Source organism: Stenotrophomonas sp. MMGLT7 (assembly GCF_021168555.1).
Classification (GTDB): Bacteria; Pseudomonadota; Gammaproteobacteria; order Xanthomonadales; family Xanthomonadaceae; genus MMGLT7.
In genome coordinates this window covers 115,344-157,002 of record NZ_JAJOZS010000009.1, presented here as the reverse complement: position 1 = coordinate 157,002, position 41,659 = coordinate 115,344, and the positions used below count along the sequence as shown (strand labels likewise).

Below are 41,659 nucleotides of genomic sequence, written 5' to 3'. Positions count from 1 at the left end.
TCGGAATGGATGCGACACTTCCCTCCGATCCGCGTTGCATCTATGTGGGGGGCGACTTCGAGGCTCGGTATGCACGGGTAGATACGAGCATGCAGGTCGAGACGCAAGTGGCATAGAGATAGTGCAAGTCCATAGTCTTGCTGGCGGAACTAGCCGCAGCAGTGCGGGCAGATGCACTCGCAAGTTACGCCTACTGCAGACACGGGCAGCGGGCAGGGCAGCAAAGCGGCGATCGCGGCAGCAGCTCAAGGTGGTCAGCGCCAACGCGGCGATGGAACTGGCGGCGGACAAGATGGTGTACCTGGCCACCGTCGGCGGCGCCAGCGTGACGATCGAAGGCGGCAACATCACCTTCGCCTGCCCGGGCAACATCCGCGTGCATGCGGCCAAGAAGTCCTTCGTCGGGCCGGTGCAGCAGGCTTATCCGTTGCCGCAGTTCCCGCGCAGCAGTTGCCGGAGCTGCATCCTGGATGCAGCACGCCAGGGCACACCGGGGGTATTAGTCTGATGTATCGCTACGCGGTGATCGACAGTGCGCAGCGTCCGCATTTCCATGAACGGCTGGAGCAGCTTGGTGTGCGCTACTGCTCGCTGTTCGACGGACAGGCCGAAGAGAGCCTCAAGGAAATCGCGCCCTTGCTGGTCGAATACGGCAGCCCTGACGCGAATCCTAGGGTACCGAAGGAAATTGAGAAACTGGGTGCGCTCAAGCCTGCCGTCAGCGTACTGGTCAGCGATCTTGGACTGCATGAGCTTGCCAGGCATTTCCGCGATTTCCACCTGGTCAAGGTGCCGGAGCAGGGAGGTCGGGAAATGCTGCTGCGCTGGTACGACACACGCATACTGCCGGTCTGGTCGGATCTGCTGACCGCTCTGCAGCAGGCTGCATTTTTCAAGGGCATCCGGCAGTGGCGGTATTTCGATCGCTTTGGCGACATGCAGGAACTGGCATTGACCGAGCCACCGCCGGACGCGTTGCCGGCATTGCCGCCGCTGCGACTGGATCCGGACCAGTACGCGCGCTTGCTGGATGCCTGCGAGCCGGACGTGGCGATCGCGCAGTTGCGCCGGGTCATTCCGGACGAGATGCGCAGGGTTCCTGCCCATACCCTGTATCCGTTCGTCAGCGCGCACCTGGACGACTCCCGGGCGCATGGCGTGCAGAAGCTGGACGACCATGTGCAGTATCTGCTGCTGGCGCTATACACCTCGGGCGGGTTCGGCCGGCACCCGGCCGTGGCCGAACGCCTGGCCCGTCCATGCGATCAGTGGCCTCAGCCGTTTTCGGAATGGGTTACGGCACTGCCGGAGGATGTGTGGGAAAGCGGAAGTCCGCTATGGGAATCGCTGCCCGGCCCGGCTTCCGTCCAGCGCGTCACGGAGCTTCCGGCCTAGGCTGGAGTGGGAAAAGAACGTGTACCTGCCCGCTTCCCCCTACTACGATCTGCGCCGGCGTTGCGGGCATCTGGTGCTGATGGTCATGTTGCTGCCGGGGTTGACGGCTTGCTGGAAGAAGGAGTCCATTCCAGTGGGCATCGTGGGATACAACCATACCGACGTCACTATTGTTCAGTTTCTGATCAATGATGGTAATGGCGATTCAGCTCTGCGTCCGCATCAAGGAGGGGGAAGCACTTCGTGCTGTGCAATGATTCCGCGCCATTGGCGCCCGGCAATGACAGTCGAGATCAGTTGGACGACTGATCTAAGGGCCTATCACAAGCGGGTGATACCGATTCTAAAATACGATGAGGTCGGAGATTTGGCTGTGCATTTTCTCCGCAATGGTGAAATCAAGGTATTCGTAACCAATGTCCGACTCGGGCACCCAGACTATCCACTTACGGGACCAGAAGCGGCGCTGCGTGCAGGTGAAGACCCTATCCGGGATGATTGGAGAACCGACGGCAAGGGAGCGAAGAAATGACCAGCACGGGTACATTGCCGGCTGATGGCACATGGCATTTGACGAGAGCCGAAGTGCAACGCCCGGCGCGTTGGCGTTGGGGGATTGCGTTGTTGATCATGCTGCTGCCGATGCTGGCATCCTGCCGAGGAAAGGAGGAATCCATTCCCGTCGGCATCGTTGGCTACAATCATACCGATTTCACCATTGTTCAGTTTTTGATCAATGGCGGCAATGGCGATTCAGCTCTGCGACCACACCAAGGGGGGGGCACATCGTGCTGTGCAATGGTGCCAAACCGTTGGCATCCGGGAATGACGGTCGAGATTAGCTGGACGACCGACCTAAAGAATTTTCATAGAAGAGTAGTGCCGATACCAAAATACGAAAGGGTTGGAGACTTGACTGTCCATTTTCTCCGAAACGGGGATGTAAAGGTTTTTGTGACTGGGATATTCCTTGGTCATCCTGATTACCCATTGGCTGGCCCCGAGGCAGGCTTAAACCCTGGCGAAGATCCAGTGCGCGAGGATTTGCGGCTAGCTAAGGAGGGAGAAAAACAATGACAAGGAGTACGGTGGGGGCATTGCAGATGCCGGCTGGCGGCGGCTTGCGGCGTCTGACTGAGGCCAAGGCGAAGCATCCAACACGGTGGCGCTGGGTGATGGTGCTGTTGATCATGCTGCTGCCGGCATTGGCAGCCTGTCAGGGGAAAGACGAATCAGCGCCCGTCGGCATCGTGGGCTACAACCACACTGATACGACTATTGCTCAATTTTTGATCAATGGGGGTAACGGTGATAGCTTTATTGATGCGCATACTGGGGGAGGAAGTACTTCATGCTGTGCAATGATTCCGGACCATTGGCGCCCAGGAATGACAGTCGAGATCAGATGGACCACTGATCTGAAGACCTACCACAAGCTGACGGTGCCGATTCCAGAATACGACGACAAAGCCAATCACATGGCTGTACATTTTTTGCGTAATGGTGGGATCAAGGTTTATGTGAGCCATCTTTACTTGGGGCATCCAGATTATCCGCTGACAGGACCAGAAGCAGGCTTGAGCTTAGGGGAGGATCCGGTACGCGAAGACTTGCGGCAGGCCAAGGAAGGAACAACGCAATGACTGGGATTGTAACGAGCACATTGTCGATTCCAATCGATGGTGCACGGTGGCGCTACGCTATGGCGCTATTGATTATGCTGCTTCCGGTGCTGGGAGCTTGCCGAGGAAAAGAAGAATCCATTCCTGTTGGGATCGTGGGTTACAACCATACCGACACGACTATTGCGCAGTTTCTGATAAATGGAGGTAACGGCGACAGTTTTATTGATGCGCACACCGGGGGAGGGAGCACCTCATGCTGTGCGATGTTGCCGAACCATTGGCGTTCGGGAATGACGATCGAGATCAGTTGGACGACTGATCTAAAGATCTATCACAAGCGGGTGATGCCGATCCCAAAGTACGATGAGGTTGGGGATTTGGCTGTACATTTTCTCCGAAATGGTGAAATCAAAGTGTTCGTAACCAATGTCCGACTTGGGCATCCGGACTATCCACTGACGGGACCAGAAGCGGGGCTGCGTGCAGGTGAAGACCCTATCCGGGATGAGTGGAGAACCGACGGCAAGGGAGCAAAGAAATGACCAGCACGGGTACATTGCCGGCTGATGGCACATGGCATTTGACGAGAGCCGAAGTGCAACGCCCGGCGCGTTGGCGTTGGGAGATTGCGTTGTTGGTCATGCTGCTGCCGATGCTGGCATCCTGTCGAGGAAAAGAGGAATCCATTCCCGTAGGAATTGTGGGTTATAACCATACGGATTCAAATATATATCAATTTCTGATTAACGGTGGCGGTGGTGGTTCCGTACATTCTCACAGTGGCGGGGGAACTACGGTTTGCTGTGCCATGGTGCCGGCTCATTGGCATCAGGAAATGAAGGTCGAGATTGATTGGACGACTGACCTAAAAACCTTCCGGAAACGAGTGGTGAATGTTCCAAGGTACACCCAGGTGGGGGATTTAGCCGTTCATTTTCTCCGCGATGGGGAAATAAAGGTATTTTTAACTAATGTCCGACTCGGGCATCCAGAATATCCGCTGACGGGACCAGAAGCAGGGCTGCGTGCAGGGGAAGACCCTATCCGGGATGAGTGGAGAACCGACGGCAAAGGAGCAAGGAAATGACCGATACGGGTGCGTTTCCGATGCCAGCCGATGGCATGCGGCGCCTGACTGGAGTCGAAGCGCAGCGCCGCGCTCGTGCATTGGCCTGCCTGCGCGACAAGAGTTCCGAGTGCCAGGGACAGGTACACGTGAACATTTTCTTCGATGGCACCGGCAACAACCGTGATTGGCCAGGAACCTTCGTTACCGGTAAGACTCGCAGTACGCAGACACAACTGATACGTAACGGCCATAGTAATGTGGCGCGCTTGTTCGACGTTCGCTTGAGAGAAGAGGAAAACGGCTTCTTCAATTACTATATCCCCGGTGTGGGTACGCCCTTTCCGGATGTAGGTGACACCAGCCAAGAGGGCGACACTCGGGGCGGCGGTGCAGCGCTATACGGCGCCGACCGCATCCATTGGGCGATTCTCCAGGTCTTCAATGCGGTTCATTTCTACCTGACAGGTGCGCCTCTGATGCCGCCTGCTGAAGTGAAGTCGCTAGCCAACACGATGAGCAGGACGCGCCTGCTCGAAGGCCCTTTGCGGCGTTCGCTGCTGACATCCATCGCCCGGCGCCTGGAAAACGTGGTCAAGAATCACCAGCGTCGCGTCAAGTCGGTCAATATTTCGGTGTTTGGCTTCTCGCGCGGTGCGGCGCAGGCGCGAGCCTTTGTGCACCGGCTCTACGAGATCGCCGAGGTCTGGGGCAGCGGATGCGGCTACAACGTGGCCGGGGTGCCGATGCAGCTGAGCTTCCTGGGAATCTTCGACACGGTGGCTTCGGTGGGATTGGCGGGGATCAGCCGGGTGTCCGACGGCAAGTGGGACTGGGCCGCGGGCGAGATGATGAGCATCCATCCCGAGGTCAGGCAGTGCGTGCACTTCGCCGCCCTGCACGAGCAGCGCATCAACTTCCCGATGGACCTGGCTGCGAGCGGCAGGGAAGCGCTTTATCCGGGCATGCATTCGGACGTGGGCGGCGGTTATTCGCCGGGGTCTCAAGGCAAGGACTTCGTCGATGGCAAGGTTGATGGCACGGCCAAGCTGGCGCAGATTCCGCTGATCGACATGCATCACGAGGCGATCAAGGCGGGTGCGTTGCTCAAGACCATGGAGGAGATACGGCAGGATTCGATCCGTGCGCAGCATTTTGGTTGCCATCCACAACTGATCCGCGACTACAACGCCTGGCTGACGGGCCACGGCGCCGGTGGCGGCGTCCATGCCGAGCAGATCCGCGCGCATTGCCGCCAGTACGTGGCCTGGAAAGGGATGCGGCTGTGGAATGGCGAGGGGAGCTTGCTGCAACAGCCGTTCTTCAAGCAGGCAGACGGCGAGGACCAGGTCGACCTGGCCAACGCGCAACGCGATTTCGCCAACCTGGTGCGCAACCTGGCGCAGGGAAAGAAGGACATGGCGTCCTATCGGGCGAACCTGGCCGAGATCGATGACCGTATCGAGGTCGGGCGCAGGACGGGACGTCCCGTTTTCGTACCGGTACCGCGAGCATCCCAGGAGGCGTACGACTACGCGAAGATCCCTGCGGAGACGAGCCAACTGCTGGATCTGGTACTCGACCATGCCCCCGTCCCCGAGGCAAGCGCGGTGCTGTTCGACAATTACGTGCACGACTCGCTGGCGGGCTTCTATATCGGCACCTATACGGAGCTGAATATCCCGGCCGTCAGCACCTATGGCTACCTGCGATACCGGGGAGTATTCAATATTGCCGGCAGGCAGCGGCAGGAGTGTCGCGATCCGTCGTCGTTGCCTCCGGCCAACGTCCCCGATATCGGAACAGCGTTCCAGCAGATGGGAGCTGCGATGGGCGGCTTTTAATGGCTGGCTTATAGACACGTCGGAAGCTCACCGTCAGGCGAAGCAGTCTAGGACGGCAACATCACCTTCGCCTGTCCGGGCAACACCCGTCTGATCGAGTAGTCGTTGGTGGATGCCGTGCACTTGCATGCGCAATGGAAGGGAATGCCGGCTGCGCAAAGGTTGGTCGATGTTGGGCGTTACGCCGTTGGGCTAGATCTGTTGGGCCTGGCCGGACATCTGCCGTGGTCAGCTGGAGGCGGTGACGCCTGTGGGCGCCTTCATGGTGCAGTTGGCCGATGCGCAATCCTGCCTGCCCTGCTGGAGGTTTTGGAGCCGGCCGGCAGTTCAATCAGCCGGGCGTCTTGTCGGATCGAAGCGACTGGGAGAACTACCGCATGGCGTGCGGATTACCGGATGCGGCCAATGGCCACGGCATACGTGGCCTGCAGGATCTGGTCAACTTCACCGGTGCAGGCATGATCCTCGGCGAGCGGTTCCATCGATTCCCGCCGATCGCCCAGGCGCTGGTCGTGGTAAAGGAAGGCCGGCAGCCATTCACTGAAATGCTTAAATCATTGCCTGCCGACGTACTGCGGCAGGCACGGGTTTGGGTTTCCGGAGACGATAAGGATAAAGAGGGCGCTTAACCATGAAAATCAATATAACAAGAATTTCATTATCATATTCGTGGATGAAATTAACTAGGTTGCTGATTGTGGGGCTCTCAATGGCTATGGGTGGTTGTATGGCACAAGAAATGTCGGTCAATGTGGTTGTTTTTAATTACACTTCGAGCCCTTTAGGGGATATGGTGGTTCAGGGTAAATATGTAGGAGGGTATTTTCAGGCGTACGGCTCCGGAGGGACAGGAGGGGGGATATATTGTTGCATTGATGTCAAGCCGGGTGCTGCTGATGTCAGATGGACATATGGTGGCATCGAAGGGGCACCCAGAGCGGGAATTCAGGCATCTTCCACCGGGAAAATCCCAAAGCCGTCAGGTGCTTATAAATATCTTGGTGTTCATGTCTATCCGGAAGAGCGGGTTGAGTTCACTTTGACACGAGACATTCCGCCTGAAAAGAAAGAAGGAGAGCCGTGATGGAGTCGGCTCACGATTTGATCGCTTCGCTGACGGCTGCCGCTGATGACGTTAGCAAGAGTGGTCCGCAAGCCAGGCAGGATTGCTGCGACAGGTTGAAGATAGCTTTTTAGATGGCACGGGCAACAATCGTAGTGCCGATGTAGTCGAGAAGAAATGGAACGACGTCGCCTGTCCGTATGATGCTTCTCGCCGCGAGCCGGGAAGTGGCATGTATGCCTACTATATTTCCGTCGTTGGCACGAAGTTGAACCGTGAAGAGCCGTGGTGAAAGTTGAACAAAGCATCTTCGGGACACCAATTTCATTGGCGGCAGCGCGGGTGCGGGTGCTGATCCGCGACTTGAGAGCGGTGACGTCGGCCTGAACGACATGCTCAAGCGTGCGCTTCAGATCTTGTCGAACAAGGCCGGTGCTCAGGTCAAGGCCATCTACGACAAGAACCAAAAAAAGGTTTGGAAGATCTCAACAGGGCGCTCAGTGGCCACCATTTTATCAAGTCGATCGAGGTTTCTGTCTTCGGTTTTTCGCGTGGAACGGCATTGGCCAGGGCCTTTGTCAACCGGCTCTTGAAGTCCTGCAAGAGCAGCGATGGAGTGTTGACCTATCAGTCGTATCCAATCACCTTCCGGTTCTTAGGCATTTTCGACACGGTCGCATCCTTCGGCAGACCTGCCCAGAATTACCTCGGCACGATCGATCTGTGGTTGCCGCAAGATTTACAGAAATGCCGCAATGGAACGGGTGGCGGGCAAGACGCGCGCTTAGCGACAGCTGTAGCTAGTCCGGGTATGCGATTCAGCGCGCCGTCGCCGGCTGCAGCCGGTAGAACAGGTTCGGCTCGCTGACCACGTAGAGGGTGCCGTTTCGGCCCAGCGCCACGCCTTCGGCCTGGGGAACGGGCAGGTGGCCGTTCCAGTTGGCGAGCGAACGCCAGCTCACCGGCCGGCCGTCGGCGGCGATCTCCGCCAGCAGCTGCGATTCGTCGCTGAGCAGCAGCAGGTGGCGATGCGCCGGGTCGAACTCCAGGCTGGAGATGTCGGTGGCGAAATCCAGTCCCTTCAGCCAGGCGCTGCGATCCACCTGCACGGTCTCGCCGCGGAGCACGCCGCGCAGTTCGTACAAGGCGGTCGGGCTGCGCTCCTTGGCCACGTACAGCACGTCGCCGGCGGCGTCGTAGGCCAGGCCTTCCGGGCCGTTGTTGCCGGCCTCGTCCATCTCCAGCGCGATAACCCGCGCCCGGGTGACGTCGATCGGTTCGCCGTCGCCGGCGGGCAGTCTCGCCACGATCACCGAGCGCCGGCCTTCCTGCAGCAGGGCCACCTCGTCGTCGCCGAGCCAGGCGATCGCTTCCACGTCCGATGCGCCCTGCAGGCGATGCCGCTGCAGGACGCGGCCTTCGCCATCGAGCACCAGCAACTGGGACGGCCGGTTGATCACCGCCAGCAGGCGGTCGTTGCCGGCGTCGTAGCTGAGCCCGGACAGGTTGTCGTCCACGCCCTCCAGGACGCGGCCCTGGATGTCGTAGCGGTAACCGGGCAGCCACAGGCTGTGCCCCTGCCATCGCGGCTGGTTCCATGCATGTCCGGGCACCTGGTCGCGGAGCCAGCGGACGACGCGGTTGTCGACGTGGAGGTAGCGCACCATGACGAACGCCACCGCCAGCAGCAAGGCCAGCGCGGCGAGCGCCAGCAGCGATCGGCGCAACCAGGTGAAGCGCGTCAGCGGCAACTCATTCGGCCTTGGCTGCGCCGTCGAGGAAGTACGGCTCCACCTTGCCGCTGATCTTCATCGTCATCGGGTTGCCGCGGCGGTCGCGTGCCTTGCCCACCTGTACGCGGATCCAGCCCTCGCCCACGGAGTATTCCTCGACGTTGTCGCGTTCGATGCCGTTGAAGCGGACGCCGACGCCGCGCGCCAGCGCATCGGCATCGTGGAACGGGCTTTGCGGATTGATTGCCAGGTGCTCGGGAGGGGAGTCGGTCATTGCGGAAAGCGGCCATGCCGGCTGTGGCGCCGGCTTCGAGCGGCACAGCATAGAACGAGGCCGGGTAGGCACCAAGTTCGGATTGCGGGAGTGCGATATCCGGCGGATGGAGCGGGCCGCGGCATCGAGGCCGCCGCCGGGATGCCGGGCGCGGCGACGCGGGCCATCAACGCCACAACGAGCACAGGCCGCCTTCGCCCAGCAGCGGATCGCGCGCTGGCAACGGTACCTGGGCGATGCGCAGGTCGGCGGCCGGGCGTTCGCCGTCCTCGCCGCGCATGAGGTCCGGCGAGCGACCGTCGGGATAGGCGCCGACCAGCTGGAAGCCGTCGCTGGCACGCAGCCGCTTGTGGCCGACCCCGGCGGGTATCACGATCACGTCGCCGGCGGCCACTTCCACGGCCTGTCCGTTCTCGCCGCCGAGCTGCAGCGTGGCGCTGCCGCTGAACACGCCGAGCACCTCATGGGTGTTGCTGTGGTAGTGGTGGAACGGATACACGGTCCAGCGCCAGGCACCGGTCCAGCCATTGCTGGCGAAACGCTGTTCCAGCCAGCGTGCGCCGGCGTCGGCACGCGCGGCGAAGGCGCCGCGGTACAGCAGCAGCGGCAGGCGGCTGTTGGGAATGCTGCCGTCGTCGTCGAAGACGAGGGTCTGCGGCGGCGTGGCCGGCGAAGCCGCCGCGGCGTCCAGGACGGTCATCGACGCGGCCAGCGCCAGCAGGCGGCGGCGGGAAAGGTCGATGGGCATGGCCGGGCTGCGTCCACGTTCACTGTTGGAGTCCGAGCGCTCGGCGCAGCTGGGGCGCGTCCATCACCTGCACATAGACCGGTGAGCCGACATCGAAGCGGCGTGCCTGCGCCAGTCCGCCGACCGTCACCGGCTCGAAGCCGGCATCGCGCACCAGTTGCGAGGCCACCTGCAATGCGCGCGCATCGTCGCCGGCGATCGGGATGGCCACCAGGCTGCCGCGGCGATGCGCCAGGCTGCGCAGGTTGCCGGCAGAGATGGCGTTGAACGCACGCACCAGGTGGGTGCCGGGCAGGTAGCGTTGCGAGGCGATGCCGGCACCTTCGCGCCGCGCCTGCTCGGCCATGGCGCCGTCGCGGCCGGGGTAGGGGTTGCCGGTGTCGATGACGACCTTGCCGGCCAGCTCGGTACGCAGGTCGCGGCCGATCTGCGGCAATGCGCCGTACGGCACCGAGACCAGCACCACGTCGCCGAAGCGCGCCGCCTGCGCCGGGGTGCCTACCTGCGCGCGCGGGCCCAGCTGGGCGGCCAGCGGCTCGAGCTGTTCGGGATGGCGCGAGGAGATCATCACCTCGTGCCCGGCCTGCACCCAGTGGGTGGCCAGGGCGCCGCCGATGTTGCCGGTGCCGATGATGCCGATGCGCAGCGGTTGCTGTCCGGCAGGCGCGGGTTCGACGGCGACGGCCGGCGCCAGGCCGCCCAGCAGGCAGGCGAGCAGCAGCCAGGCCGGGGCCAGGCGTCGGATGAAGGAGAACTGCTTCATGGCTTGCTCCATGCGAAGGCCGCCATGCAGATCCCGCCGGTGCGGCGGACCCAGCGGAACATGGCGAGGATGTCGGGCGCCACTGTCGTCGAGCGTCGCGCCAGCCTACACCTGCCGCGGGTGCATGCACCGTCAAGCCGGGCGCGACCGGGCTGGCGGGGTTGCGCCTGTCTCCAGGTCAGGCGCTTGCGGGACGTTCCCGGCGAAAGACGGGGCCGTCAGGAATCGACACCACCGCGAAAGTCGCTGGATTCCCGCTTGCTCGCACCTGTCCGGGAAACACCGATCGCCACTCCCGCGCAAGGGTGGGCCCTCGGTTGGCGCGAACCCTCACTGGCCCTCGCTCGACCAGCCGTCCGGCTGCGGGAAATCGCGGGAGTGACGAGTAGAGGGAGCGTCGTGCAAGCCTCGATCGGGGCAACGTAGCCCGGGCAGCCGCAATGCCCCCCGGACACAACGGCGCTGCGCGACCCCCCTCCCGGAAGCGACCTCCGTCCTGGGCCATGCATTGCACCTGCCGGCATGGCGCCTTTCCCCGGACGTCAGTGCATCTGCGCTGGCACGACTGCGCCCTGGGCCTCTGCGGCAAAGCAGGCGTGCCAGCGGATTGCAAGGATCGATCCCGAGGTCAATCGTGCTCGCCGCGGGCCTGCGCTCGGGCGTTGGCGATCAGGGCCTTGAGCAGGGCACGGTCGGTGTGCCGCGATACCGGGAGTACGCCCAGCGCGATGGCGTGCTCGCGGCGGTCGGCGGGTACGTCGTAGTGCGCGCCGCTGGGCTTGTTCTGGAACGCGTGCCGCGGGATGCCCAGCCGTGCGGCCATCGCGTGCAGCTCCTCGAGCGTGTCGGCCAGCAGGTGTCCCCAGCGCTGGCCGCGCCAGGGATGGACCGCATCGTCGATATAGACCGCCATGGACGCGCGCGGCGGCTCAGTCCTGCTTCGGGGCAGGTGCGGATGCCTGTTCCTGGCCTTCGCCCGCGACCGCATCCGGGGTTTCGGAGGCGTCGGCATCGTCCCCGCTGTCGCCGTCCGCTTCGTCCTCGCTGCCTTCGAACTCGGCCACCAGCGCGGCCAGGTATTCCTCGGCGGTCTTGCCTTCCTCGGCGGCGAGGTCGTCGATCATCTGCTGCAGCTGGGTGGAATAGTCCAGGGTGACGGTCTTGCCTTCCTTCTCCTGCACGTTGGCCAGGTGCTTGAGCATGGCCAGCATCGGCACCGGGTTGTCGGCATTGCCCATGGTCTGGCCGCCGACCGAAAGCAGCCATTCGCTGCCCTGCAGGCCGATGGCCGCCACCACGTGGCCGCTCTCGTCCTGCAGCACGGCGTGGTTGCTCACCGGCAGGTCGTGGTTCAGCCGCGCGAATCCGCGCTTGGGCTGCTTCTTCTTGCGCTGGTCGCGCTTGGCCTTGGAATTTCGGGACACGGGGCTTCTCGTGGAAAGTCGGGCGGCCATTGTAGGGCACGCCCCGTGCCTGGCCGGCGTGCCGCGCCTACGGCGAGGGCGCGGCCTGCTGCGGAGGCAGCGCCGCCGGCGCCCGCGGCATCGGCGGCTGCGGCTCGCGGTCGCCGGCGGCGGGCGCGCCCGTGGCCCCGGCCAGGTCGGGTACCTGGGTATCGGCATCGTCCAGCGGCGGGCCCAGCGCCACGTTGTGGCCATCGCGGGCGATCACCGCGTCCTCGGCGGCACGGGTCATCACCACGATGCTGATGCGGCGGTTGATCGGGTCGTGCGGATCCTGCTTGTCGAACAGCACCGACGAGCCCAGCCCGACCACGCGGCTGACCTTGTCCTCGGCCATGCCGCCGGCCACCAGCGCGCGCCGGGCGGCATTGGCGCGCTCGCTGCTCAGCTCCCAGTTGCTGTAGCCGTCGGCACGGTTGTAGGCGGTGGTGTCGGTGTGGCCGGTGATGCTGATGTGGTTGGGCACCTGGTTGATGAAGCGGCTCAGCTCGCCGAGGATGTCGCGCGTGTACGGCTTGAGCGCGCTGCTGCCCATGTCGAACATCGGCCGGTTCTGCTGGTCGACGATCTGGATGCGCAGCCCCTCGGGGGTGATGTCCAGCAGCAGCTGGTCCTTGAACGGCTCCAGCGCCTGGCTGCGCGAGATCGCCTCCTTCAGGTCCTCCATCAGCGCCTCGAGCTGGCGCTTCTCCGCCGCCCCGTCATCGGCGCCGTCGGCCTTGCGCGCGAACGGGTCGTCGCTCTGCCCGCGCGGGATCTCCATGGTGCCGCCGAGCTTGATCATCGAGTTGCTGGCGCCGCCGGGTCCGTTCATGCCCGGTGCCGGTGCCGGGCTCTGGCCCTTGAGCGGGCTGGGATTGCGGAAGTACTCGGAGATCGCCTCGCGCTGCTTGGTGGAGGTGGCGCCCACCAGCCACATGACCAGGAAGAACGCCATCATCGCGGTGACGAAGTCGGCGTAGGCCACCTTCCAGGCGCCGCCGTGGTGGCCGCCGCGCTGGATCTTCTTGACCCGGCGGATGACGATGGCGGGCTTGTCGCTCATCGCAGGCGTCCTACTTGACCGTCTTCAGGTGCTGTTCGAACTCGGCGAAGCCGGGGCGCACGTCCGAGGGCAGGGTCTTGCGGGCGAACTCCAGCGCGATCTTCGGGTTGTAGCCGCGCAGGCACGACAGCAGCGCGGTCTTCACCGCCTCGAACATGCGCGCGTCCTTGTCCGCACGCACCTCCACCGCGGTGGCCAGCGGGCCGATGAAGCCGTAGGCCAGCAGGATGCCGAGGAAGGTGCCGACCAGCGCGCCGGCCACGTGCGCGCCGACCTCGGTGATCTCGCCGCCGATCGAGCCCATGGTGATGACGATGCCCAGCACCGCGGCGACGATGCCGAAGCCGGGCATCGCGTCGGACACCTTCTCAAGCGCGTGCGCCGGCGCCATCGCCTCTTCGTGGTGCTTTTCCAGTTCCAGTTCCAGCAGCGGCTCCAGCTCGTGCGGCTCGATGTTGGAGCCGATCATCAGGCGCAGGCAGTCGGTGATGAAATCGACCAGGTGATGGTCGGCGAGCACCTTCGGGTAGTTCTGGAACAGCGGGCTCTCCGCCGGTTTCTCGACATGGTCCTCCAGCGCCATGAAGCCTTCGCGGCGTGCCTTGTTGAGCAGTTCGTAGATCAGGCTGAGCGTGTCCAGGTAGTCCTGGCTCTTGTACTGCGGTCCCTTGAGCACGGCCGGGATCGCGGCCAGCGTGGCCTTGACGGTGCGCGCCGGGGTGCCCACCAGGAACGCGCCCAGCGCCGCGCCGCCGATGATCACCAGCTCGTACGGCTGCCACAGCGCCCCCAGCTTGCCGTGCGCGCCGACATAGCCGCCGAGCACGCTGAGGATCACGATCAGGAAACCGACAAGGATGAGCATGGGGAAACGACAACGCAGGGGATATCAATTTGTCGGCCCCGCGCGGCGATTCTGAAGATCCCGTTCGTCCCGGATGAGGTGTGCCGCATTGCCGCAGGAATGCCGGCGGTCCGGCAAGACCGGCGGTCGCTCCGGAATGGTGGTCCCGGGTGCCGCGCTGGCCGCGTTATGCGGCTGGCGGCCAGTGTTGCGGTGGCAGGGAAGCTGCCATGGCGGGCGAAGTCGGCATTCCGCCGGGCGGATTCCGGGCGGCGGGATGCCGGCCCTGCGGCGGTCAGGCGCTCGCCGCCTCCGCGCCGCCGCGATGCAGCGGGTCGGGGTAGGGCTCGCCCTCGCCGGTGAACGCCAGCGAAACCGAATTCAGACAATGCCGCTCGTGGGTGGGCGCAGGCCCGTCGGGAAAGACGTGGCCCAGGTGGCTGCCGCAGCGGGCGCAGACGATCTCGGTGCGGATCATGCCGTGGCTGGTGTCGCGGATGCGGCCGATGTGGGCTTCGTCCACCGGCGCGAAGAAGCTGGGCCAGCCGGTGCCGGATTCGAACTTGGCGCTGGAACGGAACAGCGGCAGGCCGCACAGCCGGCAGCAGTAGACGCCCTCGCGCTTGTTGTCGAGGAACACGCCGCAGAACGGCGCCTCGGTGCCGTGATGCAGCAGCACGCGCCTTTCCTCATCGCTGAGTCCGGCGACCAGGGCCTGGCGCTGTTCGGCGTCGGGCGGGGTGAGATCGAAGTCGGTCATGGTGGGTTCCTTGGCGAAGCGCGGCATCGGGACGGGGCGGCGCTGGCTGAATGGATGGCGGTGCGGACCGCACCGATCAAGTGGCGGCGGCCCGCGGTGTTTATCCGGGCCACATCGGCGCCTGGGTATATTGCAGGCTTGGGCAACGGGAGAGCGAGATGGCAATGCGCGTGGGGGTGATCGCGGCACTGGTGCTGGGCTGTTCGCTGGCGGCAGCGGCGGGCGCGCAGGTTCCCGGCGGCAGCTCGCCGACCGCCACGCGGCCGCCGCCGGTCATCGCGCCGGCGCCCGCCGCCCCGGTGCAGAGCCGTCCGCAGACGGCGGTGCCCTCCACGCTCTCGCAGCGGACGACGCCGCCTGCGGCGCGCAAGGCCGCGGCCGTCCCCGCGCCGGCGGCGGCCAATCCGCCCGCGCCCGCCTCGTTGCAGCCGCCGCCCTACGTGCGCATCTACGACCGCAACGGACGCCTCGTGCCCGGCGCGGTGCAGGCAGGCCCGGGGCGCGTGCTCGACACCCGCACCGGCCGCTACCATGACGCCGCACCCGGCCAGGACGGCCTGCGCATCCGGCCCTAGCCATCGTGTATGGACGGGATGTCGGGGACCGCATGAACCGTTCGGAAAGACCGCGGCGCAGTCAGCATGATCAAGCCGGATGTCACGGCGATTTCTCCCGCGATTAACCGCGCGCGCCGCAACGTGCACGCGCCACCGGTGATGTCCTTGCGACTGCCGCTGGCGACATTCCTTCATCACGAGAATGGCAGTCATGGCCAACCAGAACCAGCACAACCAACAGGGTCAGAAGCAGCCGGGCCAGCAGGGCGGGCATCACGAGCAGGACCAGCAGGGCCGCCAGCACAGCCAGCAGCAGACGGACGAGAAGAACAAGGGCGGGCAGAAGCCCGGGCAGAAACAGCAGAAGTGATCTGCGGCTGGTGAAGCGAGAGGGAGGGCGGCGCAGGCCGCCCTCCTGCGCTCTGGGGGAATTGCGGGCCGCTTCGTCGCAGGGAACGCCCTTGTGCAGGAGCGAGTCCAGTCGCGACCGGGTTTCGCCTGTATGCGGACCCCTCTGCTGGAGCCCGCACATCCATGTGCGGGATTCAAACGGGGAACTTCATCGCGACTGAAGTCGCTCCTACATGGGATTGCGATGATGCCCATCGCCGCCGAGCGCCCGCGGGAGGGACGATTCGTTGGAGGTTCCCGGGACGCGCGCTAGTCGCCGACCGGCAGGTTCAGCGTCTCCTTCACTTCCTCCATCACGATGTAGCTCTTGGATTCGCGCACGTGCGGCAGCGTCAGCAGTGTGCTTCCCAGCAGCTTGCGGTAGGAGGCCATCTCGCTGATGCGCGCCTTGAGCAGGTAGTCGAAGTCGCCCGAGACCAGGTGGCATTCGAGCACGTTGGGCAGCTTGAGTGCGGCGCGACGGAATTCCTCGAAGATGTCGCCGGACTTGTAGGCCAGGCTGATCTCCACGAAAACCAGCAGGCTGGCCTTGAGCGCGGTCGGGTCCAGCCGCGCGTGGTAGCCGGTGATCACGCCCTCGCGCTCGAGCCGGCGCACGCGCTCGGTGCACGGGGTGGTGGACAGGCCCACGCGCTCGCCCAGTTCGGTGAAGGAGATGCGTCCTTCCTGTTGCAGTACGCGCAGTATCCTGCGGTCGATCTTGTCCAGTTCGCGGGTCCTGGTGGCCATCGGTATGCCTGGGGTGAGGTTGTTGGTGATTTTCCCTGGAATTGAGCGGAAAATCAGGGGAAAGACCGGGAGAGGCGTGAATATACTTCGTCGTTTCGGCCTGCCTGCCATCGCCAGGCAGGGAAACCTCCCGTGGAGAGATCGATGCGCGTTCTGGTACTCGGCAGCGGCGTGATAGGCGTGACCAGCGCCTGGTACCTGGCCAAGGCCGGGTTCGAGGTGGTCGTGGTCGACCGCCAGCCGGCGCCGGCGCTGGAGACCAGCTATGCCAACGCCGGCCAGCTGTCCTTCGGCTACACCTCGCCGTGGGCCGCGCCGGGGGTGCCGCTGAAGGCGTTCAAGTGGCTGTTCCAGCGCCATGCGCCGCTGGCGATCAGGCCCGGCCTGGATCCGCGGCAGTACCTGTGGATGGCGCAGATGCTGCGCAACTGCACCGCTGGGCACTACGCGGTGAACAAGGCGCGCATGGTGCGCATGACCGAGTACAGCCGCGACAGCCTGGACGAGCTGCGCGCGCAGACCGGCATCCAGTACGAGGGCCTGCAGCTGGGCACGCTGCAGCTGTTCCGCACCCAGGCCCAGCTCGATGCCGCCGCGCAGGACATCGCCGTGCTGGAGCAGTACGGCGTGCCGTACGAACTGCTGGATCGCGCCGGTATCGCCCGTCACGAACCGGCGCTGGCCGATGCGCCGGTACGGATGGTCGGCGCGTTGCGTACCCCGCTGGACCAGACCGGCGACTGCCGGCTGTTCACCCAGCGCCTGGCGGAGATGGCCGAGCAGGCCGGCGTGGAATTCCGCTACGGCCGCCAGATCGAACGCTTCGACTTCGATGGCCAGCGCATCGGCGGCGTGCGCATCGATGGCCGCACCGAGGTCGCCGACCGCTACGTGCTGGCGATGGGCAGCTATTCGCCGCAGATGGTCGCCCCGCTCGGCCTGTGGCTGCCGGTGTATCCGCTCAAGGGCTATTCGCTGACCATCCCGATCGTCGATGCGGCGCAGGCGCCGGTGTCCACCATCCTCGACGAGAGCTACAAGGTCGCCATCACCCGCTTCGACACGCGCATCCGCGTCGGCGGCATGGCCGAGGTGTCCGGCTTCGACCTGTCGCTGTCGCCGCGCCGGCGCGCCACCCTGGACCGGGTGGTCAACGACCTCTACCCGCGCGGCGGCGACCTGGCCCGCGCCGAGTTCTGGACCGGCCTGCGCCCGGCCACGCCGGACGGCACCCCGGTGGTCGGCGTCACCCCGTTCCCCAACCTGTACACCAACACCGGCCACGGCACCCTCGGCTGGACCATGTCCTGCGGCTCGGCGCGCTACCTTGCCGACCTGATGGCCGGCCGCGCGCCGCAGATCAGCAGCGAGGGCCTGGATATGTCCCGTTATTCGCGCCGCCCCGCGGCCGCACAGGAGCCCGTGGCATGCGCCCCGCACGCGCGCTGATCGACCTGGACGCGCTGCGTCACAACTACCGCCTGGCCCGCCGGCTCGGCGGCGGCAAGGCGCTGGCGGTGATCAAGGCCGATGCCTACGGCCACGGCGCGGTGCGCTGTGCGCAGGCGCTGGAGGGCGAGGCCGACGGCTTCGCGGTGGCCTGCATCGAGGAGGCGCTGGAACTGCGCCAGGCCGGCATCCGCGCGCCGATCCTGCTGCTGGAGGGCTTCTTCGAGGCCGACGAACTGGCGCTGGTCGTCGAGCACCGGCTGTGGACCGCGGTGGGTTCGCCCTGGCAGGTGGAGGCGGTGGAGCGCTTCGCCGCCACCTCCGCCGCATCGCTGCACGTCTGGCTCAAGCTCGACAGCGGCATGCACCGCCTGGGCCTGTCGCCGGACGAATTCCGTGCCGCGCACGCGCGCCTGTCGGCGCTGCCGCAGCTGGCGCCGCTGACGATGATGAGCCACCTGGCGCGCGCCGACGAGCTGGACTGCGTGCGCACCGGCGAGCAGGCGCAGGTGTTCTCCGCGGCCACCGCCGGGCTGGCCGGGCAGACCAGCCTGTGCAACTCGCCGGCGCTGCTGGGCTGGCCGCAGGTACGCAGCGACTGGGTGCGACCGGGGCTGATGCTCTACGGCGCCAATCCCTTCCCCGACGGCACGCCGCTGCCGGGCGAACTCAAGCCGGTGATGACGCTGGAATCGAGGGTCTTCGCCGTGCGCGAACTGGCTGCCGGCGAGCCGCTGGGCTACGGCGCGCGTTTCGTCGCCGAGCGGCCGACCCGCGTCGGCGTGGTGGCGATGGGCTACGCCGACGGCTATCCGCAATTCGCGCCCAACGGCACCCCGGTGCGGATCGATGGCCGCCCGGGGCAGTTGATCGGGCGGGTGTCGATGGACATGCTCACCGTGGACCTGAGCGAGCACCCGCAGGCCGGCATCGGCAGCGCGGTGACGCTGTGGGGCGCAGCGCCGCTGGCGGCCACGCTGGCCGAGCGCTGCCACAGCAGCGCCTACCGGCTGCTGTGCGGCCTGAAGCGGGTGCCGCGCCACTATCTGGGCGGCTGACGCCTGTGGGCTGTTCGCGGCGGGCGAGGCCGCGCGGCCCGCGCCCGATGCGCCGGCGCCTCGGGCGGTTGCATGGGCGGCAAGCCACGCTCGATGCCGGGGGAGCCGCCTCGCTGTGGGCGCCGCCTCAGCGCACGGCGGCGGCGCGGTCCTGGCGGAACTCCCTGCGCAGCCAGTCGTCGAGCAGGCGCTTCTCGTAGCGCAGCGGGTCCGAGGTCGGCAGGCCGAGGTTGCTGAACAGGAAGCCGGTGTCCACCAGCTTGCGCTGGCCCTGGTCGAGCACCTGGCCGCTGGCATCGGTGAGGGTGAAGTCCAGGTCGATCCGCGGCGGATAGATGTCGCGGATGATGCGCACATCGTTCGCGCTCGGGCCGTGCCAGGGCTCGTAGTCGCCGGCGCGCTTGATGTCGGTGATGGTCACGGCCAGGTGCTGGCCGTCGGGCAGCTGCCTGAGCGCCTGCTTCTGCAGGTACTCGGCCAATTGCTGCACCCAGTCGCCGCGTTCGGCCTGCCAGCGGTTGCGCGACTGGCGGATGTCGCTGAACTGGGCGGGATCGGTCCATTGCACCTGGACCGGGCCGTCTCCGGGCAGCGCGCGCGGCGCCTGCGGATCGGTGACGGTACGCGGAGCGGCGATGGCACCGCCCGCGAGCATGCAGGCAAGCACCAGCGAAGCGCAGATCGCGGGGATTCTCATGGCGATCTCCAATGGGGACTGTCCCCAGTGTGGCGCCGGCCATACCCGGCCGCAATGCGCGTGCGCCCCCGCGCCGCCGCTCCGTTGCACGCGATTCATCGCCGCTGACATCCGCATCACGAGGTGTCGGCGGTCGCTTCACGCCTTCCAAGAGAGGATCGCCGCACTACCCAGCAACCCCGACAGATCCGGAGCGACATGAAGCCAAGCCCTCCCCGCGTCCGCGCCGATCTTCGCTTCCAGTTCATCGCCTGGGCGAAGCAGCATGGCCACAACCCGGTCACCGGGGCGGAGAGCTTCGTGCGCGAGATGGACCTGCAGAACACCGCCCTGGAAAGCATCGCCCGCGACATGGGCATGAAGCCGGGGCCGGAGGTGCGCGAAGCGCTGTGCCGCGACCTGGCCGCGCTGGCCGGCGAGAGCGACATCGCGGTGCAGTTCCCGCCGATCTACGAGTACGCCAGCCGCCGCGGCGGCCGCTTCCGCTACTCGCTGATGCTGGTCATCGCCGAGGACTGCGTGCAGTGGACGGCACGGGTGTGGCGCGAGATGGCCTATCTCGGGGTGATCGTGGGCCGCGGCGGCGGCGTGCGCGCCAACTACACCCGGCTGGCGCGCATGGCCATCGAAGACGAACTGGAGCGCGCCTCCCCGCGCTTCGTGCTGCACTAGGTGGCGGCCATGGATCCACGTCCGCTCGTCTCCCGCGAATGCCGGCACTGGTGCCGCAGCCTGGGCTCCTCCCGGGTGCGGTCGCTGCTGGCCAGCCACGCCCCGATCATCGTGCCGCGGCAGCGCGAGGCCGAGGCCTGGCTGGACGAGCGCCTGAGCAGGGAAGGGGTGTGGCTGCTGCGCGGACTGGTCGCAGCCATCGTGCTGAGCATGGTCGCGATCGTGGCCGTGGTGGCCCTGTTGTGGTGAGATCGCGCGCTTTCTACACATTCCGTTGACGTCACTGCCTGGCGTTGCCGGCCATAATCGCCCTCCGATCGGTTGTCCCGATCCCGGTCCGACACCTCCCCATGGAAGCGCCGTTGAATCCTCCCGTCACTGATGCCGAGAATCTTCCTGCTGTCGTCGCGCAGCAGCCCGGCGAGCACTACCAGCAGTTCCTCCACGCGCTGGACGCCGGTTTCTGCGTGGTCGAGGTGCTGTTCGAGGGCGCGGTGGCGGTGGACTACCTGTTCCGCGAGATCAATCCCGCGTTCGAGCGCTTCACCGGGCTGAAGGATGCACTCGGCCGGCGCATGCGCGAGATCGAGCCCGGGCACGACCAGCACTGGTTCGATCGCTACGGCGAGGTGGCCCTGACCGGCGAGCCGCTGCGGATGGAGCTGCCGGCCAATGCGCTGGGCCGCTGGTATTCGGTTTACGCCCATCGCATCGGCGAGCCGGCGCAGAACCGGGTCGCGATCCTGTTCATCGACATCACCGAGCGCAAGCGCATCGAGCGCGAACTGGCCGAGAGCGAAGCGCGCTTCAGCGCCCTGGCCGACGGCCTGCCGATGCCGGTGTGGGTGCTCGATGCCGGAGGCGTGGTGCGTTTCGTCAACAGCGCCTACTACGCGTTCTTTGGGGTAGCGGCCGGTGCCATCGTCGGCTGGGACCAGCTGGTGCACCCCGAGGACCTGCCGGTGCTCGAATACGAGATGGATGCCGCACTGGCCGAGCCGCGTGCGATGCATGCGCTGGTGCGTGCCCGCCGCGGCGATGGCCAGTGGCGTTGGGTGGAGATCAGCGCCACACCGCGCTACTCGGCCGACGGCCGCTTCATCGGCCTGGCCGGCAGCAGCCCGGACGTGACCGAGCGCCGCCAGATCGAGATGGCGCGCGAGCAGTTGCTCGAGTCCGAGCGCACCGCACGCAACACCGCCGAGAGCATGGCGCGGCTGAAGGACGAGTTCCTGGCCACGCTGTCGCACGAGCTGCGCACCCCGCTCACCACCATCCTCGGCTGGAGCGACCTGCTGCTGCAGCGGCTGCCGGCGGACGATCCCAGCCACAAGGGGCTGTCGGTGATCGCCAGCAGCGCGCGGGCGCAGAAGCGGCTGATCTCGGACATGCTCGACCTCAGCAGCATGCTGCTGGGCAAGGTGCGGCTGGAGGTGGAACTGCTGGACCTGGCCGAACAGGTGCGCGAGGCCCTGCGCGCGCAGGAGATGGTGGCCGAGGAGAAGCATCTGCGGCTTTCGCTGCAGGTTCCCGACCAGCCCTGCCTGATCCGCGGCGATGCCACGCGGTTGCAGCAGGTGTTCTGGAACCTGTTGTCCAACGCGCTCAAGTTCACCCCGGAGCAGGGCCATGTCGACGTGTCCATCAGCGCCGACGACGCCCATTTCGTGGTCAAGGTGAGCGACAGCGGCGATGGCATCGCGCCGCAGTTCCTGCCGCACCTGTTCGGCCGCTTCCGCCAGGCCGATGCCACCAGCACCCGCCGCCACGGCGGGCTGGGGCTGGGGCTGGCGATCGTGCAGCAGCTGGTGGAGATGCACGGCGGCCAGGTCGCCGCGGCCAGCGCGGGGCCCGGACTGGGCGCCACCTTCAGCGTGACCCTGCCGCGGCAGCCGGTCGATACCGCCGTCGCGCTGCCGCGCAGGTCGGCGGCGGCGATGGCCGAGCAAGTGGTGGAAGCGCAGTCGCTCGACGGCCTGCGCCTGCTGGCGGTGGAGGACCAGCCCGACGTGCTCGACTACCTGGGCCGCCTGCTCGAGCAGCAGGGCGCCGAGGTGATCCTGGCGCCGTCGGCGACCACCGCGCTGGAGGTGCTGGATACCGAGGGCCACGATCGCATCGACGCGCTGCTGACCGACATCGGCATGCCCGGCATGGACGGCTACGGCCTGATCCGCACCATCCGCGACAACATGGGCCTGGACGCGGAGGCGCTGCCGGCGGTGGCGGTGACCGCGCTGGCGCGCGACGACGACCGCCAGCGCGCGCTGGCATCCGGATTCCAGGCCCACCTGTCCAAGCCGTACAGCATCTCGCAACTGGTGGCGGTGATCCGCGCGGCCTGCGCCCGCAGGTAGCGGCCGGGCCGAGCGCCATCGGACGATCCACGAAAAGGAGAAGTTCCCGTGTCCCGAAACGCACCGCGCATCCACACCGCCGAGGCCGAGATCCAGGCGCTGACCTCGCTCATCGTGCAACTGCCCGAGGGCCGGAGGGTGGAGCTGACGCTGGACGACGGCAGCCGGGTACTGGGCATCGTCGCGGTGCAGCCGACCCTGCAGATGTTCTTCGACGGCGACGGCCGGGAAGGCAGCAACAGCCTGCTGCGGCTGGACGACATCGATACCCCGGTGCAGCAGCACCGGGTGTGGCTGGACAGCGTGGTCGGGCTTCGCGAGCTGCCGCGGCAAGCGTGAAGCCGGGCACGTTTTGACGCGGGCTTTACCTTCCGGGCGCGCGCTGCGGCCATCATCAAGCGCTTACTTCCGACATAGGTCCCGCCCGTGACGTCTTCCCTCACTGCCCGCTGGAGCCTGCCGCTGCTGTGTGCCTGCCTGCTCGCCGCCTGCGGAGATACCGCCCGCTACCCGGTCGAGCAGGGCACCGGGCCCAATCCGGTGCTGCCGGAGCCGGTCAAGCGATTGATTCCCACGGTGAACGTGGCGCCGGCCAAGCCCTGGAGCGGCGACGCCGCGCCGGTGCCGGCGGCCGGGCTGGCGGTGAATGCCTTCGCGCGCGACCTCGATCATCCACGCTGGCTGTACGTGCTGCCCAATGGCGACGTGCTGGTGGCCGAGACCAACGCCCCGGCGCGCGGCGATGACGACAAGCCAAGCCTGAAGAACCGCATCGCCGGCGCGGTGATGAAGAAGGCCGGCGCGCGCGCGCCCAGCGCCGACCGCATCACCCTGCTGCGCGATGCCGACGGCGACGGCGTGGCCGAGGTGCGCACGCAGTTCCTCAAGGGCCTGTATTCCCCGTTCGGCATGGCGCTGGTGGGCGACCGCTTCTACGTCGCCAATGCCGATGCGCTGGTGAGCTTCCCCTACAGGCAAGGCGAGACCCGGATCAACGCCAAGCCCAGCTTCGTCGCCAACCTGCCGGGCGGCATCAACCACCACTGGACCAAGAGCCTGGTGGCCAGCGCCGACGGCAGCAAGCTGTACGTCGGCGTGGGCTCCAACAGCAACGTCGCCGAGAACGGCATGGAGGCCGAACTCAACCGCGCCGCGATCCTGGAGATCGATGCCGCCAGCGGCGCCACCCGTGTCTACGCCAGCGGCCTGCGCAACCCGGTGGGCATGGCCTGGGAGCCGCAGACCGGGGCGCTGTGGACGGTGGTCAACGAGCGCGACGAGATCGGCAGCGACCTGGTGCCGGACTACCTGACCTCGGTGCGCGAGGGCGGCTTCTACGGCTGGCCGTACAGCTACTACGGCCAGCACGTGGACGAGCGCGTGCAGCCGCCCAAGCCCGACCTGGTGGCCAGCGCGATCAAGCCGGACTATGCGCTGGGCGCACACACCGCCTCGCTGGGCCTGACCTTCTACCGGGGCGAACTGCTGCCGGCGCAGTACCGCGGCGGTGCCTTCATCGGCCAGCACGGCTCGTGGAACCGCAAGCCGCGCAGCGGCTACAAGGTGGCGTTCGTGCCGTTCGCCGACGGCAAGCCCGGCGGCGCGCTGCAGGACGTGCTGACCGGCTTCCTCGATGCCGACGGCAATGCCCAGGGACGGCCGGTGGGCGTGGTCGAGGACGCGCACGGCGCGCTGCTGGTGGCCGACGACGTCGGCAATGTGATCTGGCGCGTCACCCCGGCCGGAGCGGCACCGCGATAGCGGTATCCGTAGGAGCGGCTTCAGTCGCGACCGGGCTTCACCGGGAAAGCCACATCGCGACTGAAGTCGCTCCTACGAGGGTCCTGCAAGGATCCTGGGCAGGGCTCCAGGATCAGGGCGTGACCGGCTCGGCCGCGGCGCCGAACCGGCGCGCGTAGCCGCGCTCCTCGGCGATGCGCGCGACCTCTTCCTCCGGCAACTCGGGGGCGCCGTAGATGGCATACACCACCTCGCCATCCACCTCGCCGGCCCCGTACAGGCGGTAGCGCGGCGTGCCGGAGCCGGTGTTCTCGGGGTAGTGCAAGGGCGGACGCGTGCCCTCCAGGTCCATTTCGCTGTTGTCGACGACGCCACCGATGAATAGGGCTCGCATGGACTTCTCCTTGTTCGTGGGGTTGCGCCACCACCCTAGACGCGCGAGTGTTCGGCCGGCATCAATGCGGCGTTGGCGAAGCGCAAACGCGCCTTCACGCCGGGCGGTCGTGCGGCAGAGCGGCGCAAGCCGCGATGAGCGCGGGCCGGGCCGATAGAATGAGCGGCTCCCCCGATCCGCGTACCCGACCATGCCTGCCGCGCAAGACGCTCCCCTGGAAACCCTGTTGCTGCCGTTCGCCAACGGCAGCCTGCGCTGGCCGACGGGCCGGGCGCTGTTCCTGCGCGCACGCGCCGGCTGGCCGCTGCGCGAGCAGGTGCGCGGCGAACTGCTGTGCGAGCAGAGCTTCCGCCCGTTCGCGCAGGCGCTGGAACGCGACGGCTGGCCAGTAGTGTCGTGTCAACGCTCAGATGCCGGCCCTGCGCCTGCCCTCGACTCGCATCGCCGCGGCGCCGACATTGCCAGGACGGCCAGTCTTGGCGACGGTCCGCGGCTTGCGCTGCAAGCCGATGGCGGCGCCCATGACCGACATTTGAACGCCGACGCGACACTGGCCGACGAGGCCGCGCTGGATGCGGGCGACGAGCGCTTCGAACTGGTGCTGGTGCTGCCGCCGCGCCAGCGCGAGGAGGCGCGCGCGCTGTTCGCACGCGCGCTGGCGCTGGTGGCGCCGGGAGGCATCGTCGTCGCCTGCCAGGCCAACAACGAGGGCGCGCGCTCGGGCGAGGGCGACCTGCAGCAGCTGGCGGGCCTGGGCGGCAAGCTGACCAAGAACCACTGCCGGGTCTACTGGACCGCGCCGCAGGCCGGCGGCCACGACGCCGCGCTGCTGGCGCGCTGGCGCACGTTGGACGCGCCGCGGCCGATCCTCGACGGGCGCTTCCTCAGTCGTCCCGGCATCTTCGCCTGGGACCGCCTCGACCCCGCCTCGCAACTGCTGGCCGGGCAGCTGCCGGCCACCCTGGCCGGGCGCGGCGCCGACCTCGGCGCCGGCTACGGCTACCTGTCCGCGCACGTGCTGGCGCATTGCCCCGAGGTGACCGCGCTGGACCTGTACGAGGCCGAGGCGCGCGCGCTGGCGCTGGCGCGGCGCAACCTGGAACCGGTCGCCGGCGACGTGGCGCTGGACTACCGCTGGCACGACGTCACCGCCGGCATCGATCCCGGCTACGACTTCATCGTCAGCAACCCGCCGTTCCACACCCCGGCGCGCGCCGACCGCCCCGACATCGGCCAGCGCTTCATCGCCGTGGCTGCGCAGGCGCTGCGGCCCGGCGGCCAGCTGTGGCTGGTGGCCAACCGCCACCTGCCGTACGAGCAGGTGCTCAACGACAGCTTCGGGCAGGTGCGCGTGGCCGCCGAACGCGACGGCTTCAAGGTGATCGCCGCCACCCGCAGCGGGCGTGGCGCATGAAGCTGCTGCGCTACATCGCCAACCTCGGCTACGGCAGCCGCCGCCAGGTGCAGCAGCTGTTCCGCGAGGGCGCCGTCACCGACGCCGACGGCGAGGTGCTGTATGCCGACGACGAACTCGGCGACCCGGCGCGGGTGCGCCTCGATGGCGAGCCGCTGGACCCGCCGCCCGGACTGCTGCTGATGCTGCACAAGCCTGCCGGCTACACCTGCTCGACCAAGGACAGCGGCCGCCTGGTCTACGAGCTGCTGCCGCCGCGCTTCCGCCTGCGCTCGCCGCTGCTGTCGCCGGTGGGGCGGCTGGACCGCGACACCAGCGGCCTGCTGCTGTTCACCGACGACGGCGCGCTGCTGCACCGGATCATCTCGCCCAAGGCCCAGCTGGCCAAGGTCTACGAGGCGACGCTGGCGCAGGACCTGCGCGGCGACGAGGCGGCGCTGTTCGCCAGCGGCACGCTGATGCTCGAATCGGAGCAGACCCCGCTGCTGCCGGCGCAACTGCAGGTGCTGGCGCCGCGGCAGGCACGGCTGACCCTGCACGAGGGTCGCTACCACCAGGTGCGGCGGATGTTCGCCGCGGCCGGCAACCACGTGCAGGCGCTGCACCGCAGCCGCATCGGTGGACTGGCGCTGGACGAGCTGCCGGAAGGGCAGTGGCGCGCGCTCGATGCCGCCGCGCAGGCGCGGCTGTTCGGCGCAGGGGAGGCGGCATGAACGCGATCGCGCCGCTGCCGTTCCTGCCCGATGCGGTGATCTTCGACATGGACGGGCTGATGCTCGACAGCGAGCGCATCATCCGCGAATGCCTGGCGCAGGCGGCCGCCGACCTCGGCGCCGAGGTCGAGCCGGAGTACTGGCTGGGCATGGTCGGCCGCGACGACGCCACCTGCCGGCAGATGCTGCGCACGCGGATCGGCGACAGCGACGCGGAGGCGCTGCTGGCCCGCAGCTACGCGCTGTACGACGCCATCCTGCAGGACAGCGGCATCCCGCGCCGGCCCGGCATCGGCGAACTGCTCGAACTGCTCGCAACCCGCGGCATCCCGCGCGCGGTGGCGACGTCCTCGCTGCGCGAGCGGGCACTGCACAAGCTGCGCATGGCCGGGTTGCTGGACTACTTCGACACGGTGTGCACCGCCAGCGACGTGGACCGGCCCAAGCCGGCGCCGGACGTCTACCTGCTGGCCGCCGGCAGGCTGCAGGTGGCCCCGGCCGCCTGCCTGGTGCTGGAGGATTCGCCCACCGGCGTGCGCGCCGCGCTGGCCGCCGGGATGACCGCGATCCAGGTGCCGGACATGCTGGCCCCGGACGCGGAGGTACGCGCGCTGGGCCATCGCATCGTCGCCTCGCTGGCCGAGGCGCAGCGGCTGCTGGAGGCGTGGTTGTGAGGCCGGGATTGGGGATTCGGGATTAGGGATTCGGGAAAAGCAGGAGCAAGGCCTTTGCCAATCCCCAATCCCCAATCCCTAATCCCTAATCCCTAATCCCTAATCCCGCCTCGCCCGAAACACTCAGACATACTGCATCTTCCGCGTCATGCCGCCGTCGACGACGAAGTCCTGGGCGGTGACGAAGCCGGACAGCGCCGGCGACAGCAGGTAGACCGCCAGCGCGGCGATGTCCTCGGGCGTGCCGACGCGGCCGGCCGGGTGCTGGGCGTGGTCGGCGTGTGACAGCCTGGGCTTGCGCCGCCGCGCCGGCGACTGCCAGGCCTCGGTGGCGATCCAGCCGGGGCTGATGCTGTTGACCCGCACCGCCGGTCCCGCGCTCAGCGCCAGCGCATGGGTGAAGGCGACCAGCCCGCCCTTGGCGGCGGCGTAGGCCTCGCTGTGCGGCTCGGACTGCCAGGCGCGGGTCGAGGCGATGTTGACGATGGCGCCGCCATCGGGGCTGCGTTCCAGTGCCGGCAGCGCGTGCTTGCTGCACAGGAAGGCGCCGTGCAGGCTGGACAGCCGCCGGTTCCACTCGCTCCAGTCCAGCTGCGGCAGCGGCGCGACGTGCGGATCGGCGACGCCGGCGTTGTTGACCAGCCCGTCGATGCGGCCGAACTTCTCCAACGCGGTCCTGGCGAAGGCGGCGACGCTGCGCTCGCTGGCGACGTCGAGCCGGCGGAACGCGGCCTGCCGCGGACGCTGCCATTCGGCCAGGCAGGCGTGCCCCGCCTGTACGTCCAGGTCGCCGATCAGCACGCGGCCACCGGCACCCAGCACCGCCTGGGCAATGCCGCGGCCGATGCCCTGGGCGCCGCCGGTGATCAGGATTACCCGTTCCCGCAGCGGCTGCGGGTCCCACGGCGCGATGGCGGGCGCGAGCGTCATGGCTCAGTTGTCCCGCGCCGCGCCTTCGGGCGACATCAGCCGGTTCCAGCCGTCCAGGCCCAGCCGCTCCAGCGTGGCGATGTTGCGCTCGACGATCGCGTCCGGGTCGGGGAAGGCGGCCACCGCGCGTTCCACGCTGTCCTCGCGCAGCAGGTGCAGGGTCGGGAACGGCGCGCGGTTGGTGTAGTTGGCGATGTCGTCGGGCGCATTGCCGGCGAACTGGTAGTGCGGGTGGAAGCTGGCCACCTGCAGCACGCCCTGCAGGTCCAGCGCCTCGACCGCGGCGTCGGCGTTGTCGAGGAAGTCGTTGTAGTCGAGGAAGTCGCCGAGCACGTCCGGGTGCACGATCAGCGTGGTGTCGATCTGCTCGGCGGGGGTGTCGCGCAGCAACAGCAATTCCTCGGCCAGCTGTTCGAGCAGCGCCTCGGGCGTGGAGGCGTCGCTGAGCACCAGCCGCACCTGCTGCTTGACGTACACCGCCTTGGCGAACGGGCACAGGTTCAGGCCGATCACCACGCGCTCGATCCAGCGGCGGGTGAGTTCGAGCGGGTCGGAGGCGGGCAGGGCGGTGTCGTCCATCGGGCGGGTCGCGACGGCATCCCGGCCGGGGCGGGGAGCGTCTGCATGGCTGGGCGGAGGGAACGTGGAAGTGTATGCCAGGCCCGCCATCGCCGGGTGCGGGCGACGGCCAGGGCCTGCCCACTGTCCAGGAACTGGACACCGCGCCCGGCGGAAACCGGCCGTGGATCAATCCCTTGCGGCGTATAGGCCAAAGGTGGATGGGCAAGTTGTCGCAGCTGGCCTTGAATGCTCCCAGTCATCGCAACGGGAGAATCGCATGGGCGCATCGGAGACTTTGTTGCCGGCCGGGATCTGGACGGACAGGTTGTTCGACGGGCAATGGCGCGAGGGCAGCGCGGTGGCCGCGGTGGTCGAGCCGGCCACCGGGGCCGAACTGGGCCGGATCGGCATGGCCGACGCCGCCATGGTCGCCGGTTCGGCCGCCGCCGCCGCACAGGCGCAGCGGGCCTGGGCCGCCGCGCCCTACGAGGAGCGTGCGCAGGTGCTGCGCCGGGCCGCGCAGCTGGCCGAGCAGCACGGTGGGGAAATCAGTGGCTGGATCGTGCGCGAGAGCGGCTCGACCCGGGCCAAGGCCGCCTTCGAGGCCTCGATCACCGCCAAGGCGCTGCACGAGGCCGCCGCGCTGCCCGCGCGCAGCAACGGCGAGGTGCTGCCATCCACGCCGGGGCGGCTGTCGCTGGCACGGCGCCGCCCGCTCGGCGTGGTCGGGGTGATCTCGCCGTTCAACTTTCCACTGTACCTGGCCATGCGCGCCGTCGCCCCGGCGCTGGCGCTGGGCAACGCGGTGGTGCTCAAGCCCGATCCACGCACCGCGGTGTGCGGCGGCTTCGCGATCGCGCGGCTGTTCGAGCTGGCCGGGCTGCCGGCCGGCGTGTTGCACGTGCTGCCCGGCGACGGCGCCGCCGGCGCGGCGCTGACCGCCGACCCGCACGTGGCGATGATCCAGTTCACCGGTTCCACCGCGGCCGGGCGCAAGGTCGGCGAGGCCGCCGGCAAGCACCTGAAGAAGGTCTCGCTGGAACTGGGCGGCAAGAACTCGCTGATCGTGCTCGACGATGCGGACCTCGACCTGGCTATCGCCAACACCGCCTGGGGCGTGTACCTGCACCAGGGCCAGATCTGCATGTCCTCCGGCCGCGTGCTGGTGCAGCGCGGCATCTACCCGCGCTTCCTGGACAAGCTGGTCGCCAAGGCGAAGGGGCTGACCGTGGGCGACCCGGCCAGGGGCGAGGTCGCGCTGGGCCCGCTGATCAACGCCGCCCAGCGCGACCACGCCGCCAAGGTGGTAGCCGCGGCGACGGCCGCCGGCGCCACGGTCGAGACCGGTGGCGGCTACGACGGGCTGTTCTTCGAGCCGACCGTGCTCAGCGGCATCACCCCCGACAACCCCGCCTTCCGCGAAGAGATCTTCGCGCCGGTGGCGGTGGTGGTGCCGTTCGACAGCGACGAGGACGCGATCGCCCTGGCCAACGACACTGAGTACGGCCTGTCGATGGCGATCCTCTCGCGCGACGTCGGCCGCGCGCTGCGGCTGGGCGAACGCCTGCGCACCGGCCTGCTGCACATCAACGACCAGACCGTCAACGACGAGGTCATCAATCCGTTCGGCGGCGTCGGTGCCTCCGGCAACGGCACCAGCATCGGCGGCCCGGCCAACTGGGAGGAGTTCACCCAGTGGCAGTGGCTCACCGTCAAGGGCGAAGCGCCCGCCTATCCCATCTGAGCGAGGAAATCCCCATGAATGCAGCAGTCGAACTGCGCGAGATCACCGTGGCGGTGGCGCGCGCGCCGGAACAGCCGTTCACCATCGAACCGGCGCGCATCCGCGGACCGCGCGGCGACGAGGTGCTGGTAAGGGTGGTCGCCACCGGCCTGTGCCATACCGACCTGATCGTGCGCGACCAGTACTACCCGGTGCCGCTGCCGGCCGTGCTCGGCCACGAGGGTGCCGGCGTGGTCGAGGCGCTCGGTCCCAACGTCAAGGACCTGAAGGTCGGCGACCACGTGGTCCTGACCTTCGGCGCCTGCGGCCACTGCAATCCCTGCAGCAGCGGCCACGAGGCCTATTGCAAGCAGTTCTACCCGCTCAACTTCGGCGGCACCGACGCACAGGGCCAGACCGCGCTGCAGACCCCGGACGGCCAGCCGCTGCACGACCATTTCTTCGCCCAGTCCTCGTTCGCCACCCATGCGCTGGCGCGCGAGAACAACGCGATCAGGGTCGCCGAGGATGCGCCGCTGGAGCTGCTCGGCCCGCTCGGCTGCGGCATCCAGACCGGGGCCGGCGCGGTGATCAACTCGCTCAAGGTCGGCGCCGGCAGCAGCTTCGCCAGCTTCGGCGCCGGCGCGGTCGGCCTGAGCGCGGTGATGGCCGCGCGCGTCACCGGCGCCGCCACCATCATCGCCATCGACGTGGTGCCCTCGCGGCTGGAGCTGGCCAGGGAGCTGGGCGCCACCCACACCATCAACAGCCGCGAGGTGGACGTGGTCGAGGCGGTGCGGGAGATCACCGGCGGCGGTGCCGACTTCGCGCTCGAATCCACCGGCCGCCCGGAAGTGCTGGCGCAGGGTATCGAGGCGCTGGGCGGGCTGGGCATGATCGGCGTGGTCGGCGCGCCGCGGCTCGGCACCAAGGCCGAGTTCGACGTCAACAACCTGCTGCTGGGCGGACGCAGCATCCGCGGCATCGCCGAGGGCGACAGCGTGCCGCAGGTGTTCATCCCGCAGCTGGTGCAGCTGTACCAGCAGGGGCGCTTCCCGTTCGACAGGCTGGTCAGGTTCTATCCGCTGGAGCAGATCAACCAGGCCGCCGAGGACAGCACCAAGGGCATCACCCTCAAGCCGATCCTGCGCATCGGCGGCTGAAACGTTCCGTTGCGCCGGCATCGCGCCGGGTTAAGCCGCGGGCGATCGGCCGCCGTGTAGTCTCCACGGGCCGTCGGGAACACGGGTTCCCGGCGGCCTTCTGGCTCGTGGAGGTGCGGATCGGATGGACATGGCGTTCCAGTGGCAGCAGCACCGCTTGAACGCGGCGCGTGCGCGTTTTGCCGAAGGCGAGGGGCTTCCCGATGCCCTGCTGCCGGTGCCGGTGGCGCGTTCGTGGGAGCGCTCGCGGCAGGCCGGGGTGCGGCCTTGGCAACGTCCCGACTACGAGGCATTGAAGCCGCGCGGCAACCCGCGCGAGCATCCGGACGACCGCCGCCTGGCGCAATGCACCGGCGAGGAGATCGAGCGGCTGTGGGCCGCCTTCGGCGGCCGCGACTGGACCGTGTTCTGCGTCAACCCGAACGGCATGATCGTGCAGCTGCGCCAGCATCCGGACGCCGACCCGCAGCTGCTGCGGCCGATCCAGGCCGGCCGGCGCATCCAGGAGATCGACATCGGCACCACCGCCCCGAGCTGCACCCTGGCCGAGGACGCACCGGCGCTGGTGCGCGGCAACCAGCACTACCTGAGCGAGTTCGAGCCGGTGTTCTGCCTGTCGGTGCCGCTGCACGGGCTGGACGGCGAGCTGATGGGGGCACTGGACATCACCGGCATCGGCGAGCGCGATCCGGAACTGCTGCTCGGCCACTTCCAGCATGCCGCGCTGGCGGCCGAAAACCGCCTCTACGCCGGCCTGCGCGACTGCCACCTGCTGCGCGTGCAGTACGACGCCCGCTGGCTGCAATCGCCGCTGCAGGGACTGCTGGCGGTGCGGCCGGACGGGAGCCTGCAGGCCGCCAACCGGCTGGCGCGCCGGCTGCTGGGGCTGCCCCGCGCCGGCGTCCTGCCGGCGCTCACGCTGGATGCGCTGTTCGGCGCGGCCAGCGCGACGCAGCGGCGGCGCCTGTTGCAGCCGGGAGCGCCGCGGCGGCTGCGGCGCCCCGACGGCACTGCGCTGCTGGTCGAATGGCTGCGCGGGCCGCAACCGGCCCGGGGCTTCCGGCGCGCGGCGGTGCCGGGCCCGGGAGTTGACGGCCCGGCGCTGCGCGAGCACACGCTGCAGGCGGTGGCCGAGGCCCTGCGTGCCCACGACGGCAACGTGTCCGCCGCCGCCCGCCAGCTCGGCATCTCGCGCACCACCCTGTACAAGAAGATGCGCGCGCTGTCGTAGCCGGGGCCGGCGCAGGCAACCATGGCAGGCGACCTGCTGTAGGAGCGACTTCAGTCGCGATGGGGCTTTCTCGATAAAGCCCCATCGCGACTGAAGTCGCTCCTACGACAGCGGCAATGGCGCCGTGCAGCAACGATCAAGGCTCGGGGACGGCTGTGCGAGTGCGGTTTGGCGGGCCAGGGCCCGCCTATGCCATCGAAGGTGCGGCAGTCGCTCCTGCAGCGGCGGCGTCGATCCCGCGCGCAGCGGCGGCTCAGTCGCGGAAGTTGTCGAACTGCAGCGGCAGTTCCAGCTCGGCCTTCTTCAGCAGCGCGATGGCGTCCTGCAGGTCGTCGCGCTTCTTGCCGGTCAAGCGCAGCTTGTCGCCGTTGATCTGCGCCTCGACCTTGATCTTGGCTTCCTTGATCTTGGCCACGATCTGCTTGGCGATCTTCTGCTCGATGCCCTGCTTGACGGTGATCTTCTGCCGCGCGCCGGCCAGGTTGGTCTCGACGTCGCCGAACTCCAGGCAGCGCACGTCGATGCCGCGGGCGATCAGCCGCGCGCGCAGGATGTCGCTCATCTGCTTGAGCTGGAAGTCGCTGGGCGCGGACTGGCTGATGGTGGCATCGTCGAGAACGAACTTCGCGTCCACGCCCTTGAAGTCGAAGCGCGTGGTCAGCTCGCGGTTGGCCTGGTCGACGGCGTTGGTGAGTTCGTGCTTGTCCACTTCGGAGACGACGTCGAAGGAGGGCATGGCGGGGTTCCTTTGCGAAGATACGGCGTACATTTTATAGGCGCGGGCGATCGCGCACATGACGTGGCCGCCGGCGCCTGGCGATAATGGCGCATGCCCCCGCAACGCCAACCCGCGCGCGCCGCCCTGTGGATGCTCGGCGCCGTCGCCGCCTTCTCGCTGATGGACGCGGCGATGAAGCTGCTGTCCGCCCGCTATCCGCCGATGCAGGTGACGATGCTGCGCGGCTCGGCCTCGCTGCCGTTCGTGCTGGCGTGGGTGCTGGCCACGGCCGGACCGCGCTCGCTGCTGCCGCGGCGCTGGGGCCTGCAGCTGCTGCGCGGGGTGCTCGGCATCGTGATGATCTTCTGCTTCGCCTACGCGCTGAAGCGGCTGTCGCTGTCCACCGCCTACACGATCTACTTCGTCTCGCCGCTGCTGGTGGCGGCGCTGTCGGTGCCGCTGCTGGGCGAGCGGGTGGGGCCGCGGCGCTGGACCGCCATCGCCATCGGCCTGGCCGGCGTGCTGGTGGTGCTGCGCCCGGGCATGGGCGGCATCGTCTCGCTGGCCGGGTTCATGGTGCTGCTGGCGGCGCTGGCCTATGCCATCGCCTCGGTGACGGTGAGCCTGCTCACCCGCACCGACACCCCGCAGTCGATGGTGGTGTGCTTCCTGCTGGTGATGGCGCTGGGTGCCGGCGTCCTGGCCGCTCCCGACTGGACGCCGCTGCGCGCCGGCGACGGCTGGCTGATCGCCGGCATGGGCCTGGCCGGGGCGCTGGGGCAGGTCGCGCTGACCCGCGCCTTCCAGCTCGGCGAGGCCTCGATGGTGGCACCGCTGGAGTACACCGGCCTGGTCTGGGTGATCGCCTGGGACTGGCTGCTGTGGACCACGCTGCCCGACCGCGCCACCTGGCTCGGCGCGGCGATCATCGTCGCCAGCGGCCTGTACCTGATGCGGCGCGAGCGGGTGAAGGGCGTCCGTGCCCCCGGCCCGCTGGAGCATCCGTGACCGTGGACGCAGGGGACGAATGGCGTTCCGTGCATGCTTAGAACGAAACGACATAAGCTTCCGGGGGCTGGCGCGGGCCATGCCCGCCGTGCACTGTTAGGCTTCACGCCCCTTCGGCTTTCCGGCGCCCCCACCCGGTGATCGAGTTCCAGCAACTGCAGAAGTCCTATGCCGTCGGCGACCGCCAGGTCGTCGCGCTGCATCCGCTCGACCTGACCATCGAAAGCGGCGAGGTGTTCGGCATCGTCGGCCATTCCGGGGCCGGCAAGTCCACCCTGATCCGGCTGATCAACCGCCTGGAGGAACCGAGCGGCGGGCGCCTGCTGATCGACGGCGACGACGTCACCGCGCTCGACCGCGACGGCTTGCGCGTGCTGCGCCGGCGCATCGGCATGATCTTCCAGCACTTCAACCTGCTGTCCTCGCGCACCGTGGCCGGCAACGTCGCCTTCCCGCTGCAGCTGGCCGGCACCGCGCACGAGCGGATCGACGCGCGCGTGGCCGAACTGCTCGAGCGCGTCGGCCTGTCCGACCACGCCGGCAAGTACCCGGCGCAGCTGTCGGGCGGGCAGAAGCAGCGCGTGGGCATCGCCCGCGCGCTGGCCACCGGCCCGCGCTTCCTGCTGTGCGACGAGGCCACCAGCGCGCTCGACCCGCAGACCACCGCCTCGGTGCTGCAGCTGCTGGCGCAGATCAACCGCGAGTTGGGCCTGACCATCGTGCTGATCACCCACGAGATGGAGGTCATCCGCCGCGTCTGCGACCGTGTCGGCGTGCTCGATGGCGGGCGCCTGGTCGAGACCGGGCCGGTGACCCAGGTGTTCCTGCATCCGCGCCATCCCACCACCCGGCGCTTCGTCTCCGAGGACGAGTACGGCGAGAACGGCCTGCATCGCGACTTCGACGCGGTGGCCGGGCGCATCCTGCGCCTGACCTTCCTCGGCGCCGATACCTACCAGCCGCTGCTCGGGCGCATCGCCCGCGAGACCGGGGTGGACTACAACATCCTGTCCGGCCGCATCGACCGCATCAAGGACACGCCCTACGGCCAGCTCACCGTGGCCCTGGTCGGCGGCGACGTCGCCCAGGCGCAGGCACGCTTCGCCGCCGCCGGCGTCGCCGTGGAGGAACTGCGCGCATGAACCCGATCGCCGCCGCCCCCGGCTTCTTCCGCAACCTCGATGCCGGCACCTGGGCCGACATCGGCCGTGCCACCTTCGACACCCTGCTGATGCTGGGCGGCTCGCTGCCGCTGACGCTGCTGCTGGGGCTGCCGCTGGGCGTGCTGCTGTTCCTCAGCGGCTCGCCGCGCTTCCGCCGCCGGCCGCTGCTGCACGGCGTGCTGGCACTGGTGGTCAACCTGCTGCGCTCGGTCCCCTTCATCATCCTGATGATCGCGATGATCCCGCTGACGCTGTGGGTGATGGGCACCTCGCTGGGGGTGCGCGGAGCGATCCTGCCGTTGGTGGTGGGCGCGGCGCCGTTCTACGCGCGGCTGGTGGAGACCGCATTGCGCGAGGTCGACCGCGGCGTGGTCGAGGCGTCCCAGGCGATGGGCGCGACCACCTGGCAGCTGGTGTCGCGGGTGCTGCTGCCGGAGGCGCTGCCGGGCCTGATCGCCGGCGCCACGGTGACCACGATCGCGCTGATCGGCTTCACCGCGATGGGCGGCGCGATCGGCTCCGGCGGACTGGGCGACGTCGCCTACCGCGAGGGCTACCTGCGCTCGCACTCGGACGTGGCGCTGGTGACGGTGGTGCTGCTGCTGGTGCTGGTGCAGCTGCTGCAGATGCTGGGCGACCGGCTGGTGCTGCACTACAGCCGGCGCTGAACAAGAACCTGGGCAGGCGCCGTCGCCGGCCCCGATTGCATTCCAAGACACAGGATCGATTTCCCATGAACAAGCTTGCCTCCACCTTCGTCCTTGCCGTCGCCGCGCTGGGCCTGTCCGCCTGCGGCGGCAGGCAGGACGCGTCGACCGACCGGCTCAGCGTGGCCGCCACCGCGGTGCCGCACGCGGAGATCCTCGAAGTGGTCAAGCCGATCCTGGCCAAGGAGGGCGTGCAGCTGGACGTGCGCGTGTTCAACGACTACGTGCAGCCCAACGACCAGGTCGCGCAGAAGCAGATCGACGTCAACTACTTCCAGACCGAGCCGTACCTGGATGCCTACAACCGCGACCGCAAGTCCGACCTGGTCACCGCGGTCGGCGTGCACATCGAGCCGTTCGGCGCCTATTCGCGCCGTTACAAGTCGCTGGACGAACTGCCGCAGGGCGCGGACGTGGTGATTCCCAACGATCCCAGCAACAACTCGCGGGCGCTGATCCTGCTCGACAAGGCCGGGCTGATCAAGCTCAAGGACCCGTCCAACGCGCTGTCCACCCAGCGCGACATCGTCGCCAACCCCAAGCAGCTCAAGTTCCGCGAACTGGACTCGGCGATGCTGCCGCGCGTGCTCGGTCAGGTGGACCTGGCGCTGATCAACACCAACTACGCACTCGATGCCGGGCTCAACCCGACCAAGGATGCGCTGGCGATCGAGAGCAGCGATTCCCCCTACGTGAACTTCCTGGTGGCGCGCAGCGACAACAAGGACGACCCGCGCGTGCAGAAGCTGGCCAAGGCGCTGACCAGCCCCGAGGTCAAGGCCTTCATCGAGAGTCAGTACCACGGCGCGGTGCTGCCGGCGTTCTGATCCGACCGGCGCCGCCGCTCTCGTAGGAGCGACTTCAGTCGCGATGAGGCTTCGCCGGTAGAGCCTCGTCGCGACTGAAGTCGCTCCTACAAAGCTCCTGCGAAAGAAGGCAGAAAAGGAAAACGGGCCGAAAGGCCCGTTTCCGATTGCAGCGATGAATCCTTCGAATCAGAAGCGTGCGCCGATGCCCACGCCCACGGTCCACGGATCCAGCTTCAGGTCCTCGCCGGTGCCGGCGCCGCCGACCTGCAGTTCCGGGCGCGCGTGCATGTAGCGCGCATCGGCGCGGGCGAACCAGGTGGAGTTGATGTTCATGTCCACGCCGACGGTGCCGATGGCGCCCTTGGCGGTTTCCAGGCCCACGTGCTGGCCGCTGGCCGAGACGCCGTCGATCTTCTCGTTGCTGAAGTTCGACTCGTAGTAGCCGACGCCGACGAACGGACGGAAGGTGTTGTCCGCCTGGCCGAAGTGGTACTGCGCGCTCAGCGCGATCGGCTGCTGCTCGACCGTGCCGATCTTGCCGGCCGGACCGTTCACGCGGTGGTCGAACTTGTCGGCCGCGCCCCACAGCTCCACCGCCCAGTTGTCGGTGAAGTAGTAGCTGGCGCTCAGCGTCGGCGCCGGGCCGCCGTCAATCTTGCGGATGCCGGCGGCGGCATCGTCCTTGGGCTGCAGCAGCGTCACGCCGCCGACCACCGCCCAGTGCTTGCCGGACGCGGTCTCGGTGCTGATCGGCTTGCCGTAGATGTCCTGCTGTGCGGAAACGGTGCCATCCTGCGCGAACGCGGCAGGTGCGAAGGCAAGCGCGGAAACGACAGCCAGGCTAAGAATCTTAAAGGACCTCATGGGTATCTCCTCAGTTGATGTTTTTAGGCCCTTGGGAGTGGGCGGTGCACAACCTAGGCGCGTGGACATGAATCGCCGCCCACCCTCGCGACCATCGACGCGGCGTCGTTCAGCAACTTTCCGCAAACCTTTGCGATAACGAGGTTTTAATCTTTTCCATCATTCATCGAGTTGCCCGCGACGTGACGGAAAATCCTGTCCTGAAAGGCCTGCCCGCGCAGATCCGCGACGACTGCCGGGTGCTGGTTCTGGGCTCGATGCCCGGGGCCGCCTCGTTGCAGGCGCAGCGCTATTACGCCCATCCGCGCAACCGCTTCTGGCCCATCATGGCGCGGCTGTGCGGCTTCGATCCCGGCCTGTCCTACGACGCGCGCATCCAGGCCATGCTCGATGCCGGTGTCGGGCTCTGGGACGTCATCGACGAATGCGTGCGCCCGGGCAGCCTGGACAGCGCGATCGTGCGCGGCAGCGCGGTGATCAACCCGCTGGCCGAACGCATCGCCGGCCTGCCGCGGCTGGCGGCGGTGGCCTGCAACGGCGCCGCCGCCGCGCAGGCCTTCCGCCGGCAGGTGCTGCCGGGGCTGCCCGGGCAGGTCCGCTTCGAGCTGCTCGCGCTGCCCTCGACCAGCCCGGCCAACGCCTCCTTCCCGCTGGAACGCCTGTTCGCCGCCTGGCGCGTGCTGCAGTCGCATCTGTTGCCATAGGGCCGGTCGCGGCCCGCCGCCACGGAGCCTGTGGCGGCCATTCATGCAAGGCGCCGCCGTACCCGAACGGACGCGGCCGGCGGCCCCGGCCCGGCCCGCGCCAGGCGGTAAGCGGACAAGAGACGGAAAATTTCGCCGGCAACGGTTGGCGCTTGCGCCGCGCACCGCCACAATAGGCGTTTCCCATCTGTAGCCGGAGTCCCCGCATGGCCGAAATCAAGGAAGCACGTGTCCCCGATATCGGTGACTACAGCGACGTCCCGGTGATCGAGGTGCTGGTCGCGGTCGGCGACACGGTGGCCAAGGACCAGGGCCTGGTGACGCTGGAGTCGGACAAGGCCACGCTGGAAGTGCCGTCCGCCTACGCCGGCGTGGTCAAGGAGCTCAAGGTCAAGCTCGGCGACACCCTATCCGAGGGCGCCGTGGTGGCGCTGATCGAGGCGGCCGACGATGCCGCCGCCGCGCCGCCGCCGCAGAAGGCCGCCGCCCCCGAGGCCGCGGCCAAGGAGACGCCCGCCTCGGAGACCGGCGCGCAGGTCGAGCCCAACAGCGAAGGCGCCCTGCAGCCGGACGGCCTGGCCCGGCGCGAGATCGAGCAGGTCGAGTCGGTGCGCCCGCAGCCGGCTTCCGCCGGCGCGCCGGCCACGCCGCCGGTCAAGTTCGACGCCGACAGCGTGCTGCCGTCCAAGGTGCCGTATGCCAGCCCGGCGGTGCGCGTGTTCGCGCGCGAGCTGGGCGTGGACCTGGCGCAGGTGAGCGGCAGCGAGAAGGGCGGGCGCATCACCCGCGAGGACGTGCAGAAGTTCGTCAAGGCCGCGCTGTCCGGCGGCGCCGCCGGTGCCGGTGCGTCGGCGGCGGCCGGCGGCGGCCTGAACCTGCTGCCGTGGCCGAAGGTGGACTTCGCCAAGTTCGGCGAGGTCGAGGTCAAGCCGCTGTCGCGGATCAAGAAGATCTCCGGCGCCAACCTCGCCCGCAACTGGGCGATGATCCCGCACGTCACCCAGTTCGAGCAGGCCGACATCACCGAGCTGGAAGCCCTGCGGGTGCAGCTCAACAAGGAGCAGGAGAAGGCCAAGAGCGGCGTCAAGCTGACCATGCTCGCCTTCCTGATCAAGGCCAGCGCCGCGGCGCTCAAGCAGTTCCCCGATTTCAACGCCTCGCTCGACGCCGCCGGCGAGAACCTGACGCTGAAGAAGTACTTCCACATCGGCTTCGCCGCCGACACGCCCAACGGGCTGGTGGTGCCGGTGATCCGCGACGTCGACCGCAAGGGCGTGTTCGAGATCGCCGAGGAGACCGGCGCACTGGCCAAGAAGGCGCGCGACGGCAAGCTCGGCCCGGCCGAGATGAGCGGCGGCTGCTTCTCGATCAGCTCGCTCGGCGGCATCGGCGGCACCGCCTTCACCCCGATCGTCAACGCGCCGGAAGTGGCGATCCTGGGCGTGTCCAAGTCCTCTATCCAGCCGGTATGGGACGGCAAGCAGTTCCAGCCGAAGCTGCTGCTGCCGCTGTCGCTGAGCTACGACCACCGCGTCATCGACGGCGCCGCCGCCGCGCGCTTCACCACCTATCTGTCGCAGGTGCTGGCGGACATGCGCCGCGTGCTGCTGTAACCCGGCGGCGCGATCCTTCGCGCGCGCCGGGCAGCATCCGGCGCCGCTTCCAAGAACAGCATCAATGCCCGCCGCCGATGGCGCGGGCCAACAGGAGAAGCCCCATGGCGGTAATCGAGGTCAAGGTCCCGGACATCGGCGACTACAGCGGCGTGCCGGTGATCGAAGTGCTGGTCGCGGCCGGCGACACCGTCGCCAAGGACCAGGGCCTGGTGACGCTGGAATCGGACAAGGCCACGCTGGAAGTGCCCTCGGCCGCCGCCGGCGTGATCAAGGAACTGAAGGTCAAGCTCGGCGACCACCTGTCCGAGGGCGACGTGATCGCGCTGCTGGAGACCGAGGGCGCCGGCGATGCCGCGGCCCCGGCCGCCAAGGCGGCCGAACCGGCCAAGCCCGCCGAAGCGCCCGCGCACAAGCCGCCGGTGACGCCGTCGCATCGCGCCCCGGACCCGGCGGTGGCCGCCAAGGCGCTGCCGTCCACCGGCCGCAGCGCCGACATCGAGTGCGGCATCGTCGTGCTAGGCGCCGGTCCCGGCGGCTACACCGCCGCGTTCCGTGCCGCCGACCTGGGCCTGGACACGGTGCTGGTCGAGCGCTACGCCAGCCTGGGCGGCGTCTGCCTCAACGTCGGCTGCATTCCTTCCAAGGCGCTGCTGCACGCCGCCGCGGTGATCGACGAAGCCGCGCACGCCGGCGATTTCGGCGTGGATTTCGGCAAGCCGAAGATCGCCCTGGACAAGCTGCGCGAGTACAAGGAGAAGGTGGTCGGCCAGCTCACCAAGGGCCTGGCCGGCATGGCCAGGCAGCGCAAGGTGCGCACCGTGCAGGGCGTGGCCACGTTCGTCTCGCCGCACGAGCTGGAGATCGTCGGCGACGACGGCAAGATCCAGCTGCTGCGCTTCGAGCAGGCGATCATCGCCGCCGGCTCGCAGGCGGTGAAGCTGCCCAACTTCCCGTGGGACGACGAGCGGGTGATG

General features: G+C 68.0%; 47 protein-coding genes and 1 pseudogene (1 of these 48 running past the window's edge). 32 read left to right on the top strand and 16 right to left on the bottom strand.

What is annotated here, in order from left to right:
- The first annotated feature begins 121 nt into the window (after positions 1 to 121).
- From LRX76_RS18775 to LRX76_RS12790, 10 genes are all read left to right on the top strand, one after another.
- Entirely contained in the window at positions 122 to 508 is a 387-nt protein-coding gene (locus LRX76_RS18775) for a DUF2345 domain-containing protein (protein ID WP_331716777.1), read from the top strand.
- Complete coding sequence (locus tag LRX76_RS12830; protein WP_231805832.1) at positions 508 to 1,395, top strand: DUF4123 domain-containing protein; 888 nt, start codon at positions 508 to 510, stop codon at positions 1,393 to 1,395. Before LRX76_RS18775 ends, LRX76_RS12830 begins: the two co-directional genes overlap by 1 nt.
- Before the next feature lie 19 nt (positions 1,396 to 1,414).
- Entirely contained in the window at positions 1,415 to 1,927 is a 513-nt protein-coding gene (locus LRX76_RS12825; RefSeq protein WP_231805830.1) for a DUF3304 domain-containing protein, read from the top strand.
- Positions 1,924 to 2,472, top strand: coding sequence for a DUF3304 domain-containing protein (locus LRX76_RS12820; protein ID WP_231805828.1), 549 nt, complete (start codon positions 1,924 to 1,926; stop codon positions 2,470 to 2,472). The genes LRX76_RS12825 and LRX76_RS12820 overlap by 4 nt, the downstream gene beginning before the upstream one ends.
- Positions 2,469 to 3,038: a DUF3304 domain-containing protein gene (locus LRX76_RS12815; protein ID WP_231805826.1), complete on the top strand. Its 570-nt coding sequence runs from the start codon at positions 2,469 to 2,471 to the stop codon at positions 3,036 to 3,038. The genes LRX76_RS12820 and LRX76_RS12815 overlap by 4 nt, the downstream gene beginning before the upstream one ends.
- Complete coding sequence (locus LRX76_RS12810) at positions 3,035 to 3,562, top strand: DUF3304 domain-containing protein (RefSeq protein ID WP_231805824.1); 528 nt, start codon at positions 3,035 to 3,037, stop codon at positions 3,560 to 3,562. Before LRX76_RS12815 ends, LRX76_RS12810 begins: the two co-directional genes overlap by 4 nt.
- Positions 3,559 to 4,107 (top strand): DUF3304 domain-containing protein, encoded by a 549-nt coding sequence (locus LRX76_RS12805; RefSeq protein WP_231805822.1) that lies wholly within the window; start codon positions 3,559 to 3,561, stop codon positions 4,105 to 4,107. The genes LRX76_RS12810 and LRX76_RS12805 overlap by 4 nt, the downstream gene beginning before the upstream one ends.
- Positions 4,104 to 5,930, top strand: coding sequence for a DUF2235 domain-containing protein (locus LRX76_RS12800; RefSeq protein ID WP_231805820.1), 1,827 nt, complete (start codon positions 4,104 to 4,106; stop codon positions 5,928 to 5,930). The genes LRX76_RS12805 and LRX76_RS12800 overlap by 4 nt, the downstream gene beginning before the upstream one ends.
- A 278-nt stretch (positions 5,931 to 6,208) precedes the next feature.
- Positions 6,209 to 6,559 (top strand): hypothetical protein, encoded by a 351-nt coding sequence (locus tag LRX76_RS12795; protein ID WP_231805818.1) that lies wholly within the window; start codon positions 6,209 to 6,211, stop codon positions 6,557 to 6,559.
- Positions 6,560 to 6,561: 2 nt separating this feature from the next.
- Positions 6,562 to 7,014 carry a DUF3304 domain-containing protein gene (locus LRX76_RS12790; protein ID WP_231805816.1) on the top strand — a complete coding sequence of 151 codons (453 nt, stop codon included), beginning with the start codon at positions 6,562 to 6,564 and terminating at the stop codon, positions 7,012 to 7,014.
- A 797-nt stretch (positions 7,015 to 7,811) separates the two neighbouring features.
- On the opposite strand, the gene LRX76_RS12785 is transcribed toward LRX76_RS12790, so the two are convergent.
- The 9 genes and pseudogenes from LRX76_RS12785 to msrB all read right to left on the bottom strand — a co-directional run bounded on the left by LRX76_RS12785 (position 7,812) and on the right by msrB (position 14,623).
- A complete protein-coding gene (locus LRX76_RS12785) occupies positions 7,812 to 8,720 on the bottom strand; it encodes an SdiA-regulated domain-containing protein (protein ID WP_231805814.1) in 909 nt (302 codons plus the stop codon).
- A gap of 25 nt (positions 8,721 to 8,745) precedes the next feature.
- On the bottom strand, positions 8,746 to 9,000 hold the full coding sequence (locus LRX76_RS12780) for a DUF3297 family protein (protein ID WP_231805812.1): 255 nt from the start codon (positions 8,998 to 9,000) through the stop codon (positions 8,746 to 8,748).
- A 166-nt stretch (positions 9,001 to 9,166) separates the two neighbouring features.
- The gene (locus LRX76_RS12775; protein ID WP_231805810.1) at positions 9,167 to 9,748 is read right to left on the bottom strand and encodes a cupin domain-containing protein; all 582 of its coding nucleotides are present in this window, start codon (positions 9,746 to 9,748) and stop codon (positions 9,167 to 9,169) included.
- 19 nt (positions 9,749 to 9,767) lie between these two features.
- Positions 9,768 to 10,511, bottom strand: coding sequence for an NADPH-dependent F420 reductase (locus tag LRX76_RS12770; protein WP_231805808.1), 744 nt, complete (start codon positions 10,509 to 10,511; stop codon positions 9,768 to 9,770).
- Positions 10,512 to 11,139: 628 nt separating this feature from the next.
- Complete coding sequence (locus LRX76_RS12765; protein ID WP_231805806.1) at positions 11,140 to 11,424, bottom strand: DUF4031 domain-containing protein; 285 nt, start codon at positions 11,422 to 11,424, stop codon at positions 11,140 to 11,142.
- Between the two features lie 16 nt (positions 11,425 to 11,440).
- Positions 11,441 to 11,935 (bottom strand): hypothetical protein, encoded by a 495-nt coding sequence (locus LRX76_RS12760; RefSeq protein WP_231805804.1) that lies wholly within the window; start codon positions 11,933 to 11,935, stop codon positions 11,441 to 11,443.
- A gap of 157 nt (positions 11,936 to 12,092) precedes the next feature.
- Positions 12,093 to 13,019 (bottom strand): annotated as a pseudogene (gene motB / locus LRX76_RS12755) (flagellar motor protein MotB); the annotation flags it as partial.
- 10 nt (positions 13,020 to 13,029) lie between these two features.
- Positions 13,030 to 13,884, bottom strand: a complete 855-nt coding sequence (gene motA / locus LRX76_RS12750; RefSeq protein WP_231805802.1) for a flagellar motor stator protein MotA — start codon at positions 13,882 to 13,884, stop codon at positions 13,030 to 13,032.
- A gap of 274 nt (positions 13,885 to 14,158) precedes the next feature.
- Positions 14,159 to 14,623, bottom strand: a complete 465-nt coding sequence (gene msrB / locus LRX76_RS12745) for a peptide-methionine (R)-S-oxide reductase MsrB (protein WP_231805800.1) — start codon at positions 14,621 to 14,623, stop codon at positions 14,159 to 14,161.
- 158 nt (positions 14,624 to 14,781) lie between these two features.
- Here msrB and LRX76_RS12740 point away from each other — a divergent pair, with 158 nt between their 5' ends.
- Positions 14,782 to 15,198: a classical arabinogalactan protein 4 gene (locus LRX76_RS12740; RefSeq protein ID WP_231805798.1), complete on the top strand. Its 417-nt coding sequence runs from the start codon at positions 14,782 to 14,784 to the stop codon at positions 15,196 to 15,198.
- Between the two features lie 193 nt (positions 15,199 to 15,391).
- Positions 15,392 to 15,550, top strand: a complete 159-nt coding sequence (locus tag LRX76_RS12735) for a hypothetical protein (protein WP_231805796.1) — start codon at positions 15,392 to 15,394, stop codon at positions 15,548 to 15,550.
- Between the two features lie 290 nt (positions 15,551 to 15,840).
- Here the strand turns inward: LRX76_RS12735 and LRX76_RS12730 are convergent, their stop codons facing one another.
- The gene (locus tag LRX76_RS12730) at positions 15,841 to 16,320 is read right to left on the bottom strand and encodes a winged helix-turn-helix transcriptional regulator (RefSeq protein WP_231805794.1); all 480 of its coding nucleotides are present in this window, start codon (positions 16,318 to 16,320) and stop codon (positions 15,841 to 15,843) included.
- A gap of 144 nt (positions 16,321 to 16,464) precedes the next feature.
- On the opposite strand from LRX76_RS12730, the gene LRX76_RS12725 reads away from it, so the two are divergent.
- Complete coding sequence (locus LRX76_RS12725) at positions 16,465 to 17,769, top strand: D-amino acid dehydrogenase (RefSeq protein WP_231805792.1); 1,305 nt, start codon at positions 16,465 to 16,467, stop codon at positions 17,767 to 17,769.
- Positions 17,748 to 18,827 carry an alanine racemase gene (alr, locus tag LRX76_RS12720; protein ID WP_231805790.1) on the top strand — a complete coding sequence of 360 codons (1,080 nt, stop codon included), beginning with the start codon at positions 17,748 to 17,750 and terminating at the stop codon, positions 18,825 to 18,827. Before LRX76_RS12725 ends, alr begins: the two co-directional genes overlap by 22 nt.
- Before the next feature lie 127 nt (positions 18,828 to 18,954).
- Here the strand turns inward: alr and LRX76_RS12715 are convergent, their stop codons facing one another.
- Positions 18,955 to 19,524, bottom strand: a complete 570-nt coding sequence (locus LRX76_RS12715) for a DUF3016 domain-containing protein (protein ID WP_231805788.1) — start codon at positions 19,522 to 19,524, stop codon at positions 18,955 to 18,957.
- Positions 19,525 to 19,722: 198 nt separating this feature from the next.
- Here LRX76_RS12715 and LRX76_RS12710 point away from each other — a divergent pair, with 198 nt between their 5' ends.
- The 5 genes from LRX76_RS12710 to LRX76_RS12690 all read left to right on the top strand — a co-directional run bounded on the left by LRX76_RS12710 (position 19,723) and on the right by LRX76_RS12690 (position 24,314).
- On the top strand, positions 19,723 to 20,196 hold the full coding sequence (locus tag LRX76_RS12710; RefSeq protein WP_231805786.1) for a hypothetical protein: 474 nt from the start codon (positions 19,723 to 19,725) through the stop codon (positions 20,194 to 20,196).
- A gap of 9 nt (positions 20,197 to 20,205) precedes the next feature.
- On the top strand, positions 20,206 to 20,445 hold the full coding sequence (locus LRX76_RS12705; protein WP_231805784.1) for a hypothetical protein: 240 nt from the start codon (positions 20,206 to 20,208) through the stop codon (positions 20,443 to 20,445).
- A 101-nt stretch (positions 20,446 to 20,546) separates the two neighbouring features.
- On the top strand, positions 20,547 to 22,553 hold the full coding sequence (locus tag LRX76_RS12700) for a PAS domain-containing sensor histidine kinase (protein WP_231805782.1): 2,007 nt from the start codon (positions 20,547 to 20,549) through the stop codon (positions 22,551 to 22,553).
- A gap of 48 nt (positions 22,554 to 22,601) precedes the next feature.
- The gene (locus LRX76_RS12695; protein ID WP_231805780.1) at positions 22,602 to 22,892 is read left to right on the top strand and encodes a DUF3247 family protein; all 291 of its coding nucleotides are present in this window, start codon (positions 22,602 to 22,604) and stop codon (positions 22,890 to 22,892) included.
- Between the two features lie 87 nt (positions 22,893 to 22,979).
- Positions 22,980 to 24,314, top strand: a complete 1,335-nt coding sequence (locus LRX76_RS12690; RefSeq protein ID WP_231805778.1) for a sorbosone dehydrogenase family protein — start codon at positions 22,980 to 22,982, stop codon at positions 24,312 to 24,314.
- Positions 24,315 to 24,426: 112 nt separating this feature from the next.
- Here the strand turns inward: LRX76_RS12690 and LRX76_RS12685 are convergent, their stop codons facing one another.
- Positions 24,427 to 24,687 (bottom strand): hypothetical protein, encoded by a 261-nt coding sequence (locus LRX76_RS12685; RefSeq protein ID WP_231805776.1) that lies wholly within the window; start codon positions 24,685 to 24,687, stop codon positions 24,427 to 24,429.
- Positions 24,688 to 24,877: 190 nt separating this feature from the next.
- Between LRX76_RS12685 and LRX76_RS12680 the strand changes: the two genes are divergently transcribed.
- The 3 genes from LRX76_RS12680 to LRX76_RS12670 are packed head-to-tail and all read left to right on the top strand — an operon-like array spanning position 24,878 to position 27,488.
- Positions 24,878 to 26,101 (top strand): class I SAM-dependent methyltransferase, encoded by a 1,224-nt coding sequence (locus LRX76_RS12680; RefSeq protein WP_231805774.1) that lies wholly within the window; start codon positions 24,878 to 24,880, stop codon positions 26,099 to 26,101.
- Positions 26,098 to 26,814 carry a 16S rRNA pseudouridine(516) synthase gene (locus LRX76_RS12675; RefSeq protein WP_231805772.1) on the top strand — a complete coding sequence of 239 codons (717 nt, stop codon included), beginning with the start codon at positions 26,098 to 26,100 and terminating at the stop codon, positions 26,812 to 26,814. The genes LRX76_RS12680 and LRX76_RS12675 overlap by 4 nt, the downstream gene beginning before the upstream one ends.
- Positions 26,811 to 27,488, top strand: a complete 678-nt coding sequence (locus LRX76_RS12670; protein ID WP_231805770.1) for an HAD family phosphatase — start codon at positions 26,811 to 26,813, stop codon at positions 27,486 to 27,488. Before LRX76_RS12675 ends, LRX76_RS12670 begins: the two co-directional genes overlap by 4 nt.
- 123 nt (positions 27,489 to 27,611) lie before the next feature.
- Here LRX76_RS12670 and LRX76_RS12665 read toward each other — a convergent pair whose 3' ends face one another.
- Together LRX76_RS12665 and LRX76_RS12660 are read right to left on the bottom strand one after the other, a co-directional pair.
- Complete coding sequence (locus LRX76_RS12665; protein ID WP_231805768.1) at positions 27,612 to 28,418, bottom strand: SDR family oxidoreductase; 807 nt, start codon at positions 28,416 to 28,418, stop codon at positions 27,612 to 27,614.
- 3 nt (positions 28,419 to 28,421) lie between these two features.
- Positions 28,422 to 28,997, bottom strand: a complete 576-nt coding sequence (locus LRX76_RS12660; protein WP_231805766.1) for a DUF1415 domain-containing protein — start codon at positions 28,995 to 28,997, stop codon at positions 28,422 to 28,424.
- A gap of 259 nt (positions 28,998 to 29,256) precedes the next feature.
- Between LRX76_RS12660 and LRX76_RS12655 the strand changes: the two genes are divergently transcribed.
- The 3 genes from LRX76_RS12655 (at position 29,257) to LRX76_RS12645 (ending at position 33,096) form a co-directional block, all read left to right on the top strand.
- Positions 29,257 to 30,723, top strand: a complete 1,467-nt coding sequence (locus tag LRX76_RS12655; RefSeq protein ID WP_231805764.1) for a benzaldehyde dehydrogenase — start codon at positions 29,257 to 29,259, stop codon at positions 30,721 to 30,723.
- Positions 30,724 to 30,737: 14 nt separating this feature from the next.
- Complete coding sequence (locus tag LRX76_RS12650; protein WP_231805762.1) at positions 30,738 to 31,865, top strand: NAD(P)-dependent alcohol dehydrogenase; 1,128 nt, start codon at positions 30,738 to 30,740, stop codon at positions 31,863 to 31,865.
- 124 nt (positions 31,866 to 31,989) lie between these two features.
- A complete protein-coding gene (locus tag LRX76_RS12645; protein ID WP_231805760.1) occupies positions 31,990 to 33,096 on the top strand; it encodes a helix-turn-helix domain-containing protein in 1,107 nt (368 codons plus the stop codon).
- A 253-nt stretch (positions 33,097 to 33,349) separates the two neighbouring features.
- Here LRX76_RS12645 and LRX76_RS12640 read toward each other — a convergent pair whose 3' ends face one another.
- Positions 33,350 to 33,832, bottom strand: coding sequence for a YajQ family cyclic di-GMP-binding protein (locus tag LRX76_RS12640; protein ID WP_231805758.1), 483 nt, complete (start codon positions 33,830 to 33,832; stop codon positions 33,350 to 33,352).
- A 93-nt stretch (positions 33,833 to 33,925) separates the two neighbouring features.
- Between LRX76_RS12640 and LRX76_RS12635 the strand changes: the two genes are divergently transcribed.
- The 4 genes from LRX76_RS12635 to LRX76_RS12620 all read left to right on the top strand — a co-directional run bounded on the left by LRX76_RS12635 (position 33,926) and on the right by LRX76_RS12620 (position 37,519).
- Positions 33,926 to 34,822: a DMT family transporter gene (locus tag LRX76_RS12635; protein ID WP_231805756.1), complete on the top strand. Its 897-nt coding sequence runs from the start codon at positions 33,926 to 33,928 to the stop codon at positions 34,820 to 34,822.
- Positions 34,823 to 34,959: 137 nt separating this feature from the next.
- Positions 34,960 to 35,964 carry a methionine ABC transporter ATP-binding protein gene (locus LRX76_RS12630; protein ID WP_231805754.1) on the top strand — a complete coding sequence of 335 codons (1,005 nt, stop codon included), beginning with the start codon at positions 34,960 to 34,962 and terminating at the stop codon, positions 35,962 to 35,964.
- Positions 35,961 to 36,653, top strand: a complete 693-nt coding sequence (locus tag LRX76_RS12625; protein ID WP_231805752.1) for a methionine ABC transporter permease — start codon at positions 35,961 to 35,963, stop codon at positions 36,651 to 36,653. The genes LRX76_RS12630 and LRX76_RS12625 overlap by 4 nt, the downstream gene beginning before the upstream one ends.
- Before the next feature lie 65 nt (positions 36,654 to 36,718).
- On the top strand, positions 36,719 to 37,519 hold the full coding sequence (locus LRX76_RS12620; protein WP_231805750.1) for a MetQ/NlpA family ABC transporter substrate-binding protein: 801 nt from the start codon (positions 36,719 to 36,721) through the stop codon (positions 37,517 to 37,519).
- Between the two features lie 168 nt (positions 37,520 to 37,687).
- Here the strand turns inward: LRX76_RS12620 and LRX76_RS12615 are convergent, their stop codons facing one another.
- Complete coding sequence (locus LRX76_RS12615) at positions 37,688 to 38,365, bottom strand: OmpW family outer membrane protein (protein ID WP_231805748.1); 678 nt, start codon at positions 38,363 to 38,365, stop codon at positions 37,688 to 37,690.
- A 182-nt stretch (positions 38,366 to 38,547) separates the two neighbouring features.
- Here LRX76_RS12615 and LRX76_RS12610 point away from each other — a divergent pair, with 182 nt between their 5' ends.
- The 3 genes from LRX76_RS12610 to lpdA all read left to right on the top strand — a co-directional run.
- Positions 38,548 to 39,069 (top strand): DNA-deoxyinosine glycosylase, encoded by a 522-nt coding sequence (locus LRX76_RS12610; RefSeq protein ID WP_231805746.1) that lies wholly within the window; start codon positions 38,548 to 38,550, stop codon positions 39,067 to 39,069.
- Positions 39,070 to 39,275: 206 nt separating this feature from the next.
- Entirely contained in the window at positions 39,276 to 40,682 is a 1,407-nt protein-coding gene (gene aceF / locus LRX76_RS12605) for a dihydrolipoyllysine-residue acetyltransferase (RefSeq protein WP_231805744.1), read from the top strand.
- 104 nt (positions 40,683 to 40,786) lie between these two features.
- A protein-coding gene (gene lpdA / locus LRX76_RS12600; protein WP_231805742.1) for a dihydrolipoyl dehydrogenase crosses the window boundary here: on the top strand, positions 40,787 to 41,659 show its 5' end (the start). It continues 945 nt past the right edge of the window; only the first 873 of its 1,818 coding nucleotides appear in the window; its start codon is at positions 40,787 to 40,789; the stop codon falls past the right edge of the window.

What these genes read in the sequence shown, in the direction of transcription:
- LRX76_RS12665 (WP_231805768.1), bottom strand. Translation starts at nt 28,418, where the DNA reads ATGACGCTCGCGCCCGCCATCGCGCCGTGGGACCCGCAGCCGCTGCGG.
- LRX76_RS12685 (WP_231805776.1), bottom strand. Translation starts at nt 24,687, where the DNA reads ATGCGAGCCCTATTCATCGGTGGCGTCGTCGACAACAGCGAAATGGAC.
- LRX76_RS12740 (WP_231805798.1), top strand. Translation starts at nt 14,782, where the DNA reads ATGGCAATGCGCGTGGGGGTGATCGCGGCACTGGTGCTGGGCTGTTCG.
- LRX76_RS12675 (WP_231805772.1), top strand. Translation starts at nt 26,098, where the DNA reads ATGAAGCTGCTGCGCTACATCGCCAACCTCGGCTACGGCAGCCGCCGC.
- LRX76_RS12815 (WP_231805826.1), top strand. Translation starts at nt 2,469, where the DNA reads ATGACAAGGAGTACGGTGGGGGCATTGCAGATGCCGGCTGGCGGCGGC.
- msrB (WP_231805800.1), bottom strand. Translation starts at nt 14,623, where the DNA reads ATGACCGACTTCGATCTCACCCCGCCCGACGCCGAACAGCGCCAGGCC.
- alr (WP_231805790.1), top strand. Translation starts at nt 17,748, where the DNA reads ATGCGCCCCGCACGCGCGCTGATCGACCTGGACGCGCTGCGTCACAAC.
- LRX76_RS12735 (WP_231805796.1), top strand. Translation starts at nt 15,392, where the DNA reads ATGGCCAACCAGAACCAGCACAACCAACAGGGTCAGAAGCAGCCGGGC.
- LRX76_RS12700 (WP_231805782.1), top strand. Translation starts at nt 20,547, where the DNA reads ATGGAAGCGCCGTTGAATCCTCCCGTCACTGATGCCGAGAATCTTCCT.
- LRX76_RS12620 (WP_231805750.1), top strand. Translation starts at nt 36,719, where the DNA reads ATGAACAAGCTTGCCTCCACCTTCGTCCTTGCCGTCGCCGCGCTGGGC.
- aceF (WP_231805744.1), top strand. Translation starts at nt 39,276, where the DNA reads ATGGCCGAAATCAAGGAAGCACGTGTCCCCGATATCGGTGACTACAGC.
- LRX76_RS12705 (WP_231805784.1), top strand. Translation starts at nt 20,206, where the DNA reads ATGGATCCACGTCCGCTCGTCTCCCGCGAATGCCGGCACTGGTGCCGC.
- LRX76_RS12810 (WP_231805824.1), top strand. Translation starts at nt 3,035, where the DNA reads ATGACTGGGATTGTAACGAGCACATTGTCGATTCCAATCGATGGTGCA.
- LRX76_RS12780 (WP_231805812.1), bottom strand. Translation starts at nt 9,000, where the DNA reads ATGACCGACTCCCCTCCCGAGCACCTGGCAATCAATCCGCAAAGCCCG.
- LRX76_RS12625 (WP_231805752.1), top strand. Translation starts at nt 35,961, where the DNA reads ATGAACCCGATCGCCGCCGCCCCCGGCTTCTTCCGCAACCTCGATGCC.
- LRX76_RS12790 (WP_231805816.1), top strand. Translation starts at nt 6,562, where the DNA reads ATGAAAATCAATATAACAAGAATTTCATTATCATATTCGTGGATGAAA.
- LRX76_RS12830 (WP_231805832.1), top strand. Translation starts at nt 508, where the DNA reads ATGTATCGCTACGCGGTGATCGACAGTGCGCAGCGTCCGCATTTCCAT.
- LRX76_RS12615 (WP_231805748.1), bottom strand. Translation starts at nt 38,365, where the DNA reads ATGAGGTCCTTTAAGATTCTTAGCCTGGCTGTCGTTTCCGCGCTTGCC.
- LRX76_RS12640 (WP_231805758.1), bottom strand. Translation starts at nt 33,832, where the DNA reads ATGCCCTCCTTCGACGTCGTCTCCGAAGTGGACAAGCACGAACTCACC.
- LRX76_RS12800 (WP_231805820.1), top strand. Translation starts at nt 4,104, where the DNA reads ATGACCGATACGGGTGCGTTTCCGATGCCAGCCGATGGCATGCGGCGC.
- LRX76_RS12635 (WP_231805756.1), top strand. Translation starts at nt 33,926, where the DNA reads ATGCCCCCGCAACGCCAACCCGCGCGCGCCGCCCTGTGGATGCTCGGC.
- LRX76_RS12775 (WP_231805810.1), bottom strand. Translation starts at nt 9,748, where the DNA reads ATGCCCATCGACCTTTCCCGCCGCCGCCTGCTGGCGCTGGCCGCGTCG.
- LRX76_RS12715 (WP_231805788.1), bottom strand. Translation starts at nt 19,524, where the DNA reads ATGAGAATCCCCGCGATCTGCGCTTCGCTGGTGCTTGCCTGCATGCTC.
- LRX76_RS12730 (WP_231805794.1), bottom strand. Translation starts at nt 16,320, where the DNA reads ATGGCCACCAGGACCCGCGAACTGGACAAGATCGACCGCAGGATACTG.
- LRX76_RS12655 (WP_231805764.1), top strand. Translation starts at nt 29,257, where the DNA reads ATGGGCGCATCGGAGACTTTGTTGCCGGCCGGGATCTGGACGGACAGG.
- LRX76_RS12660 (WP_231805766.1), bottom strand. Translation starts at nt 28,997, where the DNA reads ATGGACGACACCGCCCTGCCCGCCTCCGACCCGCTCGAACTCACCCGC.
- LRX76_RS12725 (WP_231805792.1), top strand. Translation starts at nt 16,465, where the DNA reads ATGCGCGTTCTGGTACTCGGCAGCGGCGTGATAGGCGTGACCAGCGCC.
- LRX76_RS12670 (WP_231805770.1), top strand. Translation starts at nt 26,811, where the DNA reads ATGAACGCGATCGCGCCGCTGCCGTTCCTGCCCGATGCGGTGATCTTC.
- LRX76_RS12805 (WP_231805822.1), top strand. Translation starts at nt 3,559, where the DNA reads ATGACCAGCACGGGTACATTGCCGGCTGATGGCACATGGCATTTGACG.
- LRX76_RS12820 (WP_231805828.1), top strand. Translation starts at nt 1,924, where the DNA reads ATGACCAGCACGGGTACATTGCCGGCTGATGGCACATGGCATTTGACG.
- LRX76_RS12765 (WP_231805806.1), bottom strand. Translation starts at nt 11,424, where the DNA reads ATGGCGGTCTATATCGACGATGCGGTCCATCCCTGGCGCGGCCAGCGC.
- LRX76_RS12645 (WP_231805760.1), top strand. Translation starts at nt 31,990, where the DNA reads ATGGACATGGCGTTCCAGTGGCAGCAGCACCGCTTGAACGCGGCGCGT.
- LRX76_RS12770 (WP_231805808.1), bottom strand. Translation starts at nt 10,511, where the DNA reads ATGAAGCAGTTCTCCTTCATCCGACGCCTGGCCCCGGCCTGGCTGCTG.
- LRX76_RS12710 (WP_231805786.1), top strand. Translation starts at nt 19,723, where the DNA reads ATGAAGCCAAGCCCTCCCCGCGTCCGCGCCGATCTTCGCTTCCAGTTC.
- LRX76_RS12680 (WP_231805774.1), top strand. Translation starts at nt 24,878, where the DNA reads ATGCCTGCCGCGCAAGACGCTCCCCTGGAAACCCTGTTGCTGCCGTTC.
- motA (WP_231805802.1), bottom strand. Translation starts at nt 13,884, where the DNA reads ATGCTCATCCTTGTCGGTTTCCTGATCGTGATCCTCAGCGTGCTCGGC.
- LRX76_RS12650 (WP_231805762.1), top strand. Translation starts at nt 30,738, where the DNA reads ATGAATGCAGCAGTCGAACTGCGCGAGATCACCGTGGCGGTGGCGCGC.
- LRX76_RS12795 (WP_231805818.1), top strand. Translation starts at nt 6,209, where the DNA reads ATGCGCAATCCTGCCTGCCCTGCTGGAGGTTTTGGAGCCGGCCGGCAG.